Annotated in this window: 48 protein-coding genes (1 of these 48 only partly in view); 24 read left to right on the forward strand and 24 right to left on the reverse strand. The window is 70.2% G+C overall.

The genetic code is table 11. The features are described from left to right. Window positions 1-222: 222 nt before the first annotated feature. The 4 genes from Q8W67_RS13400 to Q8W67_RS13415 all read right to left on the reverse strand — a co-directional run bounded on the left by Q8W67_RS13400 (window position 223) and on the right by Q8W67_RS13415 (window position 5,554). Window positions 223-453: a hypothetical protein gene (locus tag Q8W67_RS13400; protein WP_305546195.1), complete on the reverse strand. Its 231-nt coding sequence runs from the start codon at window positions 451-453 to the stop codon at window positions 223-225. Window positions 454-973: 520 nt separating this feature from the next. After that, window positions 974-2,572, reverse strand: coding sequence for a bifunctional phosphoribosylaminoimidazolecarboxamide formyltransferase/IMP cyclohydrolase (purH, locus tag Q8W67_RS13405; RefSeq protein WP_305546197.1), 1,599 nt, complete (start codon window positions 2,570-2,572; stop codon window positions 974-976). A 70-nt stretch (window positions 2,573-2,642) separates the two neighbouring features. After that, window positions 2,643-4,379, reverse strand: coding sequence for a heparinase II/III family protein (locus Q8W67_RS13410; protein ID WP_305546199.1), 1,737 nt, complete (start codon window positions 4,377-4,379; stop codon window positions 2,643-2,645). Window positions 4,380-4,606: 227 nt separating this feature from the next. Then, window positions 4,607-5,554, reverse strand: a complete 948-nt coding sequence (locus Q8W67_RS13415; RefSeq protein WP_305546202.1) for a metal ABC transporter solute-binding protein, Zn/Mn family — start codon at window positions 5,552-5,554, stop codon at window positions 4,607-4,609. 155 nt (window positions 5,555-5,709) lie between these two features. Here Q8W67_RS13415 and Q8W67_RS13420 point away from each other — a divergent pair, with 155 nt between their 5' ends. Together Q8W67_RS13420 and Q8W67_RS13425 are read left to right on the forward strand one after the other, a co-directional pair. Then, window positions 5,710-6,234: a Spy/CpxP family protein refolding chaperone gene (locus Q8W67_RS13420; protein WP_305546204.1), complete on the forward strand. Its 525-nt coding sequence runs from the start codon at window positions 5,710-5,712 to the stop codon at window positions 6,232-6,234. A 226-nt stretch (window positions 6,235-6,460) separates the two neighbouring features. Next, complete coding sequence (locus tag Q8W67_RS13425; protein ID WP_305546206.1) at window positions 6,461-8,221, forward strand: ABC transporter ATP-binding protein; 1,761 nt, start codon at window positions 6,461-6,463, stop codon at window positions 8,219-8,221. Window positions 8,222-8,230: 9 nt separating this feature from the next. Here Q8W67_RS13425 and Q8W67_RS13430 read toward each other — a convergent pair whose 3' ends face one another. Then, window positions 8,231-9,163, reverse strand: a complete 933-nt coding sequence (locus Q8W67_RS13430; RefSeq protein WP_370693873.1) for a dioxygenase — start codon at window positions 9,161-9,163, stop codon at window positions 8,231-8,233. Between the two features lie 150 nt (window positions 9,164-9,313). On the opposite strand from Q8W67_RS13430, the gene Q8W67_RS13435 reads away from it, so the two are divergent. From Q8W67_RS13435 to Q8W67_RS13455, 5 genes are all read left to right on the forward strand, one after another. Beyond that, entirely contained in the window at window positions 9,314-10,402 is a 1,089-nt protein-coding gene (locus Q8W67_RS13435; protein WP_305546208.1) for a branched-chain amino acid aminotransferase, read from the forward strand. Window positions 10,403-10,429: 27 nt separating this feature from the next. Then, window positions 10,430-12,253 (forward strand): hypothetical protein, encoded by a 1,824-nt coding sequence (locus Q8W67_RS13440; RefSeq protein WP_305546210.1) that lies wholly within the window; start codon window positions 10,430-10,432, stop codon window positions 12,251-12,253. Between the two features lie 118 nt (window positions 12,254-12,371). Next, window positions 12,372-13,658, forward strand: a complete 1,287-nt coding sequence (gene oxlT / locus Q8W67_RS13445) for an oxalate/formate MFS antiporter (protein ID WP_305546212.1) — start codon at window positions 12,372-12,374, stop codon at window positions 13,656-13,658. 89 nt (window positions 13,659-13,747) lie between these two features. Continuing rightward, a complete protein-coding gene (oxc, locus tag Q8W67_RS13450) occupies window positions 13,748-15,493 on the forward strand; it encodes an oxalyl-CoA decarboxylase (protein ID WP_305546214.1) in 1,746 nt (581 codons plus the stop codon). Between the two features lie 358 nt (window positions 15,494-15,851). Then, the gene (locus tag Q8W67_RS13455) at window positions 15,852-17,423 is read left to right on the forward strand and encodes an ABC transporter substrate-binding protein (protein ID WP_305546216.1); all 1,572 of its coding nucleotides are present in this window, start codon (window positions 15,852-15,854) and stop codon (window positions 17,421-17,423) included. Between the two features lie 14 nt (window positions 17,424-17,437). On the opposite strand, the gene Q8W67_RS13460 is transcribed toward Q8W67_RS13455, so the two are convergent. From Q8W67_RS13460 to Q8W67_RS13470, 3 genes are all read right to left on the reverse strand, one after another. Further along, a complete protein-coding gene (locus Q8W67_RS13460) occupies window positions 17,438-18,619 on the reverse strand; it encodes an HPP family protein (RefSeq protein WP_305546218.1) in 1,182 nt (393 codons plus the stop codon). Window positions 18,620-18,700: 81 nt separating this feature from the next. Then, complete coding sequence (frc, locus tag Q8W67_RS13465) at window positions 18,701-19,951, reverse strand: formyl-CoA transferase (RefSeq protein ID WP_305546220.1); 1,251 nt, start codon at window positions 19,949-19,951, stop codon at window positions 18,701-18,703. A 58-nt stretch (window positions 19,952-20,009) separates the two neighbouring features. Then, window positions 20,010-20,453, reverse strand: coding sequence for a PAS domain S-box protein (locus Q8W67_RS13470; RefSeq protein ID WP_305546337.1), 444 nt, complete (start codon window positions 20,451-20,453; stop codon window positions 20,010-20,012). Window positions 20,454-20,863: 410 nt separating this feature from the next. Here Q8W67_RS13470 and Q8W67_RS13475 point away from each other — a divergent pair, with 410 nt between their 5' ends. Continuing rightward, the gene (locus Q8W67_RS13475) at window positions 20,864-21,517 is read left to right on the forward strand and encodes an ABC transporter ATP-binding protein (RefSeq protein ID WP_305546222.1); all 654 of its coding nucleotides are present in this window, start codon (window positions 20,864-20,866) and stop codon (window positions 21,515-21,517) included. A 142-nt stretch (window positions 21,518-21,659) separates the two neighbouring features. Continuing rightward, window positions 21,660-22,901: a capsule biosynthesis protein gene (locus Q8W67_RS13480; RefSeq protein ID WP_305546224.1), complete on the forward strand. Its 1,242-nt coding sequence runs from the start codon at window positions 21,660-21,662 to the stop codon at window positions 22,899-22,901. 34 nt (window positions 22,902-22,935) lie between these two features. Here Q8W67_RS13480 and Q8W67_RS13485 read toward each other — a convergent pair whose 3' ends face one another. Then, a complete protein-coding gene (locus Q8W67_RS13485) occupies window positions 22,936-23,535 on the reverse strand; it encodes a hypothetical protein (protein ID WP_305546227.1) in 600 nt (199 codons plus the stop codon). A gap of 291 nt (window positions 23,536-23,826) precedes the next feature. Here Q8W67_RS13485 and flhA point away from each other — a divergent pair, with 291 nt between their 5' ends. Next, a complete protein-coding gene (flhA, locus tag Q8W67_RS13490; RefSeq protein WP_305546229.1) occupies window positions 23,827-25,986 on the forward strand; it encodes a flagellar biosynthesis protein FlhA in 2,160 nt (719 codons plus the stop codon). A gap of 363 nt (window positions 25,987-26,349) precedes the next feature. Here the strand turns inward: flhA and Q8W67_RS13495 are convergent, their stop codons facing one another. The 3 genes from Q8W67_RS13495 to fliI all read right to left on the reverse strand — a co-directional run bounded on the left by Q8W67_RS13495 (window position 26,350) and on the right by fliI (window position 29,548). Next, entirely contained in the window at window positions 26,350-27,411 is a 1,062-nt protein-coding gene (locus Q8W67_RS13495; protein ID WP_305546231.1) for a lysylphosphatidylglycerol synthase domain-containing protein, read from the reverse strand. 172 nt (window positions 27,412-27,583) lie between these two features. Further along, complete coding sequence (fliJ, locus tag Q8W67_RS13500) at window positions 27,584-27,991, reverse strand: flagellar export protein FliJ (RefSeq protein ID WP_305546233.1); 408 nt, start codon at window positions 27,989-27,991, stop codon at window positions 27,584-27,586. Window positions 27,992-28,195: 204 nt separating this feature from the next. Further along, window positions 28,196-29,548, reverse strand: a complete 1,353-nt coding sequence (fliI, locus tag Q8W67_RS13505; RefSeq protein ID WP_305546235.1) for a flagellar protein export ATPase FliI — start codon at window positions 29,546-29,548, stop codon at window positions 28,196-28,198. Between the two features lie 419 nt (window positions 29,549-29,967). Between fliI and ctrA the strand changes: the two genes are divergently transcribed. Further along, window positions 29,968-30,669 (forward strand): response regulator transcription factor CtrA, encoded by a 702-nt coding sequence (gene ctrA, locus Q8W67_RS13510; protein ID WP_010683835.1) that lies wholly within the window; start codon window positions 29,968-29,970, stop codon window positions 30,667-30,669. An 85-nt stretch (window positions 30,670-30,754) separates the two neighbouring features. Here the strand turns inward: ctrA and Q8W67_RS13515 are convergent, their stop codons facing one another. Then, window positions 30,755-31,471: a trypsin-like serine protease gene (locus tag Q8W67_RS13515; protein ID WP_305546240.1), complete on the reverse strand. Its 717-nt coding sequence runs from the start codon at window positions 31,469-31,471 to the stop codon at window positions 30,755-30,757. Between the two features lie 165 nt (window positions 31,472-31,636). Beyond that, the gene (gene cysS, locus Q8W67_RS13520; protein ID WP_305546243.1) at window positions 31,637-33,076 is read right to left on the reverse strand and encodes a cysteine--tRNA ligase; all 1,440 of its coding nucleotides are present in this window, start codon (window positions 33,074-33,076) and stop codon (window positions 31,637-31,639) included. Window positions 33,077-33,385: 309 nt separating this feature from the next. Between cysS and Q8W67_RS13525 the strand changes: the two genes are divergently transcribed. Then, entirely contained in the window at window positions 33,386-33,733 is a 348-nt protein-coding gene (locus Q8W67_RS13525) for a hypothetical protein (protein ID WP_305546245.1), read from the forward strand. A 30-nt stretch (window positions 33,734-33,763) separates the two neighbouring features. Here the strand turns inward: Q8W67_RS13525 and Q8W67_RS13530 are convergent, their stop codons facing one another. Beyond that, entirely contained in the window at window positions 33,764-34,279 is a 516-nt protein-coding gene (locus Q8W67_RS13530; protein ID WP_305546247.1) for a CreA family protein, read from the reverse strand. A gap of 160 nt (window positions 34,280-34,439) precedes the next feature. Between Q8W67_RS13530 and Q8W67_RS13535 the strand changes: the two genes are divergently transcribed. From Q8W67_RS13535 to Q8W67_RS13555, 5 genes are all read left to right on the forward strand, one after another. Continuing rightward, entirely contained in the window at window positions 34,440-35,543 is a 1,104-nt protein-coding gene (locus Q8W67_RS13535) for a DUF2865 domain-containing protein (RefSeq protein ID WP_305546249.1), read from the forward strand. 77 nt (window positions 35,544-35,620) lie between these two features. Then, window positions 35,621-37,420: an OmpA family protein gene (locus tag Q8W67_RS13540; RefSeq protein WP_305546251.1), complete on the forward strand. Its 1,800-nt coding sequence runs from the start codon at window positions 35,621-35,623 to the stop codon at window positions 37,418-37,420. 109 nt (window positions 37,421-37,529) lie between these two features. Beyond that, window positions 37,530-38,738, forward strand: coding sequence for an MFS transporter (locus Q8W67_RS13545; RefSeq protein ID WP_305546253.1), 1,209 nt, complete (start codon window positions 37,530-37,532; stop codon window positions 38,736-38,738). 15 nt (window positions 38,739-38,753) lie between these two features. Further along, window positions 38,754-39,521, forward strand: coding sequence for a class I SAM-dependent methyltransferase (locus Q8W67_RS13550; protein WP_305546255.1), 768 nt, complete (start codon window positions 38,754-38,756; stop codon window positions 39,519-39,521). A gap of 321 nt (window positions 39,522-39,842) precedes the next feature. Continuing rightward, entirely contained in the window at window positions 39,843-41,129 is a 1,287-nt protein-coding gene (locus tag Q8W67_RS13555) for a hemolysin family protein (RefSeq protein ID WP_305546339.1), read from the forward strand. Window positions 41,130-41,227: 98 nt separating this feature from the next. Here Q8W67_RS13555 and gltX read toward each other — a convergent pair whose 3' ends face one another. After that, window positions 41,228-42,568: a glutamate--tRNA ligase gene (gene gltX, locus Q8W67_RS13560; RefSeq protein WP_305546257.1), complete on the reverse strand. Its 1,341-nt coding sequence runs from the start codon at window positions 42,566-42,568 to the stop codon at window positions 41,228-41,230. A gap of 206 nt (window positions 42,569-42,774) precedes the next feature. Here gltX and Q8W67_RS13565 point away from each other — a divergent pair, with 206 nt between their 5' ends. Beyond that, the gene (locus Q8W67_RS13565; protein WP_305546259.1) at window positions 42,775-44,046 is read left to right on the forward strand and encodes an FAD-binding oxidoreductase; all 1,272 of its coding nucleotides are present in this window, start codon (window positions 42,775-42,777) and stop codon (window positions 44,044-44,046) included. A gap of 3 nt (window positions 44,047-44,049) precedes the next feature. On the opposite strand, the gene Q8W67_RS13570 is transcribed toward Q8W67_RS13565, so the two are convergent. Beyond that, entirely contained in the window at window positions 44,050-44,520 is a 471-nt protein-coding gene (locus Q8W67_RS13570; protein WP_305546261.1) for a hypothetical protein, read from the reverse strand. Continuing rightward, a complete protein-coding gene (locus Q8W67_RS13575; RefSeq protein WP_305546263.1) occupies window positions 44,517-44,933 on the reverse strand; it encodes a hypothetical protein in 417 nt (138 codons plus the stop codon). The genes Q8W67_RS13570 and Q8W67_RS13575 overlap by 4 nt, the downstream gene beginning before the upstream one ends. A 310-nt stretch (window positions 44,934-45,243) precedes the next feature. Here Q8W67_RS13575 and Q8W67_RS13580 point away from each other — a divergent pair, with 310 nt between their 5' ends. The 3 genes from Q8W67_RS13580 to Q8W67_RS13590 are packed head-to-tail and all read left to right on the forward strand — an operon-like array spanning window position 45,244 to window position 48,120. Next, window positions 45,244-45,783, forward strand: coding sequence for a TadE/TadG family type IV pilus assembly protein (locus Q8W67_RS13580; RefSeq protein WP_305546266.1), 540 nt, complete (start codon window positions 45,244-45,246; stop codon window positions 45,781-45,783). Beyond that, window positions 45,777-46,424, forward strand: coding sequence for a TadE/TadG family type IV pilus assembly protein (locus Q8W67_RS13585; RefSeq protein WP_305546268.1), 648 nt, complete (start codon window positions 45,777-45,779; stop codon window positions 46,422-46,424). Before Q8W67_RS13580 ends, Q8W67_RS13585 begins: the two co-directional genes overlap by 7 nt. Further along, window positions 46,408-48,120 carry a TadE/TadG family type IV pilus assembly protein gene (locus Q8W67_RS13590; RefSeq protein WP_305546270.1) on the forward strand — a complete coding sequence of 571 codons (1,713 nt, stop codon included), beginning with the start codon at window positions 46,408-46,410 and terminating at the stop codon, window positions 48,118-48,120. The genes Q8W67_RS13585 and Q8W67_RS13590 overlap by 17 nt, the downstream gene beginning before the upstream one ends. 50 nt (window positions 48,121-48,170) lie before the next feature. On the opposite strand, the gene dksA is transcribed toward Q8W67_RS13590, so the two are convergent. The 4 genes from dksA to Q8W67_RS13610 form a co-directional block, all read right to left on the reverse strand. Further along, entirely contained in the window at window positions 48,171-48,590 is a 420-nt protein-coding gene (dksA, locus tag Q8W67_RS13595; protein WP_305546272.1) for an RNA polymerase-binding protein DksA, read from the reverse strand. A gap of 256 nt (window positions 48,591-48,846) precedes the next feature. Next, the gene (locus tag Q8W67_RS13600) at window positions 48,847-49,863 is read right to left on the reverse strand and encodes a hypothetical protein (RefSeq protein WP_305546274.1); all 1,017 of its coding nucleotides are present in this window, start codon (window positions 49,861-49,863) and stop codon (window positions 48,847-48,849) included. A 2-nt stretch (window positions 49,864-49,865) separates the two neighbouring features. Next, entirely contained in the window at window positions 49,866-51,239 is a 1,374-nt protein-coding gene (locus Q8W67_RS13605; protein WP_305546276.1) for an MBOAT family protein, read from the reverse strand. Between the two features lie 104 nt (window positions 51,240-51,343). Further along, window positions 51,344-52,591: an Hsp70 family protein gene (locus tag Q8W67_RS13610; protein ID WP_305546278.1), complete on the reverse strand. Its 1,248-nt coding sequence runs from the start codon at window positions 52,589-52,591 to the stop codon at window positions 51,344-51,346. Between the two features lie 142 nt (window positions 52,592-52,733). Here Q8W67_RS13610 and Q8W67_RS13615 point away from each other — a divergent pair, with 142 nt between their 5' ends. After that, window positions 52,734-54,230, forward strand: coding sequence for an ATP-binding protein (locus Q8W67_RS13615; protein WP_305546280.1), 1,497 nt, complete (start codon window positions 52,734-52,736; stop codon window positions 54,228-54,230). 220 nt (window positions 54,231-54,450) lie between these two features. Here Q8W67_RS13615 and mtaB read toward each other — a convergent pair whose 3' ends face one another. Beyond that, window positions 54,451-55,677 carry a tRNA (N(6)-L-threonylcarbamoyladenosine(37)-C(2))-methylthiotransferase MtaB gene (mtaB, locus tag Q8W67_RS13620; protein ID WP_305546282.1) on the reverse strand — a complete coding sequence of 409 codons (1,227 nt, stop codon included), beginning with the start codon at window positions 55,675-55,677 and terminating at the stop codon, window positions 54,451-54,453. After that, window positions 55,677-56,564 carry a diaminopimelate epimerase gene (gene dapF / locus Q8W67_RS13625; RefSeq protein ID WP_305546284.1) on the reverse strand — a complete coding sequence of 296 codons (888 nt, stop codon included), beginning with the start codon at window positions 56,562-56,564 and terminating at the stop codon, window positions 55,677-55,679. Before dapF ends, mtaB begins: the two co-directional genes overlap by 1 nt. A 211-nt stretch (window positions 56,565-56,775) precedes the next feature. On the opposite strand from dapF, the gene Q8W67_RS13630 reads away from it, so the two are divergent. Further along, a complete protein-coding gene (locus Q8W67_RS13630) occupies window positions 56,776-57,519 on the forward strand; it encodes a GyrI-like domain-containing protein (protein ID WP_305546286.1) in 744 nt (247 codons plus the stop codon). A gap of 110 nt (window positions 57,520-57,629) precedes the next feature. Continuing rightward, window positions 57,630-57,671, forward strand: partial view of an endonuclease III gene (gene nth, locus Q8W67_RS13635; protein WP_305546288.1) — the beginning only. It continues 720 nt past the right edge of the window; the window shows 42 of its 762 coding nt (coding positions 1-42); it begins with the start codon at window positions 57,630-57,632; the stop codon falls past the right edge of the window.

Below are 57,671 nucleotides of genomic sequence, written 5' to 3' on the forward strand. Positions count from 1 at the left end.
CTGCGGAATCGAAGGCGGCGTCCGGTCTTATACTGGACGTCTTGCAATTGAGGTGGGATTTCAAAAGTGAATGACGCTCTAATTCAATGGCGCCGGAGATGCGGCTGGAAACCGCCGATCGCACTGGTTATTGGCGTCAATATTGCAACTGTGGCAATATGGGTATTGATCTACGAGATCGCCGGTCGTCCGATATGGTTTTGGTAGAGGCAGTCAGCCGGTTCAACTGCCTTCCTGGTAATTGCTGCAATAGGCCCCGAGCAGGTAGCCGGATTGATGGGCGGCGAGATAGCCCAGCACGAGCAGCACATGAAGCAGGTCAAGCCCGTGACTCAACGCGAAGATGGTCACCGTGCACACCATGATCGCAACCGACGATGTGACCAAGATCAGCATCGTGCAGCACCAGCCGATCAACCATCCCATCGCAAAGAGCATTGCAGCGAGCAGCATCGCGTCACCTGGCCAAAAGTTGTTCAGCTCGTAAAGTCGAACAACATCCCCGAAAAGGGGCTTTAAAGCCCTAAGTCACGGGCACTGCCCACTCGATTCACACACAGATCACGCGACCGCGCAGCAAATCTGCCCCGCGCTGCATGTTTTTCATGCCGCGCGGACGCGCAAATATCAACCCCCTCTGCACATCCCGAGCGTTCGACCGGCGTTGTGAACCGATTGATTGCCCATTATTTTGTTTTGCAAAATTGATACTTGAGATCTGCGATATTTACCAGAATCGGCCGGCGATAGATCTCCGGCAATCTGTCAAAGAAACAGGGCCGCGCACCTGCGGATCCGAACGGCACCGCGTTTTTTTCGGAAAGCGTTAACGCGCTGGTATCCCCGTCGCGCCCGCGCGGGACACGAGCCGCGCGCGGGTCAAGGACCGGGACCGCCCCTCCGGCGCCGACGTGACCTCGGCCGGCGCGCGCTGCCGGGAGCGCTCCGGCGGCCGCCGACGGAGTGGGCCGTGTCAGTGCCGGAAGTGGCGATGTCCGGTGAACACCATGGCGAGGCCCGCCGCGTCGGCGGCGGCGATCACGTCGGCATCGCGCATGGAGCCGCCGGGCTGGATCACCGCCGTGGCGCCCGCCTCGGCCGCGGCCAGCAAGCCGTCCGCGAAGGGGAAGAATGCATCCGAGGCGACCACGGAGCCGACCGCGAGGCTCTCGGCGAGGCCGAGCCGCTTGGCGCCCTCGGCGGCCTTCCAGGCTGCGATGCGCGAGGAATCGACCCGGGACATCTGCCCAGCCCCGATCCCCACCGTGGCGCCGGCCTTGGCGTACACGATGGCGTTCGACTTCACGTGCTTGGCGACCCGGTAGGCGAACCTGAGATCGGCCGATTCGGCCTCGCTCGGCGCGCGCCGGGTGACGACCTTCAGGGGCATGTCGTCGACCACCGCGGCGTCCCGGCCCTGGACCAGCAGGCCGCCGGACAGCGTGCGCACGGTCTCCCCGGGCGCCCGGGGATCGGGCAGGCCGCCGGCCAGCAGCAGGCGCAGGTTCTTCTTGGCAGCCACGATGGCGGCGGCCTCGGGCGTCGCGTCCGGGGCGATGATCACCTCGGTGAAGATCTCGACGATCCTGCGCGCGGCCTCGGCGTCGAGGGTCCGGTTCAGGGCGACGATGCCGCCGAACGCCGAGGTCGGGTCGCAGCTGAGCGCCCGCTCGTAGGCCGCGACGAGGCTCGCGCCCTCCGCCACGCCGCAGGGATTGGCGTGCTTGATGATCGCCACCGCGGCGGTGCGCGCGGGATCGAACTCGGCGACGCACTCGTAGGCGGCGTCGGTGTCGTTGAAGTTGTTGTAGGACAGCTCCTTGCCCTGGAGCTGGCGCGCGGTCGCCACACCGGCGCGCGCCCGGCCGGGAGCCCGGTAGAAGGCCGCCGACTGGTGCGGGTTCTCGCCATAGCGGAGCCCCTGCGCGAGGGTACCCCCGAAGGCGCGGAACAGGCCCGGCTCCTCCGTGCCGAAGCGGCCGGCCATCCAGTTGGCGATGGCCGCGTCGTAGGCGGCCGTGCGGGCGAACGCCTTCTGCGCCAAGTGCCGGCGCAGGTCGCCGCCGATCGCGCCGCCACCCTGCTCAAGCGCCGCGAGCACGGCCGGGTAATCCGACACGTCGATCACGACGGCGACGTCCGCGTGGTTCTTGGCCGCCGCGCGGATCATCGCCGGGCCGCCGACATCGATGTTCTCGATGCAGTCGGCGTCCGGCTTATCGGCCGCGATGGTCGCCTCGAACGGATAGAGGTTGACGACGAGCAGGTCGATCGCCTCGATCCCGTGGGCGGCCAGCGCGGCCTGATGCTCGGGATTGTCGCGCACGGCGAGCAAGCCGCCATGCACCGCCGGGTGAAGGGTCTTCACCCGGCCGTCCATCATCTCGGGGAAGCCCGTGAGATCGGCCACCTCGGTCACCGGGAGGCCAGCCTCCTGGAGCGCGCGGTGGGTGCCCCCCGTCGAGACCAGCGCGATGCCGCGCGCGTCGAGCGCACGGGCGAAGTCGACGAGGCCGGTCTTGTCCGAGACCGAGAGGAGCGCGCGGGAGACCCGCACTTGATCGTGGGCCATAGCTTCTTGCCGAACTTCAAGATTTCGGCGCGCGGTAGCATGGAAACGGGGCGCGGGGCCAGCCGCCCGCTCAGGGCGCCCTCGCCCCCCGCATCGGCGCCGAAGCCAGCCGCTCGAAGCTCCAGCGCACCTCGACATCGTCGGAGACGCGCAGGTGCAGCACGATCTGGTCGGTGCGGCGCGGCCCGGTGAGCCCGGAGAAATACACGCTCTCCTCCAGCGCGATCTCGGCACCCGCGGCGCGGAACTGCCAGACCTCGCCGAGCGCCGAGGCGAGTTCGAGCCCGTCCGGTACGTCGCGCACGGCGATGCCGGGGTGCAGGTGGAAGCGGATCGCCACGTCGTGGCCGCGCACGCGCGCCTTACCCTGCCGCAGGAAGGCGTCCTGGCCCTCGAGGCGCGCCCCTGCGGGGAAGAGCTGCCAGCGCCGCTCGTGAACGATGCCGAAATCCGGCACGTAGCCGTCGTGCCGGGCCGCGAGCACGATGCTGTCGGCTTCCTCGACCCGCTCGGCCGCCACCGCCGACGGACCGCGCAGGACCACGGCGCCGCGCCGCCGGATCAGCCACTCCGCCAGCATCCGCTCGCCCCACCAGCCGCTGGCGGCGAGGAACCGGCAGGAGGACGCGTCGGCCACGCTCGCGGTGGAATGGGCCGGCGTGGAGCGGGCGAGCAGCCGCAGGTCCAGCCCGCTCGCCGGAAGCCCGCAATTGACCACGATGCGCTGCGGCCCGCTCGACATCTCGAAGGCGAGGCAGCCCGCGCCCGCGTTGAGCGAGAACGGCAGCGGCGGGCTCGCGCCGACATCCGCCACGAGGACGACGCGGCCGCCCTCCAGGCGCTCGTAGCCGGAATTCGGCGCGTGCATCATCGGCCGGGCAAGCGCGCCGTCATAGACGAGCAGCGTCGCGAGATGGTCCGCGTCGGTGGCGCCCATGCCGTTGAAATGGCTCAGCGAGGCGTCCGGGTGGCGCAGGAGCCGCAGCAGCGGCAGCATCCGGTCCACCGCCCGCATGAGCGCGGCGGGGGGCTCGACGCTGCGGCTGAGATAGCTCTGGCGCAGGGGCAGCAGGTCGAGCAGCAGCTCCATGGCGAAGCGCGGATCGCGGGAGCGGTGGCCGCCGTCGGTCAGGATCTGGCGGTCGAGTTCCCGGGACAGGACCCGGGTCGCCCGGCGCAGGATCGGCTGGATGCCGTCACAGCACAGGCCGGCGTAGCACAGCGCCACGGCGGCGTTCAGGCGCCATTGCGGCGGCACGCCCCGCCGCAGGTCGCGCTCGAGCTGCTGGGCGTTGCGGGCGATGGCCTTCAGGAAGTTCTGGTAGAAGGCGTGGTCGGCGCCCTCCAGCACGAGTGGCGACTGGCACAGGAACGAGATCAGCCGCCGCGCCGCCACCGGCGTCTGCCGGGCCAGCGCCGAGTCGCCCCGCCCGGCTATGAAGTCGGCCACGAAGGCGCGGGCATTGGCCCGGGCGAGCGCCGTGTCGGCGGCCCGCAGGTGCCGCAGCCAGCCGAAGCCGTAGAGTTCGTCGGCCCATTCCGGTGAGGGCGCAGCGTAATCGAAGGGCGAGCCGCCGCTCGCCGCCAGCGAGCGCCCGGCGAAGACGAACAGGCCGGCATAGATGTCGTCCGCGAAGGTCGCGTCGGAGGTACGCAGGTCCTGCGGTGCGATCACCAGCCCGGTCACGCGCATCCGTGCGAGGAGATCCGGCGGGGCGGTCAGGCTGGCGCCGGCGGCACGGACGGAACGCGCAGCCTCGCGGGCCACGAGCCGATAAAAGCGCCAGCGGTCAGGCCCCCAAGCCACGCGATCTCCGAGCCACCCGATCTCACAAGGCCCCAAGGCCCCGAGCCCTCGCGGACGAGGATCGGCTGGCACCCGTTTCGTTCCAGGGTAGAGGCGGCCTCTTAACCGGCGGTTTACGCTATGTCATGCCCGACGCGCGCAGGAACATCGTCGCCCGCACGGCCCGGTTGAGCTGTCCCAGGGACAGGCCGGGGCGTTTCCGCCGTGCGAGCCGCCGCGCCCCGGCCTCAGCGGGGCGCCAGGGCCGCGTCGAACGCCCGCAGGTTCGAGCGCATCATGTCGAGATAGGTCGGCGCCGGACCGTCCGGCCCCGAGAGCGCGTCGGAATAGACCTTGCCGCCGATGCGGGCGCCGCCCTCGCGGGCGATCTGCTCCATCTGACGCGGATCGCTGATGGTCTCCAGGAACACCGCCGGCACCTTGTCCCGGCGGATCTGCCGGATGATCGCCGCGACATCCCTGGGGCTGGCCTCGCTGTCGGTGGAGACGCCCTGGGGCGCGATGAAGCGCAGGCCGTAGGCGGCCGCGAAGTAGCCGAACGCGTCGTGGGTCGTGATGATCCGGCGGTTCTCCGGCGGGATCCGGTCCACAGCTTCGCGCACGGCTCGGTCGAGAGCGTCGAGCTTCGCGGTATAGTCGGCGGCGGCGGCCTGGTAGGCGGCGGCGTGGGCGGGATCCACCTTCGCCAGCCCGTCGCGAATCTCGGCGACGTAGATCCGGACGTTGGCGACGCTCTGCCAGGCATGCGGGTCGAGCGCGTGGCCGCCCCGGTCGCGGTGGCCCTCGGCGTGGGCATGATCGTCCTCGGCGGAGATCGCCTGCACCCCCGCGGAGGCGACGACGACCGGCGCGCGCGTGCCCGATGCCCGGATCAGCCGGTCGAGCCACCCCTCCAGCCCAAGGCCGTTGACGAACACGATGTCGGCCTCGGCGAGCTTCCTGGCGTCGGCCGGGGACGGGCTGAAGCCGTGCACGTCGGAATCCGGCCCCACCAGGGTCGCCACCGCAACGTGCGAGCCGCCGACCGCCCGCACCAGATCGCCCAGGATCGAGAAGCTCGCCACCGCCCGGATGGGAGCACCGTCGGGCGCCGCCCGGGCGGGCACGGCAAGGCCGAGCCACAGGACAAGGCATGCGCACAACGTCGACCGGGCCGTTCCTGCCGCACGCCGCATGCGCCGTCCTCCGAATCCACCGTGGTCGCGCTGCCTCTAATGTAATAATGTTACATACACAAGCGGGATACATGCCAGGCGCCTGATGGCACCGTCGGTTGCCGCCGCTGCGCCGGGCAGAGCCGCGGCGAGCGGATCGTGAGACGGAGAGTGCCATGTCCCGACGTGTGAGAGCTGCCCTTCTCGTCACCGGTGCCCTCGGCCTGGGTCTGGTCGGCGCGGCCGCCGCGCGTGACCGGGGCGAGGGCTTCCGTGGACAATGGACGTCCCTGAGCCAGGAAGACCGGGCCGCCTTCGCGGATGCCCGAATCGCCGCCCTGCATGCCGGGCTGAAGCTCAATCCCGACCAGGAGAAGCTGTGGCCGCCGGTCGAGGCCGCGATCCGCGACATGGTCAAGCTCCGCCAGCAGCGCCGCGAGGCGATGCGCGACCGCCCGAAATTCACCGACGACGCTCCGGCCGCCCTGCGGGCGATGGCGGATGCCGCGACCGCCCGGGGCGAGGCCCTGCGCAAGCTCGCCGACGCCGCGCAGCCGCTCTACGCCAGCCTCGACCCGGACCAGAAGCGCCGCGCGATGATCCTCGCACGGCCGATGGGTCCGATGGGCGGCCACGGCCATATGGGCGGCTGGCATCATCACCACGACGACGACCACGGGCCGGACGGCGAGGACCGCTGATCGGCGCGCGGCCACGCACTGAGGCCTCCAAAGAACTTGATCCGCGACGGCGGCGGCTGCAAACCGCTGCCGCCGCGCGCCTCGATCCGCGTCCGCTCCAACCGGAACGGACGCGGATCTGCAATCCTCGTTTCGACGCGCTCCCTGACGCCGGACCGGCATCCACTCCGGCGGGGAGCGCTCCGGCCCGGGGGAGGCGGGCGGCAGGTCCGAACCGGTAGGTTTCATGGCGCGCCTCCCCGGCGATACCGCTCCCCTCCTCGCCCGGCTGTGGCGCACCTGGTTGTATCCGCACCGCGGGACGCTCGCCGTCGTGCTGGTCCTGATCGCCGTCGTGGGCGGTTCGACCGGGCTCTACCCGGCGCTGATAAAGGCCGCCTTCGACGCCTTCGACCGCAAGGATGCGGCGGCGATCGCCTACGGGCCGCTGGTGGTGATCGTGGTCACCGCCCTGCGGGGCTTCTCGCTCTACGGCCAGACGGTGCTCACCAACCGGGTGGTCACCCGGGTGGAGGCCGACATGCAGGCGGCGCTCTACGGGCACCTGATCGAGTCGGACCTGGCTCAGCTCGGCCGCGAGAGCCCGGCCGCGTTGACCCAGCGCTTCACCACCGATTTCGCCTTCATCAAGGAGGCGCTGACCCGCATCTCCACGGTGCTCCTGCGCGACATCGCCATGCTGATCGGCCTCGTGGCGGCGCTGATCTGGATGGATCCGGTTCTCACGCTGGTGGCGGGCGTCACGGTCCCGTTCGTGGCGGGGCCGATCGGACGGATCGGCAAAAAGCTCCGGCGCGTCTCGACCTCGACGCAGGAGCAGATGGGCGCCACCGCCAGCCTGATATCGGAGAGCCTCCAGGGCGCCCGTGTCGCCAAGACCTACGCCATGGAGGGCTACCTCAAGGGCCGGGCCGTGCAGGCCCTCGATGAGGTGCGCCGCCTCAAGATGAAGGCCGCCAACGCCCGCGGGCGCCTCGACCCCCTGCTGGAGGTCGGCGGCGGCATCGCGGTGGCCGGCGTGCTGGTGCTGGTCGGGCAGCGGGTTCTGGCCGGCGAAAAGACCGTGGGCGACTTCACCGGCTACGTAGCGGCGCTGCTGCTCGCCGCGCAGCCGGCCCGGGCGCTGGGAAACCTCAACGCCATCCTGCAGGAAGCGGCCGCCGCGCTCCGGCGCTACTTCGACGTGATGGACGAGGCGCCCTGCATCCGCGAGGCGCCCGGCGCCGCGCCGCTGGCCGTGACCGCCGGAGCGATCCGCTTCGAGGGGGTGCACTTCCGCTACCGCCCGGACGCGCCGGCACTGGAGGGGATCGACCTCGTCGCTCCCGCGGGCTCGGTCACGGCGCTGGTCGGACGCTCGGGATCGGGCAAATCCTCGTTGCTCAACCTGGTCCCGCGGCTCTACGACGTCACGGAGGGCCGGGTGACCATCGACGGGCAGGACGTGCGCGCCGTGACGCTGGCCTCCCTGCGCGAAGCGGTGGCGGTGGTCTCGCAGGAGGTCGTCCTGTTCGACGACACGGTGGCCGCCAATATCGGCTTCGGCCGGCCCGGGGCGAACCGGGGGGAGATCGAGGCGGCGGCCCGGGCCGCGGCGGCCCACGACTTCGTGTCCGCCCTGCCGGAGGGCTACGAATTCCGTGTCGGCCCCGGCGGCAACCGGCTGTCCGGCGGCGAGCGGCAGCGGGTGGCGCTGGCCCGCGCCTTCCTCAAGGACGCGCCGATCCTGCTCCTCGACGAGGCGACCTCGGCCCTCGATTCCGAATCCGAGCGCCTCGTCCAGGAGGCGCTGACCCGGCTCATGAAGGGCCGCACGACCCTGGTGATCGCCCACCGCCTCTCCACGGTGCGCGAGGCCGACCGGATCGCCGTGATGGAGGCCGGCCGGGTGATTGAGACCGGCCGGCACGACGACCTGGTCGCCTCCGGCGGCGCCTATGCCCGCCTGCATCGGCTCCAGCTGTCGGAACCGGCGCCGGCGGAGTGACACGCCGCGTCAGGGGATCGGCGGGACCGGCAGCCGGCTCTCGCCGCGCTCCATCACGAAGGTGTGGTCCAGGCTGTACCAGGGGGCCGTCAGGTCGGGTTCGGGCGCGGCCTCGTCGGCGCCGTGCTCCACGAAGGCGCCGATCAGGCGGTCGGTGACGCCGAAGACCACGTCGCTGCGCAGGTGCGCGTCGTCCGGATCGAAGACCTGGGTCACCAGCGTCTTCCAGCCCGGCTTCACGCAGAGGATATGCATGTGCGCAGGCCGGAACGGATGCCGGCGCTGCGCCCGCAACAGATCGCCCGCCGGGCCGTGGACCGGCACCGGGTAGCCGGAGGGCTTCACCGAGCGCAGGGCGAACCGGCCGTCCGCATCGGTGGCGAGTGTCCCGCGCAGGTTCATGTCGGCCTGTGTCGGGTCCTGGTTCTCATAGAGGCCGACCGGCGAGGATTGCCAGACATCGATGCGCACATCCGGGATCGGCGCGCCGGCCGGGTCCGTGACGCGCCCCCGCGTGAACAGGACCGGCCCCGGAGTCGGCGAGCGCACGATGCTGCCGCCGTTCGGCACCGGCGGTGCGCCGTCCCGCCAGAACGGCCCGAGCAGCGCGGCCTCGGTCTCCGCGGCGCCGGCATCGCCGTTGTTCAGCAGGCAGACCAGGGTCGAGAGGCCGAGCACGTCCGACATCAGCACGGCCTCGTTGTGCCGGGCGTCGGTGGTCTGCCCGATCCGGTTGAGGAGCGCGATCCCCGCCTCCCATTCCGGCTCGGTCAGACGGACCTCGCGGGCGAAGGCGTGGAGATGGCGCACCAGCGCGGCCGTGATCTCCCGGAGCCGCGGGTCGGGCGTCCCGGCCATCGCGGCGAGCACCACCGGCGTCACCGCGTCGGCGCCGTCGATGATCCCGGGTCCCGCCCGGCTGGTCTCGCTGCTGTGGGCCATGATCGGGCTTCCTCTCGGCGGCGGGAGCGGGACGCGCGTGGGACGCAACGGCGACCGGCAAGGCATAAACGGCAAATCCGTCATGCACGCGCTCCGTAGATTCATCCGGCGGAGCGCGCCATAAGGGCCTGAGCCGATGAGGACCACACCGTGAGCGACCTGACGTTCGAGATCCAAGCCCATCCTGCCCGCCGGACCAGCACGGAGCGGGCCGCGCTGTTGACGAATCCGGGCTTCGGCAAGGTGTTCACCGACCACATGGTGGTGGCGCGCTACGCGGCCGGCCGCGGCTGGCACGATGCGCGGATCCAGGCGCGCGAGGCGATCCCGCTCGATCCCGCCGCCGCAGTGCTGCACTACGCGCAGGAGATCTTCGAGGGGCTGAAGGCCTATCGCACCGGCGATGGCGGCGCGGCCCTGTTCCGGCCCGACGCCAACGCGCGCCGCTTCCGCCGCTCGGCCGAGCGCATGGCGATGGTGCCGTTTCCGGAGGATGCCTTCGTCGAGGCGATGCGCAAACTGGTCGAGATCGACCGCGACTGGATCCCCGACACCCCGGATGGCAGCCTGTATCTCCGGCCGTTCATGATCGCCAGCGAGGCCTTCCTCGGGGTCAAGCCGGCCTCGGAATACCTGTTCATCACGATCGCCTCGGCGGTGGGCTCATACTTCAAGGACCCGACCGGGACCGTCACGGTCTGGATCTCGGAGCACTTCACCCGTGCCGCTCCGGGCGGCACGGGCGCGGCCAAGTGCGGCGGCAACTACGCCGCGAGCCTCGCCGCGCAGGCCGAGGCCGCGGGCCAGGGCTGCGAGCAGGTGGTGTTCCTCGACGCGGCCGAGCGCCGCTATGTCGAGGAACTCGGCGGCATGAACGTCTTCTTCGTGTTCGCGGACGGGACGCTGCTCACCCCGCCGCTCTCGGACAGCATCCTGCCCGGCATCACCCGCGACTCGGTGATCACCCTGGCGCGCGAGGCCGGGCTGACCGTCAACGAGGAACCCTACACGATCGACGCGTGGCGTGCCGACGCACGGAGCGGACGCCTGACCGAGGCCTTCGCCTGCGGCACGGCCGCGGTGATCACTCCGATCGGCACCGTGAAGGGCCGGGAGGAATCCTTCACCATCAACGGTGCCGTGGCCGGCCCCGTGGCGCAGCGGCTGCGGACCATGCTGGTCGACATCCAGCGTGGAACGACGAACGATTCGCATGGCTGGTTCCAGAAGGTCTTCTAGCGCCGCGCCCACCGCCCGGGCGTGTTCGTGACGGAAGCGGCGCCCGGGATCCCCCGCGAGCCGGCAGCCGGGTCGTGGAATCCCGGAGTCAGCTCCGACCTGCCCGCCGCGTTTCTGCCGCTGGTCACCGTCTACCGGCCCGAGCACGTCGAGACGCCGCTGCGCGACGCCCTGGAGCTAAGCGACCTGTGCGGGCTGCCGGCCCGGCAGCTCACGCGCTTCAGGCCCGGACGTCTCGTTGTGCACGAGGTGCTGATCCGGGTGATGTCGGACCTGTCGGTGCCGGTGGGCGAGGTCTACGCAGATCTCGGCGTCAACTTCCGGGCGATCGTCGGGGCTATCCTGCACCAGGGCATCGAGCCCCGGCTCGCGGAGGTCGAGGCGGCCCTGGCGGCGATCCGCGCCGAAGCCGACGCGGTGCTCCAGCGCGAGATCACCGCTCTCCTCGACGACGAACCAGCCCCGCACGCACCGCAGCCGGGCTGGCTCGACCGGCTGCTTGGGCGGCGCCCCCCGGAGCCATCCGCCCCTCGCCAGGACCCCGCGACCCGGGCCCTGCAGCACCTCGACGCCTGGCAGCGCCGGGCCGCGGCGGCCGGCGACGGCCTGGAGATCGCCGCCTGCGAGGCCCTGCGCACCGTGGTGTCGAGCCTCGTCGCCCGGCAGAACACGCTGATCCGCGACGCGAGCCTGCTGCGGAGCATCGCCGGGACACTGGTCTCGAACGGCTACGGCAGCCGCCGCATCGGCGAGCTGATCGAGCCCTGGATCGCCGCCGTGGTCGACGCCGGCGGCTACCGCCGGCTCGCCCCACAGGACCATCCGGTGGTGATGAACGTCAAGGGCGCCTCGGCCTCCGGCAAGAGCACGATCCGGCCCTACCAGCTGGGCCTCGCCAAGCGCCTCGGGATGGCGTGGTCCGACTTCGCGGTCATCACGCCGGACATCTGGCGCAAGTACCTGCTCGACTACGGCAGCCTCGGCGCGGCGACCCGGTATGCCGGCACGCTGACAGGCTACGAGGTCGAGATCATCGACATGAAACTCGACCGCTACGTCACCCGCAAGGCGGCCGAGCGGCGGATCTCGAACCTGCTGATCGACCGCTTCCGGTTCGACAGCTTCCAGGCCGAGCCCGGCTCCGACGGCGGCGGCCAACTGCTCACCCGGTTCGGCGACCGCGTCTACATGCAGTTCATGGTCACGCCCCCGGCCGACACGGTAGAGCGCGCCTGGAAGCGGGGCGAACAGTTCGGCCGCTACAAGGCCGTGGAGGATCTGCTGGCCCACAACGTCGAGGCCTATACCGGCATGCCGCGCCTGTTCTTCAACTGGGCGCTCGCCCGGGACAAACAGGTGGTGTGCGAGTTCCTCGACAACAGCGTCCCGCTGGGCCGGCGTCCGCGCACCATCGCGTTCGGGGCCGGCGGGATCCTGAACATCCTCGACGTGAAGGGGCTGATCGACATCGACCGCTTTCGCAAGATCGACATTTTCGCGCGCGGGCCGCACGAGGTCTTTCGAGGCGTCGATCTCGCGGCGTCCGCCAACACGGCGTTCCTGCGTGACTGCCTGCGCCGGATGGCGACCGTCCGGTTCGCGCAGGCCGAGACGGGGCGGGTGTTCGTGCGGCTCGATCGCGGCCGCATCACCGGCCTCGACCGGGCGGCCCTCGCTGAGGCCGGGGACGGGCCCGACTGGGCCGCTGCGCGGGCGGTGATCGGCATCCCCGCCGACAGGTCCGGGATCCCGGACCTGGACGAGACCGTCGACCCCGTGGAGGAGCCGACGCTCGGGGCATGGGGTCCGGGCCTGTCGGAGGATCAGACGGAACAATATCTCCGACGATGACACCGAGCGGTCGCCGTTCCCTCTGGTATATTGCATACCTGATTGGGATGTGCATGATCGCTCCTGCCCGATCGACGCGTCGCCTCAGGTAGGCGCCGGCCAAAAGAGAGGCTCAGGGATGGAACGCCAGGATCTTCCGTCGGCGAAATGGTGGCAGCTCGCCTTCGGGGTGATCTGCATGGCCATGATCGCCAACCTCCAATATGGCTGGACGTTGTTCGTCGACCCGATCGACCAGCGATACCATTGGGGCCGGGCTGCGATCCAGCTCGCCTTCACGCTGTTCGTGGCCACCGAGACCTGGCTCGTCCCGGTGGAGGCCTGGTTCGTCGACCGCTACGGCCCGAAGATCGTGGTCGCCTTCGGGGGCGTGATGATCGCACTGGCCTGGACCATCGACGCCTACGCCGATAGCCTATTCATGCTCTATCTCGGGGCCGTGATCGCCGGCATCGGCGCCGGCTCAGTCTACGGCACCTGCGTGGGCAATGCGCTGAAGTGGTTTCCGCACCGCCGCGGCCTCGCGGCGGGCGCGACCGCCGCCGGGTTCGGGGCGGGCGCGGCCATCACGGTGGTGCCGATCGCCCGGATGATCGCCTCCAGCGGCTACCAGGACGCCTTCCTGTATTTCGGCCTCGGCCAGGGTGCCGTGGTCCTCGTCCTCGCCTTCCTGCTGCGCAAGCCGTCGACGATCACGCCGGTGCAGCGCAAGAGCCTGCGCCTGCCCCAGACCAAGGTCGACCGCAGCCCGCGCGAGGCTGTGCGGACCCCGGTCTTCTGGGTGATGTACGCGATGTTCGTGATGGTCGCCTCCGGGGGCCTGATGGCGGCGGCGCAGATCGCCCCGATCGCCCACGACTTCCAGGTCGCCGGCGTCCCGGTGAGCCTGTTCGGCCTCCAGATGGCCGCGCTGACCCTCGCGATCTCCCTCGACCGGATCTTCGACGGGTTCGGGCGGCCGTTCTTCGGCTTCGTCTCCGACCATATCGGGCGCGAGAACACGATGTTCATCGCCTTCTCGACGGCGGCGCTGGCGGTGATCGTGCTGCTCACCTACGGCCACCACCCGATGGTGTTCGTCTTCGCCACCGCGGTGTATTTCGGGGTGTTCGGCGAGATCTACTCGCTGTTCCCGGCGACCTGCGGCGACACGTTCGGATCGAAATACGCCGCCAGCAATGCCGGCCTGCTCTACACCGCCAAGGGCACAGCCTCGTTCCTGGTCCCGTTCGCCAGCCTCCTGTCGGCCGCCTATGGCTGGTCGGCGGTGTTCTCGCTGATCATCGGCCTCAACGTTGCTGCGGCGGCGATGGCGATCTTCGTGCTGCGGCCGCTGCGCGCCCGCTACCTCGCTGAAGGCGAGCATCCGGCCTCCGTGGCCGCCCAACCGATCCGGGTCGCCTGAGCCGTCCCGATACCGACTTCACCGATGGCCCGGAGCCTGCACCGGCCCGGGACGCCTGCACCCAAACCGATGGTCCGGGAGATTCCGCAATGACCGCATTGGCCAAGATTGTCCACACCGCCCCCGAGATCGATGCGGAGCCGGACCTGACCGACGGCTTCCACCTCGTCATCGACGCGCTGAAGCTCAACGGCATCGAGACGATCTACGGCGTCCCGGGCATCCCGATCACCGATCTCGGCCGCATGGCGCAGGCCGAGGGCCTGCGGGTGATCTCGTTCCGGCACGAGCAGCACGCCGGCAACGCGGCGGCGATCGCGGGCTTCCTTACGAAGAAGCCCGGCATCTGCCTCACGGTCTCGGCGCCGGGCTTCCTGAACGGCCTCACCGCGCTCGCCAACGCCACCACGAACTGCTTCCCGATGATCCTGATCTCGGGCTCGTCCGAGCGTGAGATCGTCGACCTCCAGCAGGGCGACTACGAGGAGATGGATCAGCTCGCCATCGCCAAGCCCCTGTGCAAGGCGGCCTTCCGGGTGCTGCACGCGGCCGATATCGGCATCGGCGTCGCCCGGGCGATCCGGGCCGCCTGCTCGGGCCGTCCGGGCGGCGTCTATCTCGACCTGCCGGCCAAGCTGTTCGCCCAGGTCATGGATGCCGAGGCCGGCCGGAACTCCCTCGTCAAGGTGATCGATCCGGCCCCGGCCCAGCGCCCCGCCCCCGACGCCATCAAGCGGGCGCTCGACGTTCTGAGATCGGCCCGCCGCCCGCTGATCGTGCTCGGCAAGGGCGCGGCCTACGCGCAGGCCGACGATGCGATCCGCGCCCTCGTGGAGACGAGCGGCATCCCGTACGTGCCGATGAGCATGGCCAAGGGGCTCCTGCCCGACACGCACCCTCTCTCGGCCGGAGCGGCGCGCTCCACGGCCCTGAAGGATTCGGACGTGGTGCTGCTGATCGGCGCCCGCCTCAACTGGCTGCTGTCGCACGGCAAAGGCAAGACCTGGGGCGAGCCGGGCTCGACCAAGTTCATCCAGATCGACATCGAGCCCCGCGAGATGGATTCGAACGTCGAGATCGTCGCCCCCGTAGTCGGCGACATCGGCTCCTGCGTGCAGGCGCTCCTCGACGGCATGGGCCAGGGCTGGCAGCAGCCGCCGTCCGACTGGATCGACACGCTGAAGGCCAAGCGCGAGGCGAACATCGCCAAGATGGCCCCCAAGCTGATGAGCAACGCCTCGCCCATGACGTTCCACGCGGCGCTCGGGGCGCTGCGCACCATCGTGAAGGAGCGCCCGGACGCGATCCTGGTCAACGAGGGCGCCAACACCCTCGACCTCGCCCGAGGCATCATCGACATGTACCAGCCGCGCAAGCGGCTCGACGTCGGCACCTGGGGCATCATGGGCATCGGCATGGGCTTCGCCGTCGCGGCCGCAGTGGAGACGGGCAAGCCGGTCCTGTGCGTCGAGGGCGACAGCGCCTTCGGCTTCTCCGGCATGGAGGTCGAGACGATCTGCCGGTACGGGCTGCCGGTGTGCATCGTCGTCTTCAACAACAACGGCATCTACCGCGGCACCGATGCCGACCCGACCGGACGGGATCCGGCGACGACGGTGTTCGTCAAGGATTCGCGCTACGACAAGATGATGGAGGCGTTCGGCGGCGACGGCTACCACGTCACCACGCCGGACGAGCTGACCCGCGCGGTCAACGCCGCGATGGATTCAGGCCGGCCTGCGCTCATCAACGCGGTGATCGATCCGGCCGCGGGCAGCGAGAGCGGCAATATCGGCAGCCTGAACCCGCAGAGCGGCATCAAGAGGAAAGTGTGAAGCGCGTTGCTTCGTCTCTCCGGAAGCTAGTTTGGCCGCACGATCTCAATCGAGCACCAAGCTAGAGGGCCGGATATCCTCATCTCCCTCTCATCCTGGGGTGCCGAGCGGTCGAAGATCGCTCGGCCTCAAGGCAGGACTCCAGGGATTGCCGCGACGCCCGGAGGCCTTCTTCGCGCCTTGCGCTGCGTACAAGCACCTCAGGATGCGGTCGAGGGCGGGACATCCGGAGTCGAAAAGACCCTGAATCCCGGGATGACGTAACCGGCCGACCGGTGGATCGGGGCCGCCGCCGGCCCCTCTCCTTGGCCCGCCCCATGCTAAGCTCAGGCGATTCTCACCGCACGGGCGAGCCGACATGCTGACCAGACGATCCTTCGTGGCCCTGTCCGGCGCCGCCCTCGCCGCCCCGGCTCTGGCACAGGGCACGGCCTCCCGGGTTCTGAAATTCATTCCGCAAGCCGACCTCACGGTGCTCGATCCGATCTGGACCACCGCCTACGTGACCCGGAACCACGGTCTCGCGGTGTTCGATACGCTCTACGGGATCGATGCCACCTACGCGCCGCAGCCGCAGATGGTGGCCGGCCACAACGTCGAGGACGATGGCAAGCTGTGGCGGCTGACGCTGCGGCCCGGCCTGAAATTCCACGACGGTACGCCGGTGCTCGCCCGCGACTGCGTCGCCAGCATCGCGCGCTGGGGCAAGCGCGACCCGATGGGCCAGACGCTGATGGCCTATACGGACGAACTCTCGGCGCCCGACGACCGGACGATCCGGTTCCGGCTCAAGAAGCCCTTCCCGCTCCTGCCGGACGCGCTCGGCAAGGTCGGGTCTCCGATCTGCGCCATGATGCCGGAGCGGCTGGCCAGGACGGACGCCTTCACGCAGATCACCGAGATGGTCGGGAGCGGGCCGTTCCGCTTCAAGGCGGACGAGCGGATGGTTGGCGCGCGCGTCGTCTACGAGCGCTTCGACGGCTACGTCCCGCGCGAGGGCGGTGCGCCGCAATGGACCTCAGGACCCAAGCACGCCTTCCTCGACCGGGTCGAGTGGCATGTCATCCCCGACCAGGCGACCGCTGCCTCGGCCATGCAGACGGGCGAGATGGACTGGTGGGAGCAGCCGCCATCCGACCTCGTGCCCACTCTCGGGGGCCTGAAGACGGCCATCACGGACCCGACCGGCAAGATCGGCTGCCTGCGCATGAACCAGCTGCTGCCGCCCTTCGACAACCCGGCGATCCGCCAAGTGCTGCTCAAGGTGGTCGACCAGACCGACTTCATGCAGGCGGTGACCGGCACGGACCCCAAGCTCATCCATGTGCCGACGGGATTCTTCTGCCCCGGCATGCCGATGGCGAGCGACGTCGGCCTCGATGTCCTGACCAGCACGCGCGACTACGAAGGTGCCAAGCGGGCGCTCGCGGCGGCCGGCTACAAGGGCGAGAAGGTGGTGCTGATGGGCGCCTCGGACTTCCCGAGCCTGAAGGCGCTCGCCGACGTGGCGGCCGACATGCTCACCCGCGCCGGCTTCAATGTCGACTACCAGATCATGGATTGGGGTTCGGTGGTCCAGCGGCGCGCCAAGCGGGACCCGATCGCTCAGGGCGGGTGGAGCGCCTTCTGCACCTTCTGGTCCGGGCTCGACCAGGCCGATCCGGCGGTCAGCGCCTTCCTGCGGGGGACGGGCCCGAACGCCGCGATCGGCTGGCCGACCAGCGAACCCATCGAGGCACTGCGCCAGGACTGGCTGGATGCGGCGGATCTCCCCGGCCGGAAGAAGCTTGCGGACGACCTGCAGCGGCAGGCTTTCTCCGATCTGCCCTACCTGCCCCTCGGCCAGTATTTCGATCAAACGTCGTTCAAGCCCTCCCTGACGGGCGTGCTCGACGGCGTGCCGGTCTTCTGGAACGTAAGAAAGAGCTGAACGGAGCCGGCGCCTCAGGCGGGGACCGGGTCCGAGAGGGCTCGGCCTCGCTCGGTGCCGCCGAACGGCCCGGCATCGGCCATCAGCGCCGGAATCAGATCCGTCTGCGAGACGATCCCCACCAGCCGGCCGTCCGCATCGGCCACCGGCAGATGGTGCTGGGCCGCCTCCGACATCCGGAGCACGAGCTCGGCCACCGGCGTGTCCGGACCCACGGGCGCGACCGTGCTCATGATGTCGGCGGCGCAGCCGTGGGGCGCGCGCCCCCGCTCGATCGTCAGGATCAGGCGGCGGCCCAGGCCGAGGCGCGGGCCGCTCCGGTCCCAGGTGGCCTTGTCGAGGATGTCGGTCTGGGTGACCATCCCGAGCACCCGGGCGCGCTCGTCGGTGACCGGGAGCGCCTTGATCCGGTGCCGGCGCAGCAGGCGCAGGGCCTCGGCGAGCGGCGCCTCGGGCGCGACCGCGATCACGTCCCGGGACATGATCGCCGCGCAGGTGGTCTGCCCGGAACGCCGGCCGTAGACCCGCATCTGCACCCGCCGCAGGATCTGCTCCAGATCGCTGCGGTCGACGTCGAGCAGCTGGTCGAAATCCTCCAGCGCCGCATCGAGGTCCGACGCCCGGAACCCGAGCCGCGCCGCGGGTGACGGATCCGAGGTCCGCGGCCCGGCCGGGCGCAGATGCGGGTAGGCGCGGCCCGTGAGGTTGTTGAACAGCAGGGCGGCGGTCAGGAGCAGCAGCGAGTTGGCCCCGACGGGCCACAGCACGAAGCCGTAGCCGAGGTCGTGGATCGCCGGCCCGCCGAGGACGGCCGTGAGGGCGACGGCCCCGCTCGGCGGGTGCAGGCAGCGCAGGGCGATCATGAAGGCGATGGCCACCCCGATGGCGCACGCGGCGGCGACGAACGGATCGGCCACCCATTGGGCCGCCGTGACGCCGACCAGCGCGGCCACCAGGTTGCCGCCGAGGATCGACCAGGGCTGCGCCAGCGGGCTCGCCGGGACGGCGAAGAGCAGCACCGCCGAGGCGCCCATCGGGGCAATCAGGACGGGCAGCGCCGCGTCGGTTCCGACGGATGCGCGGCTGATCAGCCCTGTCGCCAGGATGCCCAACAGGGCGCCCGCGGCCGCGCGCAGCCGCTCGCGCTTGCTGACCGGAGCCAAGTCCGGCAGGAGGCGGCTCAGGAATGGGCGCATCGGATCCGGATCTCGAACACGAAAAGGACGGCGCGGAGCGCGCCGTCCCGTTTCAGGATAGCAGAGGTCGGGGGCCGCGGGTCAGACTGCGCGAGCCTCGTGCATCGCCTGGATCTGATCGGGCGTGTAGCCGAGGCCGGCCAGCACCTCGTCGGTGTGCTCGCCCAGCAGCGGCGAGGCCTTCACCTCGACTTTCATGTCGGAGAACTTGATCGGGCTGCCGACGGTCAGGTAGCTGCCGAGCTTGGGATGCGGGACCTCGACCACGGTGCCGCTCGCGCGGAGGGACTTGTCCTCGGCGATCTCCTTCATGGACAGCACCGGCGCGCAGGGAATGTCGTAGGTGCGCAGGATGTCGACCGCCTCGAACTTGGTCTTGTCGGCGAGCCATTCCTCGATGGTCTTGAAGATGTCGAAGATCTTGTCCTGCCGGGCCCGGGCGGTGTTGTAGGCCGGATCCGTGATCCACTCCTCGCGGCCCAGAACCTTGCAGATCGGCGCCCAGGCATGGCCCTGGATCGTGAAGTAGATGTAGGCGTTCGGGTCGGTCTCCCAGCCCTTGCACTTCAGCACCCACCCCGGCTGACCGCCGCCGCCCGCGTTGCCGCCCCGCGGCACCACGTCCGAGAACTCCCCGTGCGGGTATTGCGGATATTCCTCGAGGTAGCCGAGTGCATCCAGGCGCTGCTGGTCGCGCAGCTTCACCCGGCAGAGGTTGATCACCGAATCCTGCATCGACACGGCGACCTTCTGGCCCGTCCCGGTCTTGTTCTTCTGATGGAGCGCGGTGAGGATCCCGATGGCGAGATGCATGCCGGTGTTGGAATCGCCGAGCGCGGCGGCGCTGACGGTCGGCGGCCCGTCCCAGAAGCCCGTGGTCGAGGCGGCGCCGCCTGCGCACTGGGCGACGTTCTCGTAGACCTTCAGGTCCTCGTAGTGATGACCGTCCGAGAAGCCCTTCACCGAGGCGAGGATCATGCCCGGGTTCAGCTCCTGGATGCGTGCCCAGGAAAAGCCCATCCGGTCGAGCGCCCCGGGGCCGAAATTCTCGACCATCACGTCGGAATCCTGGATCAGCTTCTCCAGCACCTCCTTGCCGGCCTGGGTCTTGGTGTCGAGGGTCAGTGAACGCTTGTTGGAATTGAGCATCGTGAAATAGAGCGCGTCCGCGTCCTCGACGTGGCGCAGCTGCGTGCGGGTGACGTCGCCGGCGCCGGGACGCTCGACCTTGATCACGTCGGCGCCGAACCACGCCAGCAGCTGCGTGCAGGCCGGACCCGCCTGGACGTGGGTGAAATCGATGATCTTGATCCCTTCCAGCGGCTTGCTCATCTGGCGTTCTCCCTGTGCGCGTTGATGATTGCGGTCTTCGGACGGTCCCGTCGGTGGATCAGGATCCGTTCGGAGCGGCTTCGAGTTCGGCCACGCGCTGGCGCAGGCGCTTTTCCTCGGCCCAGCGCTCGGTCTCGTCGCGGATCACCGCGACGATCCCGGTCACCCGGTCCGCAGCGTCCCGCACCATGCCGACCGTGAAGGCGATGGAGAGCTGGCTTCCGTCCTTGTGGATCGCCGGCACCCGCAGGGTCTCGGCCCCGTAGCGGGTCACGCCGGTGCGCATCGTCTTGGCGTAGCCATCCCAGTGGCGCCGGCGATGGCGCTCGGGCGTGATCAGGTCGAGGGTCCGGCCGAGGGCCTCCGCGGCGGCGAAGCCGAAGATCCGCTCGGCCGCCGGGTTCCAGACCGTGATCGAACCGTGCGGATCCGCCACCACCACGGCGTCGCCGATCGCCTCGACGAGCCCGGCGAGGTCGTCCGGCAACGGACGCGCCGCCATGGCCTCAGCGTCCGGCACGGAAGAGTCCCGACGCCGGTGGGCGCAGGCAGGAGCCGATCCACACGCGCGGTCCGCCGGAACGACCGAAACGCGGATCCATCATTGGGGATCTCCCTGTCGATTGCGGCGCTAAAGTTCCAGGCCGCTCGGATCGCAGCACCGGCCGCCGCCTCGTTCGTTGGTATTTGGTATGCCAAATGTGGAATGCCGTCAACGGTCGAGATCGGAAGATGCATTTTGTTGCTGCAGCGGCCGGATCGCCACGATGGGATCGGGGCACGGAGACGGTGCGACCGCGGGCGGTGATGCACCGTAAGCCTTCTCAGATTCGCCGCTTTCCGCGGGCAGGAGCCGGCCGGCCCTGACAGCACGGACCGGCAATTCGGCAATCCGCCCTGGAGACCTTCCCGGTGATCCGCTTCGAGAAAGTCAGCAAGATCTACCGCACCGACGGCCACAAGCGGACGATCCTGGAGCAGGTGTCGTTCACTCTGAAGCCGGGCATCTCGTACGGCATCCTGGGCATCAACGGGGCCGGCAAGTCGACCACGATGCGGCTCATCGCCGGAACCGAGGACCCGACCCGGGGCAGGATCCATCGCGGGCTGCGCATTTCGTGGCCGCTGGGCTTTGCCGGCGGCTTCCATCCGAAGATGACCGGCCGCGACAACGTCATGTTCGTGGCGCGAATCTACGGCGAGGATCCGCGCCGCGTGCTCGACTTCGTCGAGGATTTCTCCGAACTCGGCAGCTACCTCGACGTGCCGATCTACACCTACTCGTCGGGCATGGGCGCCCGCCTCGCCTTCGGCATGAGCATGGCGATCCCGTTCGACTGCTACCTGATCGACGAGATCACCTCGGTGGGGGACGCCCGCTTCTCCAAGCGCTGCGACGAGGTGTTCTCCCAGCGTCGCAAGAACGCGGACATCATCATGGTGTCCCACTCGATGGAGACGATCCGGCAGTGGTGCTCGCAGGGGCTCGTCCTGCTCAACGGGCGCGCGATCATCTACGAGGACGTCAACGACGCGATCGAGGTCTACCGGCGCCTGAACGCCTGAGCGAAACGGCTCGTCCTCCGGGCCGCGAAGACATGCTTTTGCCGCGTCCGCGTGCGAGTGGCATTCGACGCGAGCGGTTCGGCGCGGTCGAGAATCCGGCGACGGATCGACCCTCGAGGCCGGGGAGGCCGGGAATCAGGTCATGAATATGGAGATCCGGAAAGCCGAGGGGCAGCCGGTCACGACCGCCGACCGCCAGCAGGCGATCACCGAGTCGCTGCGGCAGATCGCGCGCATGTCGCGCTTCGTCGACCGCAAGAAGGGCATCCGGTCCTACCAGAGCCACGTCAAGAACGATCCCTGGATCCCGATCCTGTTCGTGGTCTGCTTCGTGCTGCCGACCCTGGCCGGGGCGCTTTACTTCGGGCTGATCGCCTCGGACCGCTACGTGACCGAGGCGCGGTTCGCGATCCGGCCGGCGATCGGCACGGCCGACAAAGCCACGCCGGACTCGGTCGGCACCAACTCGGGCGTTCCAAACCAGATGGTGGCGCAGGACACGCTGATCACCAACGAGTACATCCTCAGCCGGCCGATGCTGGAGACGATCGAGGCGAAGCTGCCGATCAAGACGTGGTTCAGCCGCGACAGCATCGATTACTTCTCGCGCTTCGATCCCGAGAAGCCGATCGAGAAGTTCCTCCGATACTGGAAGCGGCGCGTGGGCGTCGATATCGAATCCGGCTCCGGCATCATGTCGCTGACCGTCGAGGCCTTCGACCCCGAGGAATCGCTCGCCATCGCGCAGGCCGTGATGAAGGAAGCCGAGCGGATGGTGAACGACCTCAGCGTGAAGGCGCGCGAGGACGCCGTCGCCGAGAGCACCCGCGAGTTGAAGCTCGCCGAAGAGCGTATGACCAAGATCCGCCTCGCCATGCGGGACCTGCGCAATCGCGAAGGCGTGCTCGACGCGCAGAAGTCGAACGAAGCCAACCTGAAGGTCGTATCCGAGCTGCGGGGCGCCCGCATCAACCTGGCCGTGCAGCTCGCGATCGGCCAGCGCGACCTAGGCCCGGAATCCCGCCGGATTATCGATATCAAGCAGCAGATCAAGGATCTGGACGAGAACATCGCCCGGATCGAGCGGCAATCCGCCAGCCAGGATCCGGAGCAGAAGCGCCTGCTCTCGGACGCGCTGACCCGGTTCGAAGCCCTCGAAAACGATCGGAAGAACGCCGAGAAGTACTACCAGCAGGTTCTGACCGCCTATGAGCGGGCCCGCATCGTCGCGGCCCGGCAGATCGAGTTCTTCAGCCCGATCGTCGAACCCGTAAAGGCGGAATCCTCGACCGAGCCGCGGCGGCTCCTGATGATCAGCCTGGTTACCGCCGGGGCCGCCGTGCTGTTCGCGGCCACGATGTTCGCCCGGAAGATGATGGCCTGAGGTCGGCGCCGATCCGCACCGGGTCGGGAACGACTCAGGATCCGGTTGAGCCGGCGGTCTGGCGTGCCGACGCCCCGATGGTGCCGCCGGTCCAGCCCTGGGATCGCCACCCCTCGGCGCGCGCGTCGAGGTCGATCGAGCCGGCCCGGTCGAGGATCGCCAGCACCTGACCGGCGCGGGTCTCGTCGGCCCGTACGGTGACGAGGGTGCCGCCCCGGCGCACGCCTTCGGCATAGGTCTCGGCCTCACCTTCGCTCAAGCCCGCGCCCGTGAGGCCGCCGATCAGTCCCCCCGCCGCAGCGCCGACCCCCGCTCCCGCCGCGGCCGCCACCAGCCAGCCCGCCGCGACCACCGGCCCGAGCCCGGGGATCGCCAGCAGCCCGAGGCCGGCGAGCAGGCCCACGCCACCGCCCAGCACCGTGCCGACCGTCGCGCCAGTCCCGGCGGCGTCCACCGGATCGGCCGCCTCGGGACCGGCATCATCGGATGGCCGAGACGGCACGGGCGCGGGCCCGGCCCGGTTCGCGATGATGCTGATGTCGTCATGGGGGATGCCCGCGGCCTCCAACTGATCCACAACGCCGGCGGCGGTGTCGTACTCGTCGAACAGGGCGGTCAGGGCGCGAGCGGTCATGCTGGGTCTCCCGATAGGTGGGCTGCCGCCCGGTTCCGCCGCGATACGCAACCGTCCCGGCCGACCGGACCGCGACGCGCGGTCACCACCGCACCCGATCGCACCGGCCGGGCGCGGTGCCGCCGGCCCGAACCGGGGCGATGTGATGCCAGACCGTTCAAGCAGCCAGAGCGGCGCCGGTTCCCGCCGGCGCCGGCCCGGTTCTTAACGCGGCGCTAACCATCCGCTCGGCAGATCTTGCCGGGTGCGTCCCGGGTATCTCCTCGGAACGGACGGCGATGGATGGGACCGATGGCGGAGACGGCGAGCGCGCCGGTCAGGAGCGGATCGATCGGCGGAGCCGCGGCGATCCTGGGTCAGCTCGCGCTGCCCACGCGGGGCGACCTCCATGCGCTGTCCAAGCGCTCGGACCTGCTGTTCGCCGCCGGCGTGATGGGCATCCTGGCGGTGCTGATCTTCCCGCTGCCGGCGGTGCTGCTCGACCTGCTGCTGGCCGTGTCGATCATTACCTCCGTGCTGATCATGATGGTCGGCTTGTCGATCGACAACCCGCTGGAATTCACCGTCTTTCCGACGCTGTTGCTGATCGCCACGATGCTGCGGCTGGCGCTGAACCTCGCCTCGACACGACTCATCCTGGGCCACGGCCACGAGGGCACGGCGGCGGCGGGCCATGTCATCGAGGCGTTCGGCCACTTCGTGATGGGCGGCAACTTCGTCATCGGGATCATCGTGTTCGCGATCCTGATCATCGTGAACTTCGTGGTGATCACGAAGGGCTCGGGCCGCATCGCCGAAGTCGCGGCCCGATTCACCCTCGACGCGATGCCCGGCAAGCAGATGGCGATCGACGCCGACCTCTCGGCCGGGCTGATCGACGAGAAGGCCGCCAAGGCGAGGCGCGCGGCCCTGGAGGAGGAATCCTCGTTCTTCGGCGCCATGGACGGCGCCTCGAAATTCGTGCGCGGCGACGCGGTGGCGGCCCTGCTGATCACGTTCATCAACGTGGTCGGCGGCATCGTCATCGGCGTGGCTCAGCAGGGCCTGAGCTTCGGCGACGCCGCCAAGAGCTACACGCTGCTCACCATCGGCGATGGACTGGCGAGCCAGGTCCCGGCCCTGATCGTCTCGACGGCGGCCGGCATCCTGGTCTCGAAGGCGGGCGTGCGGGGTGCGGCCGACAAGGCCTTGGGCAAGCAGCTCGCGCATTATCCCAAGGCGCTCGGCATGTCGGCGGCCGTGATGCTCCTGATCGCGCTGCTGCCGGGCATGCCGATGCTGCCGTTCCTGCTGCTCGGCGGCGGGGCCGGCTACGCCGCCTGGCGCACCAACAAGACGGCCAAGGAGGCCCCTCCCCTCGACGCGGAGGGCGCCCCGATGGACGCGAAGGCGGTCGCGGCCGCGGCTGCCGCCAAGGAGGAAACCGTCACAGATCTCCTCAAGCTCGACGACCTCAAGCTCGAGATGGGCTACGCGCTCCTCGCCCTGGTCAACGGGGAGGGCCAGGACCGGCTCACCGACCAGATCAAGGCCCTGCGCCGCCAGCTCGCGGCCGAGCTCGGTTTCGTGATGCCCTCGGTGCGCATCCTCGACAACGTCCAGCTCGACGCCAACACCTACGTGGTGCGGGTGAAGGAGATCGAGGCGGGCACCGGCCGGATCTTCCCGGGCCAATTCATGGCCATGGACCCGATGGGCGGCCAGGTGCAGCTGCCCGGCCAGCATATGCTGGAGCCGACCTTCGGCCTGCCGGCGACCTGGATCGACGCCGCCTTGCGGGATCAGGCGCAGCTCAAGGGCTACACGGTGGTCGACGCGGCCACCGTGGTCTCGACCCACCTCACCGAGGTGATCAAGGCTCACGTGTCCGAACTCCTCAACCACGTCGAGGTCTCGAAGCTGCTGCGCGAGCTGCCCAAGGAGCACGCCGAGCTGCTCAAGGAGATCATGCCGTCGCAGATCTCGACCACCGGGGTGCAGCGCGTATTGCAATTCCTGCTGGCCGAGCGCGTCTCCATCCGCGACCTCGGAGCGATCGTGGAGGGAATCGCGGAGGTCGCCGGCTCGGTGAAGAACCCCCGCGACGTCGTCGAGCACGTCCGCGCCCGGCTCGGGCGGCAGATCTGTGCGCAGTACCAGGATCCGAACGGCACCCTGCCGATCATCACCCTGTCGCCGGCCTGGGAACAGGCGTTCATGGAATCGATCGTCGGCGAGCGGGAGGAGCGCTACCTCGCCATGCAGCCCTCGAAGCTCAGCGAGTTCGTCAACGTCGTCCGCGACCGCTTCGAGACGGCGGCCCGGCAGGGCGAGATGCCTGTTCTGGTCACCTCGGCCCAGTCGCGGCCCTTCGTGCGCTCGATCATCGAGCGCTTCCGTCGCGAGACGCCGGTGATGAGCCAGGCCGAGATCCACCCGCGAGCGCGGCTCCGGACCGTGGGCTCGATCTGAGGCTCAAGGGACGCAGAGCCGTGATCGATCCGAGGCGTTCCGACGCGCGCGCCGGTCGTTCTCACACGGCCTCCGGTTGGAGGACACGCGGCGCCTGTCACCGTCTCTGCGAGCGCAGAGAAGCGATGTTGGGGCGGGACGGTCGACCGGGCTGTTCAACCGGAAACCGGATGAGACACTGCGCCTTTCCCCTTCGCCTTGCGGGGAGGAGCGCGCCTCCCCCATCGACAAAGGTGTGAAGGCCGTAGCCGCTGCGGGAGGAAACGCGCGTGCGCCCGGCCGACTCCCTCGTACGGCGACGATGTCGGAAATCAGCAGCCGACAGAGGGCGAAGGAGGCTGCGAGCCCGCCCCGCAATCCGTCTCAGATCGCCTTCTGCTTCAGCTCCCGCTCCAGCTCGTGCGCATCGAGGCCGGGTACGATCACGGGCGGCTCGGGAACGTTCGTGGGGTTGGATGCGCCCGAGCCGATTGCGGCGGCGAGCCTGGAGCGCTCGAAGGCGACCACGACGATCACCGAGACGAGCGCCGGGATCCAGAAATAGAAGATCCGGAAGATGATCACCGCCGCGATGATCGCGTCCTTCTGCGCGTCGTCGGTGATGTGCATCGCGGTGATGAACACGATCTCGAAGACGCCGAGGCCGCCCGGGGCGTGCGAGGCCAGCGCCACCGAGAACGAGGCCAGGAAGATCGCCAGCACAGGGATGAAACCGGGGTTCATCGCCTCCGGCAGGGCAAAGTAGATGATGCCCGCTGCCCCGAGGAGTTCCAGCGGCGCAGCCAGGAGCTGGCGGGCCATGATGCCGGGCCGGGGATATTCGAGCTTTAACGTGCGGATGTGCAGCGGGCGCAACCGCAGGATCGAGCCCACCACGTACAGCCCCACGAAGCCGAGCATGCCGATGCCGACGACCAGCGCCGCCTTGGGATCGGTGAGGAACCCCGGGAGCCTGCCCTCAAGCCGCGTCAGCAGGTGCGGATCCACCACGAGGGTGAAGCCGCCGAGCAGGATCGTGCCGAGGAAGAACGTGAAGGAACACAAGGCCACCAGCACCGCGACCTGGGCGGCCGAGAGGCCCTTGGCCGTGTAGGCCCGGTAGCGCACCAGCGCGCCGGAGAAGACCGAGGCACCGATATTGTGCGAGAGCGCGTAGGTGGTGAAGGAGCACAGCGAGACGAACAGCCACGAGATGTGGCGCACGCCGAGATGCAGCAGCGCGATCCGGTCGTACCAGGCGAGCGCCGCGTAGGCGACGAGGGTGGAAAGCGCCGCGAGCAGGATGCGGTGGGGCGGGATCGCCAGGATTGCAGTCCAGATCGCGGCGAGCGAGGTGGTCTTCAACTCCTGATACAGGAAATAGCCCGATACGACGACCGCCGCGAGGCCGATCATCGGCCAGATGAACTCGCTGATCTTCTTCATGTACACCGACGCCCCGGGGAGAGCCCCTGATGCGCCGGGAAGCGACGCGCCGCAAGCGTATCGAGGCCCTTGCGATCCCCCTTGTCAGGTGATCATGACGGTTTCGTGCCGCGCCTCCGGCCGGTCGCGCGCCCGTCCGCCGCCCGCAGCGCAGCGGCGCGACCGGGCCCGGTCAGCTTCGGGCGCGGTTCAGCCCGATGCCGTCCATCGCGGCCTGGTCGCGGACCGCCTCGGCGGCACGCTCGGCGGTGCGCTCGCGATCGTTCAGGATCTCGACCTTCTTCAGCTCCTCGAAGGCTTCGCCGAGTTCGGCCTTCGCCTCGGCGAGCTGGCTCTCGAGCGCCTGGGCCGACTGGCGCATGTTGTCCCGGCGGCCGGCGGCCGCGCGGGCATAGGTCGGGTAGGCGAAGTGACCGACGTCGGTGATGCCGGCACGGGCCTCCTCGACGGCGACCTCGCGGTCGAGTTCCACCGCCATGCGCTGGAAGTCGGCCATCATCATCTCGATCTGGGTCACGCGCCGGCGCTTCTCATCGACCTGAAAGCGACGCAGGCGGATCAGCGTGTCACGCGATTTCATCAGGACGCTCACTCCACGCAACGCTCAGGGCCGAGCCCGGGACTACGCCTGGCCGCGCCCTCCAACAGGATCGCGACGGCGAGCCTGCTCAGATCCTCAGCTCCGCACCACGTTCGCCGCCGGAGCGGTCACCGCTTCGGCTCATGATGCTTCGTCCGGCCTCATCCTCGTCGCCGAAGTGGCGACCACGTCGACGGATGACGCCTAGGCCCCGCCGACGATCTGGCCGAGCCGTGCGTAACCATCGCTGATGGACGTTGCTTCTTCCTTACTTTGCCCCAGAAAAGCCTCAAGATGTGGCATGAGCGCCACGGCCTCGTCGACCTCCTGGGAGGAGCCTGCGCGGTAGGCGCCGAGGCGGATCAACTCCTCCATGTCGGCGTAGGTGGATAGCACCCGGCGCGCCCTCCGGACCACCGGCAGATAGGCCGGGTCGCAGGAACGCGGCATGGTCCGCGAGACCGAGCGCAGCACGTTGATCGCCGGGTAGCGCCCGCGCTCCGCGATCGCCCGCTCCATGACGATGTGCCCGTCGAGGATGCCGCGGACCGCGTCCGCCACAGGCTCGTTGTGGTCGTCGCCCTCGACCAGCACGGTGAAGAGCGCCGAGATCGTCCCCTGGCCGATCCCGGGGCCGGCCCGCTCCAGCAGGCGCGGCAGTTCGGAGAAGACGGTCGGCGTGTAGCCCTTGGCGGTGGGCGGCTCGCCGGCGGCGAGGCCGATGTCCCGCTGGGCCATGGCGAACCGGGTGATCGAATCGATCATGCACAGCACCTTCGCGCCCTGGTCGCGAAAATACTCCGCCACGGAGAGGGTCACGTAGGCCGCGTTGCGGCGCATGAGGGCGGGCTCATCGGAGGTCGCCACAACCACGATCGAGCGCGCCAGGCCGGCGGCGCCGAGGTCGTCCTGCAGGAATTCCTGCACCTCGCGGCCGCGCTCGCCGACGAGCCCGATCACCGCCACGTCGGCGGCGGTGTAGCGGGCGAGCATCGAGAGCAGGACCGACTTCCCCACGCCGGATCCGGCGAAGATGCCCATCCGCTGGCCGGCGCACATGGTCAGGAAGGTGTTGATGCACCGGACCCCGAGGTCGAGGGGACCGCCGACCCGGGTGCGGGCATGGGCCGGCGGCGGGTCGGCGCGCAGCGCGTAGACGTCCGGCCCCTGTTGCAGCGGGCCGAGCCCGTCGACCGGCCGGCCCAAAGCGTCGACCACCCGGCCGAGCCAGGCGGCCGACGGCCGGATCGCCCCGGCGGATTCATTGCGCACATAGGCCGGGCACCCGCGGCGCACGCCTTCCAGGGAGCCGAACGGCATAGCCAGCGCCCGGTCGCCCTGGAACCCGATGATCTCACAGGGCACCAGCCCGTGGCCGTTGGCGCCCTCCACGTCGATCCGGCCGCCGAGCCGCATGGCGGCCACCGGCCCCGCGACCTCCACCAGCAGGCCACGGATCGCCACCACCCGGCCGAAGGTCTCCAGGACCTCGACGCGTTCGAGGGCCGCGCGGGCGGCCGCGAGTGTGGAAACGGACCTTGCCGAATCCTGTGTCATCGGCCTGCCTCTCAACGCTTCGTTTACCGGCCTCCTTAACACTGCGGTCATCGGGCTCGTAGCGCCCCGATCCGGGTTCCGGCAGCGGCCGGGCTCCACGAAGTCGTGCTGCTGTGGCAGCAGGATCACAGCCGGGATCGGACCGTTGCGGGGGAAGCACTTACGCCAGGAGTGGCGGGAGATCTGGTCGCGAACGGAACGGAATCACGGCCCGAGGCAGGGCGGAGGGACCTCATTCCTTCCGTCAAGCTCGCAGGTCGGCGAACGAGACGCTTGCGGGTAGGAATCAGGTTTTGTTAACGATTAATCCATAGCGTTCCACGTCAAGAGCGACGGAGCGCCCGTCCACAGGCCGGTGGCGGGCGAACGGTGGGGACGTGTCTGCGCGCTGATGCGGCCGGCTGGGCTGGGGACCGACGATGCGGGTACTTTTGATCGAGGACGATAGCGCGACAGCGCAGAGCATCGAATTGATGCTCAAGTCCGAGAACTTCAACACCTATACCACCGACCTCGGGGAAGAGGGTGTCGATCTCGGCAAGCTCTACGATTACGATATCATCCTGCTCGATCTGAACCTGCCCGACATGTCGGGCTACGAAGTGCTCCGTTCGCTCCGCGTGGCGAAGGTGAAGACGCCGATCCTGATCCTGTCGGGCATGGCGGGCATCGAGGACAAGGTGAAGGGCCTCGGCTTCGGGGCGGACGATTACCTCACCAAGCCGTTCCACAAGGACGAGCTGGTGGCGCGCATTCACGCCATCGTGCGCCGCTCGAAGGGCCACGCCCAGTCGGTCATCACCACCGGCGACCTGATCGTGAATCTCGACCAGAAGACCGTCGAGGTCGGCGGTGCCCGAGTGCACCTCACCGGCAAGGAGTATCAGATGCTGGAACTCCTCTCGCTCCGGAAGGGCACGACCCTCACCAAGGAGATGTTCCTCAACCATCTCTACGGCGGCATGGACGAGCCCGAGCTGAAGATCATCGACGTGTTCATCTGCAAGCTCCGCAAGAAGCTCGCCAACGCCAGCCAGGGCAAGAACTACATCGAGACCGTCTGGGGCCGCGGCTACGTGCTGCGCGAGCCTATGGACGGCGAGGAGCGCATGGCGGTCTGATCCGCCTCGGGCCGTCTTCCCATCCTGAAAAACCCCGTGCGGCCCGGCCGCGCGGGGTTTTCGCTGTCTGCGTCCCGCGGGCGGGTCAGCGCGTGCCGGCACCGGAGAAGACCTGGGCGGCCGGTGCGACGATCACATAGCTGCCGCACGGGGCGGTCCGGCTGATCACCGCGCTCGCTACGCCCCAGACATAGGTGCCGCGGCGATCCTGCGCGACGACCGGGCCGCCGGAATCGCCGAAGCAGACCCGGGCGCCCTTCGCCCGGGCGATGGTCAGGCCGGTGTTGCTGGCCGCCACCGGCGTGAGCACCGCGGTACGCAGCCGTCCGACACCCCGCCCGGAGAGGCCGGCTCCTGCGATCCGCAGGCTTTTCGGGATCCGGCGGGGATCTGCGGCGAGCGGCACCGGGCGCCGGTCGCGCACGGGCTCGGTCAGGCGCAGGACCGCGAGATCGAGGGACAGGTCCGCGAGACTCACGTCGGGCGCGGCGTTCGGCTGCATCTCGCCCGGATCCGGGCTGTAGCGCGCGGCGACCCGTGCTGCGTAGACCGGACGGGTCGGATCGCTGCCGCGAAAGAACACCACCAATGCTCCGAGCGGATCGCCGTTCACGCAATGTGCCGCGGTGAGCACGAGGTCCGGTGCGATCAGGATGCCGGTGCAGCGCGTCAGGCGCAGCGCGTCCTCTGGCTGGGTGATCGTGCCGATGGCGACGCTGGCCTCCGCGAGCGCATCCCGCCCCGCCGGCGCCCCGCCTTCGATGGCGAGGGCCGGGCCCGACAGGGCGATCCCGAACGCCAAAGCCAATCCGGCGCGGGGGCGCCGCGCTCCGATGGTCCCGATTGTTCTCACGTGCGAACCTTTTGCGCCAGGAGCCCCCGAACCACAGTTGCGGCGCAGGGCACCGGGTGCAAGCCGACGGGAGAATGCGGCCGCGGTCACGTCCCCGTCATCGCGCCCGACGGCTCAGCGCGTGACGGTCCAGGTGGTGGTGCCGTCCTTGTTGTCCTTGACGGCCACGCCCAAGGCGGCGAGCGCGTCGCGGGCCCGGTCGGAGGCGGTCCAGTCCTTCGCGGCCCGGGCGGCGCGGCGCTCGGCGATCAGCGTCTCGACCGCGGAGACGTCGATCCCGGAGGCCGCGACCTGCGAACTTTCGCGTTCGGTCCGTGTCTGTCCCAACAGACCAAGCAAGTTCGCACCGGCGCGCAAGGCAGCAGGTTGTGCCTCCTGGCCGAAACGGCTGTGACCAGGCTGAAAAGTTCCCAATTTTCCAGAGCTGCTCAGGCGATGCAATTCACCGATCGCAGCGGGTGTATTCAGATCATCGCATAATGCTTCAACGAAATCGTCAGGCAGATTTCCATCTGCGGGATGGTCACCCACGACATTATACCACCGATTCAAGACTCTGTCTGACTCCTGCAGACTCTGCAGCGTCCAGTCGATCGGCTGCCGATAATGCGTCTTCAGCATGGTGAGGCGCACGACCTCGCCCGGCCAGTCGTTCAGGACGTCTCGGATGGTGATGAAGTTGCCGAGCGATTTCGACATCTTCTCACCCTCCACCTGCAGGAAGCCGTTGTGCAGCCAGACATTGGCCATCACGGGCGTCCCGAAGCAGCAGCGGGACTGCGCGACCTCGTTCTCGTGGTGGGGAAAGATCAGGTCGATGCCGCCCGCGTGGATGTCGAAGGTCTGACCCAGGTGCTTGGCCGACATCGCCGAGCACTCGATATGCCAGCCGGGCCGGCCGGGCGCGGCGATGCCGGCCGGCGACGGCCAGGACGGCTCGCCGGGCTTCGAGGGCTTCCACAGGACGAAGTCGAGGGGCGATCGCTTGTAGGGCGCGACCTCGACCCGGGCGCCGGCCTCCATCTCGTCGAGGGGGCGCTTCGAGAGCCGGCCGTAATCGGGCATCGCCGGCACGTCGAACAGCACGTGCCCCTCCGCCACGTAGGCGTGTCCGGAGCGGATCAGCGCCTCGATCATCGCCACCATCTCGGCGATGTGGTCGGTGGCGCGGGGCTCGACGAAGCGCGGGCGCTCGCCCGGCACGTTCACGTCCTCGGGCATCAGCACCCCGAGGTCGCGGATGTCCCGGTGGAACTGCGCCAGCGTCCCGTCGGTGAGCTGGCGGATGGTTATGCCGCGCTCGGCGGCGCGGGCGTTGATCTTGTCGTCGACGTCCGTGACGTTGCGCGCGTAGGTGACGTGCGCCGGCCCGTAGAGGTGGCGCAGCAATCGGAACAGCAGGTCGAAGACGATGATCGGGCGCGCGTTGCCGATATGCGCCGCATCGTAGACGGTCGGACCGCAGGCATACATCCGGACATGCGCGGGATCGATCGGCGCGAACGCTTCCTTGGCACCGCTGAGCGTGTTGTAGAGCCGCAACATCGGCGCCATGAAACCCATCCCCTACCGGTGCCGCGTCCTGGTCCGGGCGCCGCGCCGTAACCGGAAAACCGGCCCTGCCTTCAACGACCTGCGGCGTTCGCGCGGCGGAGAACGGCCAAACCATGGCGGCTCCGGCGGTCCCGCCGCGGCCCGCTGTTGCACCGCGGCGACGGTGCGGGCCGCCCGATGGGGCTAACCCAAAAACCTGAGAAATTCGAGATGGTCCTCAAGCGTTGCGGGTAAGCCTTCCTTAACCGCGTCATCGGACCGTCCGGATCGCGCTCCTCACGCTACAGCTCCTGTGCCCAAGGATATTCCATGCGACGCACGGCCGCCGGTTCCTTCGTCATCGCCGCCATCCTGGCCACGGCCTGCCTTGCACAGGGCGCGTTCGCGGGCAGCGACGGCGAGACGCCCGCGAAGGCGCCGGCCCATGTCGAGAAGACCTTCCTGATCCCGTCGAGCGACGGCTACGGCGTCGGCGACTGCCTGTCGACTCCGGGCAGCGAGTGCGGACAGGTGGTGGCCAACGCGTGGTGCGAGGCGCAGGGCTACGCCGCGGCGAACTCCTACGGTGTCGCCGCCGCGGACGAGTACACCGGCGCCATCGATCGGCCGGTCTCGACACCGGCCGAGCGCCCGATCCGCATCACCTGCCAGGACTGACCACCCGGATGAGAGGCCGCGGGGCCCCTCTCACCCCTTCAGGAAGTCCGAGCATTTCGGAGCAGGCTCGGTGCCCCAGGGTGCCAGCGGCACCGCCGAGGTCGAGTTCTTGGGCGACCCCTGTATGACCTTGTCGGAATAGACCATGTAGATCAGCGTATTGCGCCGGGTGTCGCAGCCGCGAACGATCTGCATTGACTTGAAGATCAGGGATCGCCGCTCGCTGAAGACGACCTCGCCCTGGCCGAATTTGCCCTTGAAGGCGACGGGGCCGGTCTGGCGGCAGGCCAATGAGATGTCGGAGACGTCCTCGGCGAGGCCGAGGGTCCCCTTGATGCCGCCCTTCTCGGGCTGGGTGTACCAGCAGGCGACCCCCGAGACCGCCGGATCGTCGATGCCGTAGACAACGAGCTTGTCGTTGGGCGTCAACGGACGCCAGACCGTCGACTTGTCGAAGATCCTGTCCGGCTCCTGGGCCGCCGCCTGTCCGGCCGCGGCCATACACGCGGCGAGCAGCCCAACATAGGTGAGACTCCGAAACCACATCACCGGCCAATTCCCCGCCCGAGCTTGCCGCCGGGATGTAGGAGGGCTGTCGCCGTCTTGCGAGGGGGCGTACACTCGCGCTGCTTCGGTCCTGAGGCGCAGGCGTGCCAGCGCCCGACCGCTTCGGATCGCCGCGCCTCCGATCAACGCGATGCAGCCGATGCCTGACCGCCCGATCGTCCGTTCGCTCGGCCGCCTCATCCTGAGCGCGGCGCTGGCCCTCGGTCTGTCCAGAAGCCTCCTCGTCACGGCCGTGGCGCAGGATGCGCCGGCCGACCAGCCGGCCGCCGCGGAGGCGAGGCCGTCCGCTCCGCAATTGCCGTCCCCCGCCTGCCGGCGCTACCGGTCCGAGCTCGCCACGGTGCAGACCGGCGCCAGCACGACGCGGGCGCTCAACGACGAGATCGGGCGGCTCGAGGCCTACTTCCGCGGCCTCAACTGTGCGGGCGGCCAGTTCCTGTTCTTCGACACACGCCCGCCGCAATGCGGGGCGGTGGAGCAGCGCATCCGCGCGCTCAAGGCAACCTACGGCGGCGCGGTGTTCGACGACGACGGCACCCGCAAGCGCGAGCTGCAGCGGCTCGTCGCCGCCAACTGCCCGGCGCGGGAGACCTGGGCGGCCGCCGGCGAGGCATACGCCAAGGGCGGCCCGCAGATGGTCTGCGTCCGGACCTGCGACGGCGGCTTCTTCCCGATGCGCAACCTGCCCGACGGACGCGGCGGCGCCGATGAGATGTGCCAGGCGCTCTGCCCCGGGACAGAGGCGCAGGCCTATTCCATGCCCTACGGCGACGAGGCGCTGAAGCACGCCGCTTCGGTGAAGGGCAGCCGCGCCTACACCAGCCTCGCCAACGCCTTCAAGTTCCGCAAGGAATTCGTCCCGAACTGTTCCTGCAAGCCCCAGGGGCAGACCTGGGCGCAATCGCTCGTCAAGGCCGAGAGCATGCTGGTCCGGCACAAGGGCGATATCTTCGTGACGCCGATGCAGGCGGAGGCGCTGTCCCGTCCGAAGGTGCGCCTCACCCTCGTCGGCCGGGCGGACCGGACCGCGGCCGAACTCGCCGCAGACGCCGCGGGACGCGCGGGAGTCGAGGCGAAGGCCGGCGTGGAGGCCGCCGTCCTGACCGCCGAGGCTCGCAGGGACGCCGACCCGGGCGAGGTCAAGTCCGGGGGGCCCAAGCCGGGCGAGACCCGGCCCGACCACGTGGCGGTGCGGGTCATCGCCCCAGACATGATCGCGGTGCCGCAGCGCCTCACGCCCTGACGAAACCTTGATCCGTCGCCCGGGAACCAAGGGCGGCGCAGCGTGTTCGGGTCGGCTCGATCCGAAACGAGGCTCCGATGCGGCTCCTGCGACTGATTTTGCTCACCGGCACGGTGCTGCCGGGCCTTACACTCATGCAGCCCGCAGGCGCGTCCCCGGGCCGGATCCTCCTCGCGCAGGGCGGCCCCGAGGAGCGCGGCCCGCGCGGCGGCGAGCCTCCGCATGGCGGTCCCCACCCGGAGCGGCCACCGCAGGAGCGCCCCGGGCCGCCGCCGGCCGCGCGGGACAGGCCGGAGCCGCGGCCGGAACGCGCCGCGCCCCCTGCTCCCCGTGAACGGCCCGAGCCGCCCGCCCAGCGCCAGCCTCAGGCGGAGCCGCCTGCACGGGAGCGTGCCCCCGAGCGCAGGCCCGAGCCGCCGGCTCAGGAGCGCCAGCCGGACCGGCCGGCCCCCGAGCGGCGGCCAGCGCCCGATCGGCCGGCCCCGGAGCGGGACCTGCGGCCTCCGGCCCCTCCGCCGCGCGCCCCCGACCAGGACCGCCGCGACCCGGAGCCGGCGCGCCCGGCCCCCGGCGCGGGCGCGAACCGTCCCGCCCAGCGGCTCGACGCGGTTCCCGACCGCGAGGCACCGGTGCAGCGCCCCGGCAGCCTCGACGCGGCGCCGCCTCCCCCGCCCGCGACGGCTCCCGCCGGGCCGGGCCGGCCGGTCCAGCGCCGCGACGCCGAGCCCGGCGCCCGACCGCAGCCGAACGCAGGCCCTGATGCCGAACCGGGGCGCCCCGTGCCGCCCAACATGGCACCTGGCCTGCCGGGACGGCCGTTCCAGCCGCCCGCACAGGCGCCCGCGCCCAACCAGCCGGCCTCCCCGCCGCCTGCCACCGGCCCCGGCAGGCCGGGCGACCGCGGCGCGTTCAACACGCCGGGGCAGCCCGGCTACGTCCCGGGGGGCTTCCGTCAGGACGACGACGCGCGCGACTACGAGCAGGTCCGCCGGGACCGGCGCGAATACAGCGAGGGCGGCCGGACCTATTACCGGGAGCCCGGCCGCATCATCGTCCGCGACCGCGACGGCTACCTGATCCGTCACGACGAGAACGAGCGCTTCCGCGACCTCGACCCGCGCGGCTACCGCAGCGAGCGGCGCGGCGCCGACTTCTACAGCTTCATCGACCGGCCGGACGGCGAGCAGATCGTGACCGTCACGGACGACGACGGAAGGCTGCTGCGCCGCTACCGCCAGTTCCGCGACGGCCGGGAGGTCGTGATCATCGACAACAGCTATGCCGGTCCGCCCCGCCCGATCTACGAGGACGTGGTGGTGCTGCCCCCACCCGACATCCGGATCCCACGGGACCGTTATGTGGTGGAATACGAGCAGGCGGACGAGGGCGCGGTCTACGAGGCGCTCACGGCCCCGCCCGTGGTCGCGGTGGATCGGCGCTACACGCTCGATCAGGTGCGCTACAGCCCGGACCTGCGCGCCCGGATGCGCTCGGTCGACATCGACACGATCAATTTCGACACCGGATCGTTCACCGTGACTCCGGACCAGGCTGCGCGTCTGTCGGTGATCGCCGCGGCGATCAACAGGGCGATCCGCGCAAACCCGCAGGAGGTTTTCCTGATCGAGGGCTACACCGATGCGGTCGGCGCCGACATCGACAACCTGTCCCTGTCGGATCGCAGGGCGCAGTCGGTCGCGACCGTGCTGACCCAGCAGTTCCAGGTGCCACCCGAGAACCTGACCACCCAGGGCTACGGCGAGCAGTATCTCAAGGTGAACACGCAGGGCCCGTCCCGGGAGAACCGCCGCGTCACCGTCCGGCGGATCACGCCGCTGCTGCAGCAGGGCCCGGCGCAGGCCGCGCCGCCGCGGTGACCGTCCCGCCGCTCTGATCCTGCCGCCGCGCGGGCATGACACGCGCGGCGGTTGACGGGTTCAGCCTCGCGTCCCACCACCGCGCAGAAGCGGGCGGCACGGGGCGGCGATGGAGAGCGAAGCGGACGGGCGGCTGATCCGGGCGGGCACGCCGGTCTTCCGCCGCACGGCGCTGGCGCTCGCCGCAGCGGGATTCTCGACCTTCGCGGTGCTCTACGCGGTCCAGCCGCTGCTGCCGATCTTCAGCGATGATTTCGGCGTCTCGCCGGCCGAGAGCAGCCTCGCCCTCTCGCTGCCCTGCGGGTTGCTGGCAGTAGCCCTGCTGGTGGTCAGCCCGCTCTCGGAAATCCGGGGCCGCAAGCCGGTGATGCTGGCCTCCCTCTGCGCGTCGGCCGTGCTCACCATCGTGGCCGCCCTGGTGCCGAGCTGGCACGGATTCCTGGCCCTGCGCGCGCTCTCGGGGCTCACGGCGAGCGGCCTGCCCGCGGTGGCCATGGCCTATCTCGCGGAGGAGATGGACGCGCAGGCGATCGGCCTGGCGATGGGGCTCCTGGTCGGCGGCAACGCGCTCGGCGGCATGTCCGGCCGCCTGATCAGCGGCGTCATGGCCGACCACGTGAGCTGGCGTGCCGGGCTCGCCACCATCGGCGGCCTCGCCCTGGTCGCCGCCGTCGCGTTCTGGCGCTGGCTGCCGCCCTCGCGCAGCTTCGTGCCGCGCCGGATGGCGTGGCGCGACGTGCCGGGCAGCTTCGGCCACCATTTCCGCGACGCCGGCCTGCCCTGGCTGTTCGCCGAGGCGTTCCTGCTGATGGGCGGCTTTGTCTGCATCTACAACTACATCGGGTTCCGCCTGCTCGACCCGCCCTTCTCGCTCAGCCAGACGGTGATCGGCCTGATCTTCTCCGTCTACGTCGCCGGCATGGTCAGCAGCCCGGTGACCGGGGAGCTGGCGAGCCGATTCGGGCGGCGACGGGTCCTGTGGCTCGCCACGGGCATCGGCCTTGCCGGCATCCTGATGACCCTGTCCGACCGCATCCCGCTGATCGTCGCCGGCGTGGTGGTGGTGACGGTAGGCTTCTTCGGCGCGCATTCCGTGGCGAGCAGCTGGGTCGGCCGGCGGGCGGTGCGCGACCGGTCCCAAGCCTCCTCGGTCTATCTCTGCTCGTACTATCTCGGCTCGTCGGTGCTCGGCACGGCGGGCGGCTGGTTCTTCGCCCATGCAGGCTGGAACGGCGTGGTGCTGTTCGTCGCCAGCCTCTACGGTCTGGCGTTGGCCATCGCCCTGCGGCTGTCGCGCCTCGCGCCGCTGGCGGCCTGAGCCGGGGAGGAAAACATGAGCGCGCGCAGCCACGCCAGCCACGTCGTCGACCAGTTCGGCGCCCAGGCTTCCGCCTACGTGACGAGCGCGGTCCACGCCGCCGGGGCGGACCTCGACCGGATCGGCGCGCTGATCCGCGGGATGCCGGGGTCCCGGGCGCTCGACCTCGGCTGCGGCGGCGGCCACGTCGCCTTCGCGGCGGCGGCGGCCGGCGCCACGGTGACGGCCTACGACCTCTCGACCGAGATGCTGGCGGCGGTCGCCGCCGAGGCCGGACGGCGCGGGCTCGACCGGATCGAGATCCGGCCGGGGGCAGCCGAATCGCTGCCCTTCGCGGATGCAGCCTTCGACGCGGTACTGACCCGCTACAGCGCCCATCATTGGCGCGACGTGCCGGCCGCCCTGGCGGAGGCCCGGCGGGTGTTGAAGCCGGACGGGCTTCTTGTCGTCTGCGACATCGCCTCGCCCGAGGAGCCCCTGCTCGACACGCATCTGCAGGCGGTGGAGCTTCTGCGCGACCCCTCGCACGTGCGCGACTACCGGATGTCGGAATGGCGCCGGATGCTGGAGGCGGCAGGCTTCGCCGCTGGCGCCACGCTCGAGACCCGCCCGCGCATGGAGTTCGCGAGCTGGATCGCCCGGATGCGCACGCCGCCGGTCAACGCCGCGGCGATCCGCGCCCTTCAGGCGGCAGCGCCTGAGGAAGTCACGGCACATTTCGGCATCGAGGCCGATGGCAGCTTCCTGATCGATTCCGTGCTGATCGAGGCGCGCCCGCGCTGAGGCGGGGTCATCGCACGACCGAACAACAAATCTCTCGTAGGCTCGAGAATCCCAGCCGAGGCAGGTCATCCGCGCGATCATCCCGGGCCCGCCTGCGGCGCCTCGAGATGATGGGGTCGTTCGCAGAGCCGCCGAATCCATCACGGAGTGCGGAATAGATTTGTGAAACCGCGCGGTCTCCCGGATGGCTCTTCCACGCGGCGATTGGCCTGCGGCCAAGGCTTGGCCGTTGACCGGGCCGCCGGCCGCACCCATCTTGAAACCCCGCGCCATCAGAGGAAGCCCGGCCCGCATGACGGGATCGCGGCTGTGCAATCCGGCCTGATCGAACTCGCTCTCGTCGTCCTGCTGATCGCGCTGAACGGCGTGTTTGCGCTCTCGGAGCTGGCCGTGGTCTCGGCGCGCAAGAGCCGCCTGCGCGCGCTCGCCGATGCGCGCCGCCCGGGCGCGAAGGCGGCGCTTGCGCTCGCCGAGGAGCCGGGGCGCTTCCTCTCCACCGTGCAGATCGGCATCACACTGATCGGGATCCTGTCGGGCGTCGTCTCCGGGGCGGCCTTGGGCGACCGTCTCGCCCTGGTGTTGATCGAGCTCGGCCTGCCGAAGGGCTGGGCCGATACGCTGGGCTACGGCCTTGTCATCGCGGCGATCACCTACCTGTCGGTGATCATCGGCGAACTGGTCCCGAAGCATCTCGCCCTGCGCAATCCCGAAGGCATCGCCTGCGCGGTGGCGCCTGGCATGCGCGTCGTCTCCCGGGCGGCCCTGCCGGCCGTGTGGCTGCTGGACGCCTCGACCCGTGCGGTGTTCCGGCTGATCGGCCAGGAGACCGAGAGCGCCAGCGCGGTGACCGAGGAGGAGATCCGCAGCCTCGTCGCCGAGGCCGAGACGGCGGGGGTCATCGAGGGCGGCGAGCGCGCGATGATCTCCGGCGTGCTGAGGCTCGGTGACCGGGCCGTGCGCGGCGTCATGACCCCGCGCACCGATGTCGTGTGGATCGATCTGGGCGACGACGCGGACCAGATCAGGGCGCAACTCCTCGCGAGCCCCCACGACCGCCTGCCCGTGGCCGATGGCGGCCCCGACGCGATGATCGGCGTGCTGCAGGTGCGCGACCTGATCGGGCCGTTGTCGCGGGGCGAGCCTCTCGACCTGCGCGCGCATGTGCGCCAGGCCCCGGTGCTCCCGGACACGCTGGACGCGCTGGATGCCCTCGATGCGCTCCGCAAGGCCCAGGTGCCGATGGCGCTGGTGCACGACGAGTACGGCCATTTCGACGGCCTCGTGACGCCCGCCGACATCCTCGACGCCATCGCGGGCGCCTTCCGATCCGAGAATGTCGAGCCGGACGCGGTCCGGCGCGCGGACGGCTCCTGGCTGATTGCGGGGTCGATGCCCGCCGACGAGCTGGCCGACCAGCTCGGCCTGCGCCTGCCGCCCTCGCGCGACTACGCCACGGCGGCGGGTCTCGTCATCGCCGCATTCCAGCGCCTGCCGGAGACCGGCGAGACCTGCGACATCGCCGGCTGGCGCTTCGAAGTGGTGGATCTCGACGGGCGCCGCGTCGACAAGTTGTTGGCCACTCCGCTGGAGACGTCCGAGGCGGAGTGAGGGCGGTATAGGCGGTCAGCGGGATGCCATTCGGAGCCGCTTCACGACCGGACCCAGCCGGCAACATGCCGTGCAGCGGGAGCGATTCAACCTTCGCGCTACGCAGCCCCTCCCGCGAGACGGCGCTCCGCCCGGTCACGCCCGATCAGCGGCAGCAGGCCGGCGAGGTCCGGCCCGTGCTCCAGGCCGGTGAGCGCGAGGCGCAGCGGCATGAACAGCCCCCGCCCCTTGGCCCCCGTGCGGTTGCGGATCTCCGCCGTCCAGGCCTTCCAGGTGTCCGACCCGAACGGCTCCGGCGGCAGAGTCTCGCGGGCCGCCGCGATCACGGCCTCCTCCGTGATCACCGGCTCGATCGGTCCGGCCACGACCCGCCACCAGTCGCGCGCCTCCGAGACCCGGGCGAGATTCGGCTGCACCGCCAGCCAGAACGCCTCCGCACGATCCTGCGGGATACCCAGCTCCGCGAGCCGCGGGGCGACCTCCGCGTACGGCATAGCGTGGACCAGACGGGCGTTGAGCCCGTCGAGCTCGGCCGGATCGAACCGGGCCGGTGCGCGCGAGATCTCGCCGAGATCGACCAGGGCCGCGAGCGTATCGAGATCGGGCACAGCCCGCACCGCCTCGGCCGAGCCGGTGAGCACCGCGAGCGAACGCACGGCGGCCGGCTCGTAGCCGGCCTCGCGCAGGCCGCGCAGGGACAGGTGGCCGAGCCGCTTCGACAGCCCCTCCCCGTCCGCGGTGGTCAGGAGGTTGTGATGGCCGAAGACCGGCACGGCTGCGCCGAGCGCCTCGAAGATCTGCACCTGCACGCCGGTATTGGTGACGTGGTCCTCGCCGCGGATCACGTGGGTGACGCCGAGGTCGGCGTCGTCGACCACCGAGGGCAGCGTGTAGAGGTAGCTGCCGTCGGCGCGGATCAGGACCGGATCGGACAGCGACGCGCAATCGACGTGCGCGGGGCCGCGCACGAGGTCGTCCCAGGCCACCTCGCGGGCCTCGAGCAGGAAGCGCCAGTGCGGCCGCCGGCCTTCCGCCTCGAGCGCCGCCCGGTCCTCCGCGCTGAGCTGGAGGGCAGCCCGGTCGTAGATCGGCGGCTGCCCGCGGCCGAGCTGGCGCCTGCGCCGCCGTTCCAGTTCCTCCTGCGTCTCGTAACAGGGGTAGAGCCGGCCAGCCGCGCGCAGGCGGTCGGCGGCGGCGTCGTGCCGGGCCTTGCGGTCGCTCTGGCGGGCGAACAGGTCCGGCGCGATGCCGAGCCACGCGAGATCCTCCCGGATCGCTTGGGCGAACGCTTCCGTGGAGCGCTCCGGGTCGGTGTCGTCCAGCCGCAGCAGGAACCGGCCGCCGGTCCTGCGCGCGAACAACGCGTTGAGCAGCGCCGGCCGGGCGTTGCCGATGTGGAGGTAGCCGGTGGGCGAGGGAGCGAAGCGAACGAGAGTCATGATCCGCTCTTTAGCCGATCTGCGGGCCGTTTTGCGCGCGACGTCGCGCGGGAACGGACAGAAGCCAGGAGCGGGCGGCAGACCTTCCCACCACTCTTCCCGTCTCATGCCACCTCTTGGTTCGCCTGCTTCGTGCGTCTACCCAGAGCTGTGAAAACTCGTCAGAAGGCTCTGCGTGGTGCAGTGCGGGATGAAGCGGGATCGCTATGGACGAGACGGCCGACATCGTGGTGATCGGCGGCGGGATGGTCGGTCTTGCCTGTGGCATCGCGCTCAGGGATCGCGGACTCGACGTGGTCCTGTGCGATCCCGGCGAGGCCCGGGCCCGGACCTCCTACGGCAATGCCGGCGTGGTCAGCCGGGGCTCGATCCTGCCGATGTCGAGCCCGGCCCTGTGGGGCAAGCTCCCGGCCTACCTGCGCAACGCCGACCGGGGCCTGCGCCTGAACTACGCGCACCTGCCGCGGATCATCCCCTACACGGCGCATTTCCTGGCGAGCGCCCGCGCATCGCGCTGGCGACGGGCCGCAGAGGCCCTGCTGCCGCTGACCAGCGCCGCCTACCCGGCGCATGAACGGCTGGCGGCCCGCGCCGGCACCAGCGAGCGGCTGCAGCGGACCGGCTGGCTCAAGGCCTATCGGACCGAGGCCGCCTTCGCGGCCGCCGCCCTGGAGCGCGAGATCCTGTCGGAGCACGGCGTCGCCTTCGAGATCCTCGACACGGCGGGCCTGCGCGAGACCGAACCGGCGCTGGTGCGGCCCTATGCGCGGGCGATGCTGCTCACCGAGACCGGCTCTGTGCGCGAGCCCGGCCGCCTCATCGAGGCCTGCGAGGCGCTGTTCTCCGGCCTCGGCGGGCGCCGGCTGCGCGGCAGCGTCGGGCGGCTGTGGCAGGAGGCGGGGGGATGGCGCGTCGCCCACGAGGCCGGCACGGTGCGGGCCCGGCAGATCGTGCTGGCGGCGGGCGCCGCCTCGGGGGCGATCGCCCGGCCCCTGGGCTACCGCTTCGCGGTGGCGGCCGAGCGCGGCTACCATCGCCACTACGCCCTGCATCCGGGCAGCCCGCCGCTGACCCGGCCCGTGCTCGACACGGGCGCCGGCTCCATCATCGCGCCGATGGGCGATCACCGGATCCGTGTGCTGTCCGGGGTCGAGCTCAACGCCCGCCACGCCGCGCCGGATCACACCCAGATCGAGGCCGCCTGCCGGGAAGCGGCCGGGACGCTGCGCCTCGGCGGTCCCCTCGACAATGCGCCCTGGCTCGGCGCGCGCCCGTCCACGCCGGACGGGATGCCGGTGATCGGCCGCGCGCCCCGGCATGAGGGGCTGCTCTTCGCGTTCGGCCACGGCCATATCGGCCTGTCCACCGGCCCGATCACCGGGGAGATCGTGGCCGACCTCGCGACGGACCGACCCCCGCGGGTTCCGGTGGCGGCCTTCGCGCCGGACCGCCTGCTGCGCTGGCCGCGCCTGGTCTGACCGTCAGCGCCAGTCGTAGGGGTTGTAGGCGTCCAGAGCCCCTTGAAGCCGCCTGACGATCTCCGGCTGGCGCTGGAGATCGACCTCGCGGGCGAGCGCCCGCAGGAACGCCCGGGGGCCGTGCTCGAGGTCGCGGGTCAGGCCGTCGTAGCGCTCGGCCGGCTCGACATGGGGCGGGTCGACCGTGACGAGATAGTCGAGGCCGCAGGTCGGTGGATCGACACCGAGGCGGTAGCAGATCTGCACCCGGGCGAAGGCCTCGCCGGGGCGGCGCGCGATCCGGTACCGGCCGAGCGCGAAGGCGCCGCCGGAGGCGCGTTCGGCATAGGCGAGCGTCTGGGCAATCGTGGCGAGCCCCTCCGTGTGCCGGTCCCGCACGAGGGCGATCGCCGCGCGCTCCGTGGGCAGGAAGCGCTGCGCGGACGCCGCGGAAGATGCGAGCGCGGCGAGCAGGACGAGGACGAGGCGTCTCACGGTTTCCTCATGCAGACGGCGACCGGCTCCGCATCCTTGGCGGTCTTGGCGGTCATGTCGAGGCAGCCGACGGTGGACACGCCGTCGGTCACGGTCACGGATGGAATCACCGCCATGCCCCGGCAATAGGCGCCGATCAGCGCCTCGTCGCGGTGGCAGGCGACGTCGAGCCGCACCTGCGTGTTCAGCGCCGGTCCCTGAGGCCCCGCCGCGCCGGCCGGGCCCGGCTCGCCCGCGGGGCCACGCTCGCCGGTCGCGCCGTTCAGGCCCGGCGGGCCCTGCGGGCCGGCCGGGCCTTGATCACCCTTCGGCCCGGGCTGACCGGCCGGTCCGGGCTTCGGCGCGTCGCAGCCGGCGAGCGCGAGCGCCACGATCAGTCCAGACACGATCGTGGCGGTGCAAGGGACTCTCATGCGGTTCTCCGGCCGAGCCTGCCGCCGACGAAGTGGCGCGAGCCGGTCCCGCGTCAACGGCGGTCGCTCGCCGGGCCGGACCATTCCGAATCACAAACGCGCAATCCCTTCAGAAATATTTGAGACGCATGCGATCCGCCCAAATCGATTAAGACTTTCGCAAATAATTGGTAACACATCACCGCCAAAGCTGGTCTTCAGGCAGCGTTTAAGGCGCATGACGCGACGAGTATCAAGAGTACCCCACAATAAGTTGACGTTAGGTTGCCTTCTCGACCGTCTGAGGCGCGACGCGGGCGGGGCAGCCGCAGTGGAATTCGCTCTGGTCGCGCTGCCGTTCCTGGCGCTCGTCGGCGCGGTGTTCCAGATTGCATTTCAGATCTGGGCCACGCAGAACTTCGACCGCGCCCTGCAGAACGCGGTCCGAACAATCTTCACCGGACAGTTCCAGCTCGCCAATGCCGGACAGACCGACGCCGCCACGCTCCTGGCCTCGCTGAAGACGACGATGTGCGGCCCGACAAGCGCCACCATCGCCAACGTCTTCAATTGCCAGGCGGTCAAGATCGACGTGGCGACGGTCGGTACCCTCGCGGGGGCCAATTCCTCGACGCCCGTGGATACAAACACGGGGACGTGGAACACCAGTTTCGGCACGAACTACGCCTGCGCCAAGCCGGGCACGATCGTGGTGGTCACGGCGGCGGTGCAATTCCCGACGCTCTTCAACCTGATGGGTCTCAACACTCGGAAATTCACATCCGGCGCTGGCGCGGGATCCAGCCTTCTCACGTCGACGGCGGTGTTCCGGACGGAGCCCTACCAGATCACCGGGTCGAGCCCGTGCTGAGGTTCCTCGCCCGCAAGGCCGCACGGCTGCGGCGGGATCGGCGCGCGAGCGCGATCACGGAATTCGCCGTGATCCTGCCGGTCCTCCTGGCGGTCTGGGCGGGCATGGCGGAGCTGGCCCACGCCATCGACGAATGGCGCAAGCTGACCCTGCTGGCCCGAACGGCGGCCGACCTGACCGCGCAGGGCGACACGCAGAACCCGATCGGCACGACGCTGATGAACGACATCATCGCCTCCGCCGCCAACGTGATGCGCCCGTTCGACACCACCAACGTGAAGATCGTCGTGAGCGCGATGGGGGTCGACATCACCAAGCTGAACCTGATCCCGCAGGTCTGCTCCAGCGTCGCCAACGCCAACGCCACGGCCCGGAGCACCGGCCCCGCCTCCGATCTGGTCGTGCCGCCGGGCTACCAGACGACGGGCATGCGCTACGTGCTGGCAGAGGTCAGCATCAGCTACACGCCGATGCTCGGCAGCGCTCTGGTCAAGCTCGTCAAGGGAATCGGCAACCAGATCACGTTCGCCGCGACCGTCCCGTGGCCGACCCGCGGCGGCAAAACCTACGGGTCGAACACCTTCACCGAGGTCATCGTGCCCGGCACCACGACGAAGGCGTGTGATGGCTCGGCACCCTGATCGCACCCGGCGGCCCTGGCGGAGCGGACTCGCGCGCGATCGCGGCGGCAACGTCGCGATCCTGTTCGCCTTCCTCAGCGTGCCGATGCTCATGTTCACCGGCGCGGCGATCGATTACGGCTTCGCGACCCGGCTCGAGACGAAGCTGCAGGCCGCCACGGATGCCACGGCGCTCCTCCTGTGCCAGACGCCGCTCGCCACCACCGCGACCAGTCTCAACACCTTGGCCCAGACGGCGATGATCGGCGCCATGGGGTCGGCGAACCTCGTGGTCGACCCGCTGACCATCACCAGCAACCCGCGCCAGATCACCCTGACCGCCCACAAGCTCTCGACGGTCTTCTTCGGCAAGTTCACCGGGACGGCCAGCATCAATCCGGGTGCCAGGGCGCAATGCGCCACGCCGCTGCCCAAGACCTTCGAGATCGCGCTGGTGCTCGACAACACGGGATCGATGGCCGAGGCGAGCGGAGGGCAGTCGAAGCTTCAGGCGGTGCAGACCGCGGCGACGAACTTCGTCAACTACGTCTACACCAACGCCGCGTTTTCCAGCGCGACCCGAATCTCGATCGTGCCGTTCGCGGGCGCCGTCGCGGTCGATCCGACGGCCTACCGCTACGCCGGCTGGATCGATCAGAATGGGCAGTCCAGCTACCACTGGACCAACGTGAGCAGCCCGAACACGGCGAATTTCAAAAGCCGCTTCGATATCTTCACGGCGCTCCAGTCTGCCTATTCCGGCTGGAGCTGGGCCGGCTGCCTCGAGACGCTGCCCTACCCTTTGAACGTTCAGGACGGGGCACCGACCAGTTCGAACAAGGATTCGTACTACGTGCCCCTGCTGGCACCCGACGAACCGGGAAACGGCAGCACGAGCTACGCGGGTTATCCAACCAACAACCCGACAGCCTACAGCTTCAACAGCTACATCGACGACAGCAACGGAACCGGATCCTGCGGAGGGCTCTCAAACAACACATCCTACTTTTCGGCAGAGGGACGAGCCTGCAAGTACCTGAACGCCCGCAACGCGTCGCCGACCTCCTCGAACAGCTCGACGGGGATCCCCAACGGTCCGAATTTCGGTTGCACGACGAAGCCGCTACAGCGCCTGACCAGCAACACGACCACCCTCAAGAACCTGATCGGCAGCATGGCGCCGCTCGGCTCCACCAATATCCACGAAGGTTTCATGTGGGGCTGGCGCACGCTGTCGCCGAACAGCGTGTTCGCGGACGGCTCGGCATATGCGTCGAGCTCCAGCAGCTCCAACACGAACACGGTCAATAAGATCATCATCCTGATGACGGACGGGACCAACAGTTGGACGGCGAACCCGTACTCACAGAACGGGTCTCTGTACTTCGCGTCGGCCTACTTCCAGAATACGAACGGCACGACACCGAACCCGCGGCTGCCGCCGTCGAATCAAAACATCTCGGATGCCACCAGCGCCCGGAGCGCGCTCGACGCGCTGACGGCACAGGCCTGCGCCAACGCGAAGGCGGTCAACATCTCGATCTACACGATCGGCTTCAGCATCCCGTCCGATCCGATCGACGCCGCGGGACAGACACTCCTCAAGAACTGCGCCTCCTCGTCGAACCAGTTTTTCCTGGCCAACACCGCGGACGACCTGATCGGGGCCTTCCAGCAGATCCAGGCGAGCATCGGCGCCCTACGGTTGACGCAGTAGCGACGCGGTCACCCCAGGAGCGTTTCGCCGATTGGCGAACGGGGCCGGCTTCAGTCGTCCCGGTAGACCCGCTCCCGCCGCTCGTGCCGCTCCTGCGCCTCCAGCGACAGGGTGGCGATCGGCCTTGCGTCGAGGCGGCGCAGCGAGATCGGCTCGCCGGTCTCCTCGCAGTAGCCGTACGAGCCGTCCTCGATTCGGGAGAGGGCCGCGTCGATCTTGCCGGTGAGCTTGCGCTGGCGGTCGCGCGCGCGCAGCTCGATCGCCCGGTCGGTCTCCGACGAGGCACGATCGGCGATGTCGGGATGGTTCTCGTTCTCGCTTTGCAGCGCCACGAGCGTGTCCTGCGCCTCGCGCAGGATATCGCTCTTCCAGCTCAGGAGCTTGCGCCGGAAATATTCGCGCTGCCGGTCATTCATGAAGGGCTCGTCGTCGGACGGGACGTAGCCGTCCTCCAGCGTCACCTTCGCCATGCGTCACCCTCGCTGGATTATACAACCGCCCACCAGGGGATGGCCGGTGTGCGGCGATAACGTGAGGTGCCGTATAGTCGAGGCCCATATTCGCTACAACGCGCACCAGTGCAGGGCTCGAACGTCGTCTCGAAAGCGTCGGCACCTGCGGCAAACAGGCCACGGTGCCTGGCTTCGAGCACCTCCCGAGGCTCCCGATGACGGGGAGCTATCCCTCTGCTCAGTGCGGCGCAACGGAAGTTTTCGCCAACGGCTTTCATTCCGCCGGATGCGTCTGCAACCGCTCGATCGCGGCGGCGATCTCTGTGGTGAGGGTCCGGGCCAGCGGCAGCCGGTAATGCGTCTGGTCGAAGAACAGGTCGGCGTTCTCCGCCTCGGGCCGGCCGTCGCGCGCATCGACCACCGCGCTCAGGGGGTGCGCGGCGAGCGCGGACCGGACCTGCGCGCGGCAGGCGGATTCGGCGGCCGCCCGGGGGCTGCCGGCCGGCGGCTCGGCGCGGGCGTAGACGGGCGGGAACACCACCACCACCGGCGTCTCCGCGGGGATCCGCGCGAGTTCGGCGCGCAACCGGTCGGCGACGGGGAACGGGCCGCCGTGATGCGGCTCGGGCTCGGGGCCGACGGGCCGTTCGAGGGCCGCCTTCTTGGCCGGATCGCGGCCGAAGCCCTGCCCGAGATAGTTGGACTCATAGTCCCACCAGCCATCCGCGGCGGCCTTCCTGCGGCGGGGGTTCGAGAGCCAGCCGAGGCGGTTGATCGTCTCCTGGGCGGCGGAGAATCGCAGGAGGCCATGCAGGTAGGCGGGCCAGTCGGCCAGGAGCCAGTATGGAAACCCGTGCTCGCTCGGGAATGACGGATCGTCCGCGCACCAGAACGAATCGGCCGAGAGCACGAGCGCCTGGGGCCGCGCGTGGTGCTTCAGGTACCAGCCGAGCAGCGCGAACTGCTCGGACGGGCCGGTCGCCGGCACGGAGAGCTGAACGAAGGGGATACCGGTGAGACGGCTGAGCGCAGCCGGCTCTATGAGCTGGATGTGCGAATTGCCGATCACCGCGCCCGAATAGGCCGGGTCGCGGCCGCGGAGCGCCGAGGCGGTGCGCGGCCCCTGCGGACGGACGGCCCCGCGCGACAGCAGGGTCGAGCGGCCGGTGTCGTAGGGATCGACCAGCACCGCGAGGGCGAGATAGGCCGCGAACAGCCCGGCCATCGACAGGAACAGGGTGCGAGCGAAGCCGCGCCAGTCCCGGTCCTGTGTGGGTTGGGCGGGACTCATCCTCAGAACTGGAAATAGATGAACTCGTAGTTCGCATCGTCCCCGATCTTCAGGAGGACGAGCACGAACAGGAGCCCGAAGCCGAACGCGAGGAGGCGCCGGGGCGGCAGGCGGTGGACCGCCGTCCAGGCGGTCGGGCCGACCGTGGCGACCAGGGCGGCGACCACGATCGTGCGCCACTTGAATCCGGAGCCGTGCGGCGCCATCCCGAACAGGCCCTTGAACACGATGAGCGCCGCCTCGAAGCTCGTCGCGCGGAACAGCACCCAGGTCAGGACCACGAAGGCGCTGGTGAGCAGCCAGCCCAGCGGCGCCGGGATCGCGAGCCGCGCCCGGCGCGCCAGCACCCCGGCCCCGAGGCCGAGCCCGTGCAGGGCGCCCCAGGCCAGGAAGGTCAGCCCCGCCCCGTGCCACAGGCCGCCCAGCGTCATCGTGGCGGCGAGCGCCCCGACCTGCCTCGGCAGGCCGCGCCGGTTCCCGCCCAGGGGGATGTACAGGTAGTCGCGCAGGAACCGCGACAGGGTCATGTGCCAGCGCCGCCAGAAGTCGCGCAGCGAGATGGCGCGGTAGGGCGCGTCGAAGTTCTGCGGCAGGACGAGGCCGAACAGCAGCGCGATGCCCAGCGCCATGTCGGTGTAGCCGGAGAAGTCGAAATAGATCTGGAAGGTGAAGCCCAGGGTCGCCTGCCACGCCTCCGTGACGCTGACGGCCTTTCCGGCGGCGGCGGCCTGGAACACCGGGTTCACGTAGGCCGCCAGCGGGTCGCCGAGGAAGACCTTCTTGGCGAGCCCGACGGTGAGCAGCATCAGCCCGCGGGCAAAGCGCTCGGCGGCATCGGGCCGTGCGAAGGGGCGCTCGTCGAACTGGTGCATGATCTCGCTCCAGCGCACGAGCGGGCCGGCGAGAACCTGCGGAAAGAAGGCGATGTAGAGGGCGTACTTGGTGAGCCCGAACGCGGGCGCCCGGCCTGCCCTCAGGTCGGCGAGATACATGATGTGGTGGAAGGTGAAGAACGAGATGCCGAGCGGCAAGGCGAGCCCGAGCCGCGGCGCCGCGAGGCCGGGGATGAGGTTCGCGAGATCGGAGACGAAGTCGAGGTACTTGAACACCCCGAGGAGCGCTAGGTTGGCGGCGATCGCCGCCGGGATCAGCCAGCGCCCGGGCCAGCGGCGATAGAGCCGGGCTACGGTCCAGTTCGCCAGGATCGAGCCGGCGAGCAGCGGCACGAAGCGGACGTCCCACCAGCCGTAGAACACGAACGACAGGGCGACGAGGAGCGGCAGCCGCCATGCCGGCGCCGCGCGCGCCACCAGCCCGTGCAGGATGAGCGCGGCCGGCAGGAAGGCGAGGAGGAAGACGAAGGAGTTGAACAGCATCGGGCGAGGCGGCGAGGAGGACGAAGGATGGGCCGCCGGTCTCTCCGATCACGAGGCGACGCCTTGTCGGGGATCGGCGCCGGCCCGTCAATTGCCGGGTGCGCTCAGACGGCCCGGCGGGCCGCCTCGATGGTCAGGCCGAGGCCCACCGAGCCGAACGTGTCGCCCTCCACCACCCGGGCGGCCGGCAGGGCAGCGGTCAGCGCGGCGCGCAGATGCGGCAGGCCGGTGGAGCCGCCGGTGAGGAACAGGGCGTCGATCCGCTCGGATCCCAGCTCCGCCTGCGCGAGGCAGCGCCCGATTCGCGCCGCGACCGCCTGGGCGAGGTCGCCGGTCTGCGCCGACAGGGTCTCCCGGCTGACCCGGGCCATGAGGTCGCGCTCCACAAGGCCGAGGTCGAGCTCGACTGAGCCGGCATCCGAGGCCGCGATCTTGGCGCCCTCCACCGCCCCCGCCAGCGCGTGGCCGCGCTCGCCCTCGACCGCCGCGCGCAGCCGCCCGACGAGGTCAGGCTTCGCGCAATCGCGGATCACCTCGTCGATCTCGCGGAGGATCTTCGCGTTGTAGAGGCGGTTGATCGCCGACCAGGTCGCGAGGTCGTGGTAATAGGCGTTCGGGACCGCGAGGTCGCCCCGCCGCATCGGGCTGCCGAGACCCAGGAGCGGCATCACCGTTCCGAGGCTGAGCTGCCGGTCGAAGTCCGTGCCGCCGATGCGCACGCCGTCATTGGCCAGGATGTCGTCGGCCCGGTCCGTCCGGCCCCGACGCTCCGGCGACAGACGCACGATCGAGAAGTCCGAGGTGCCGCCGCCGATATCGGCGATCAGGGCGATCTCCTCGGACCGGACCTGGCGCTCGTAGTCGAGCGCCGCCGCGATCGGCTCGTACTGGAACGAGACCTCACGGAACCCGACCTCCCGCGCGATGGCGCGGAGCGTCTCCTCCGCGCGCCGGTCGGCCTCCGGGTCGCCGTCGACGAAGTGCACCGGGCGGCCATGCACCACGGTGTCGAGGGGCCGGTCGCAGGCGGCCTCGGCCCGGTCTTTCACGGCCGCGAGGTAGCGGGCGATCACGTCGCGCAGCCGGAGGCGCTGCCGGCCGACCGGGGTCGCCTCGTCCATCAGGGGCGTGCCGAGCACGGATTTCAGGCCGCGCATCAGCCGCCCGGACAGGCCATCGACATAGGCCGCGGTGGCGGCCCGGCCGATGATCGGGTCCCGGCCGAGCTCGAAGAAGATCGCGCTCGGGATCGTCCGGTGCTCGCCCTCCAGGGGCAGCAGGGTCGGGCCCGCCGCCCCGGCAAGCCCGAGGGTGGTGTTCGACGTGCCGAAATCGAGGCCGCAGGCCGCCATCGTGTCGTGGATCCGGATTGTTCTGGGAGGGGCGCCCCCTACAGCCCCGCGGCGTCCGGGTCCAGGGCAACACGCTGGCGGGAAGCGTGGACAGCATGTCCGGGAGGTGCCCGGATCCGGGCCCGGCGTGCTATGGAGCGCCATGCGTTCCGACATCGATCTCGGCCTGACCGGCGAGCGCCCCGCGCTCCTCGACCTCACCGAACTGCTCGCCACGCGGCTCCTGGTTCAGGGCAATTCGGGCTCGGGCAAGTCGCACCTGCTGCGCCGCCTCCTGGAACAGAGCGCGGGCCTCGTGCAGCAGGCGGTGATCGATCCGGAAGGCGATTTCGCCAGCCTCGCCGAGCGCTACGGCCACGTTGTCGTAGAGGCGGACGGCGACGATGGCGCCCTGCAGCGCATCGCCGCGCGGGTACGCACGCACCGGGTCTCGGTGGTGCTGTCGCTGGAGAATCTGGACGCCGAGGGACAGATGCGGGCCGCCGCCGCCTTCCTGGGCGGCCTGTTCGATGCCGACCGCGACCACTGGTACCCGATGCTGGTGGCGGTGGACGAGGCGCAGCTCTTCGCCCCCGCGGCCGCTGGCGAGGTCTCCGACGAGGCGCGGCGCCTCTCGCTTGGGGCGATGACCAACCTGATGTGCCGCGGGCGCAAGCGCGGTCTCGCCGGCATCATCGCGACGCAGCGGCTGGCCAAGCTCGCCAAGAACGTCGCGGCCGAGGCCTCGAACTTCCTGATGGGCCGGACCTTCCTCGACATCGACATGGCCCGCGCAGCCGATCTCCTCGGGCTGGAGCGCCGCCAAGCCGAGACGTTCCGCGACCTGCCGCGCGGGCATTTCGTGGCCCTGGGGCCGGCCCTGTCGCGGCGGCCCCTCACCATCGCGGTCGGACCGACCCTGACCGTGAGCCGCAGCTCGTCGCCCGTACTGGTCCCCCTGCCCGATCCGACCGAGGACGCCCGCGCGCTGATCCTCACCGCGAGCCCGGAGGAGATCGTCACGCCGATCCAGCCCCGCCCGAAGCCGCGGCCGGTGGCTGCCCCGGACGTCCTGGTCCAGCTCGCGAGCTACCGGCCGCCGGCTCCGCCGGACGAACCGGAGGAGGAGCCGATGGACCCGGAGGCGCGGGAGGCGGCCCTCGCCGAGGTGCTGGCCTCGGTGCTGGCGGATGCGGACGCCGCGGCGTGCACGCCCGCGACGCTCTATCAGGACTTCACGGTCCGCTGCCGCATCCGGCGCCTGCGCGGCGACACGATGGGGCTGCCCGAGTTCAAGCGGCGGCTCGCGGTGGCCCGGGCCGAGGCCGGAGGCGCCGTCGCGGACAATTCCGGCTGGGAGCGGGCGCAGGAGATCGCCGCCGGCCTGCCGGACGACTTGGCTGGGCTGTTCCTGGTGGTCGCCCGCGCGGCGATCGAGGGCGCCCCCTGCCCCACCGACGCGATACTGGCCGACGCCTACGGCACCAGCTCGGGCGGCCGGGCCCGGCGGATGCTGGCCTATCTCGAGGAGCGCGGCGCGATCGTCACCCGGAAGGACCTGCGCGGCGCGCCGATCATCGCGGTGCCGGATCTCGGGGTCGAGACCGGACCGGGCGAGCCGCAGATGCTGCCGACCGGGCCCAAGCGGCGGGCGGGGTAGGAGGTTCGGTTCGCCGAGGGCGTTGCCCGGGAGCCCCGGATCATGGACAACGCGCCGGTTGCCGGTGAGCGCGCGTTTTCGCGAACCGTGCCGGCCATTCCGCAGCCCGCCTCAGGTGCGAGCGCCGCGCGTGTCCTTCGGCGGGCCGGCGAGGCGGGACCGTTCTCCAAGAGCGGGAGGGCGCGCCTCATGACAGCGTCCGGGCGCGTCCGACGGATCGCTAGCCGGCGATCAGCCGCGTGCCATCGTGCGCTGCGATCGCGACGGTGTGGAACGTCCCGGGCTCCGCCACGGCGGCCAGTCGCACGGCGGTGAAATCCTCGCTCCGGCCGGTGCCACCACGCTCCGCCAGGACGGTGAGCCGGCGCCCGACCTGCGCGTCGAGGTGCCGCCGCAGGGCTTGCGCACCGGCCTCGCGCAGCTTGCCCGCGCGCGCGCGGATCGCGTCCGCCGGCACTGGGGGCATGCGGGCGGCGGGCGTCCCGGGCCGGGGGGAATAGGGGAAGACGTGCAGGTGCGTCAGCCCGCATTCCGCCACCAGATCGAGGGAGCGGGCGAACTGCGCCTCGGTCTCGGTGGGAAAGCCCGCGATGATGTCCGCGCCGAGCACAATGCCCGGGCGCAGCTTACGGACCGTCTCGCAGAAGCGGATCGCGTCGGCGCGGGTGTGACGGCGCTTCATCCGCTTGAGGATCAGGTCGTCGCCGGCCTGGAGGGAGAGATGCAGGTGCGGCATCAGCCGCGCCTCGTCCGCCAAGGCCGCCAGCAGCGCGTCGTCGGCCTCGACCGAGTCGATCGAGGAGAGGCGCAGGCGGGCGAGGTCCGGCACCGCGCGGAGGATGTTTTGCACGAGGCCGCCGAGGGAGTGCGGCGCCCCGGGGAGGTCACGACCATAGGCGGTCAGGTCGACCCCGGTGAGGACGACCTCGCGGCCGCCATGGGCTACGATCGTCTCGACCTGCGCGACCACGTCCGGGGCCGGCACCGAGCGCGACATCCCGCGGCCGAACGGGATGATGCAGAAGGTGCAGCGGTGGTCGCAGCCGTTCTGCACCGGCACGAAGGCCCGGGTATGCCCGGAGACGGATTCGATCCGCGTCGGCGCGATCGTCCGGGCCGCCATCACGGCGCCCGGGCCGGTCGCGGTCGGAGACCAGCCCTCCGGCCTGAGTTTTTCCGCGTTGCCCACGAGGCGCGCGACTTCCGGCATCGCCGCGTAGGCGTCGGTCTCGACCTCGGCGCCGCAGCCCGTGACGACGATCTCGGTCCCGGGCCGCTCGCGGGCGATCCGGCGGATCGTCTTGCGGGCCTGCCGTCCGGCCTCGGCGGTGACCGCGCAGGTGTTCACCACCACCCGATCTCGCCCGTCCGCGCCGGCATGGACGCGCAGAGCCTCCGACTCGACGGTGTTGAGCCGGCACCCGAAGGTGAGGGTCTCGACCGCCATCAGCGCGCGCCGGAAAACAGCTCCGGCGCCAGCGTGCCCTCGGCGACGAGCGCGACCGGGCCGGTCATCAGGACGTGGTCGTCGGCGCGCCATTCCACGAACAACGCGCCGCCGGGCAGCGTGACGTTCGCCTGACGGCCGATCATCCGCAGGCGCGAGGCCGCCACTACCGCAGCGCAGGCCGCGGTTCCGCAGGCGAGCGTCAGCCCGGCGCCGCGCTCCCAGACCCGCAGCGTGATCGCCTCGCGGCCGGTCACCTGCGCGATGGAGATGTTGGCGCGCTCCGGGAAGAGCGGGTGGTTCTCCAGCATCGGCCCGATCCGGGCGAGGTCGTAGGACGCGGGATCGTCCTCGACGAAGTACACCGCGTGGGGGTTGCCCATGTTCACGACGCCTGGGGAATGCAGGATCGGGTCCTCGATCGGACCGATCTGGAGCTCGATGCGCCGTGTGTCGGGGAACGGCTCGGACAGGGGGATCTCGTCCCAGGCCAGCTTCGGCCGGCCCATATCGACCGTGAAGGCGCGCTCCGAGACCCGGCGCACGCCAAGGAGACCGGCTGCGGTCTCCAGCAGCAGCCGGCCGCCCTCGGCGGGGCGGGCCATGGCCGGATCGTCGAACATCGCGTAGGCGACGCAGCGCGTGCCGTTGCCGCAGGCGCCCGATTCCGAGCCGTCGGTGTTGTAGATCCGCAGGAACGCGTCCGTGCCCGCGCTCACGGGATCGTGCAAGACCATCAGCTGATCGAAGGTTGAGCCCGGATCCTTCGCGATCGCCCTGGCATCCTCCGGCTGGACCATGGCCGCCGACCCGCGCAGGTCCAGCACCACGATCGCGTTGCCGGCGCCGTGCATCTTCAGGAAGCGTCTGTGGGCGAGTGCGCTCATGCGGCCACGCGGCTTGAGGGGATGGGCCGGCTATATGGCAAAACCGCCCGCCGGGCGCGAGGGGGGGCCGTGGCGTGGCAGATGCGCCGCACCCGCGGCTCTCGTGAGCGGCTCTCTGAGGCGGCACCCTCGCGGGCGGGCCGGATCGCCATTACGTTATGCGACGGGAGCCCATGCGACGACCCGCCGGGACCCGACCGGAGCGCCATACGTGATCCGCCTTCGTCCGCTCGTCGCCCTTTCGATCGCCCTGATTCTGGTCGCCGGCGGCCCTCTCGCCGCCCAGCAGCAGCCCGCGCCGCCGCCCTCGACAGCGCCGGCGCCGGCCCAGACGAGTCCGCTGCCGACGACGACGGCCCCGAACCCGGTCCCCGATCCGGGCAAGAGCGCGGCCCCGGCCCCTGAGCAGGCGGTGGCGCTCCCTCCCGCCGGCCAGGCCGCCGTGGGGACGCCCGGGCGTCCGACGCTCGCCGACAAGCCGGGGGAGCCCGGCGACGTCGACGAGGTGACTCTGCCGGCCAAGCCCGCCGCGATCCTCTCGGGCAAGACCAAGTGGGAGGAGGCCGTGCCGAACCTCAGGCAGGCATTTGCGCGGATCGAGGCCGACCTCGCCAAGATCGGCGTCGCACCCGCAGGCCGGCCGCTGGCGGTGTTCACGCGTACCGACGATGACGGCTTCGAATTCGAGGCGATGATCCCGGTGGCGGCCGCCCCGGCCCAGGCGCCCGCGGAGGCAGACGGCCTGCATTTCGGCACGACGCCCGCCGGCAAGGCCCTGCGCTTCGCGCACCGGGGCTCCTACGAGTCGATCGACGGCACCTACGAGACCCTGACGGCCTATCTCGATGCCAAGGACATCGTCGTGCAGGACCGGTTCGTCGAGGAATACGCCACCGACCTGAAGGACGGCACCGACGACAATCTCGACGTGAACATCTACGCCCTGCTCAAATAGGCCCTGGGCACCGGGTCCGGACGGGCCGGGCCCCCGGGGTCGGCGTTAGACAGATCGCCGCTCCTCGTCGCCGCCAGGAACAGCGGCGGCGGCTCGCGGATTCGTCCGTCATGCCCATTGCCGCTGACCGAGCGGTCGCCGCCCTCCCCGCG

It is taken from the genome of Methylobacterium sp. NEAU K, assembly GCF_030700285.1.
GTDB lineage: Bacteria > Pseudomonadota > Alphaproteobacteria > Rhizobiales > Beijerinckiaceae > Methylobacterium.

Excerpts from the sequence above, each read along its gene's own strand:
- Q8W67_RS13400 (WP_305546195.1), bottom strand. The coding sequence starts at position 453 with ATGCTGCTCGCTGCAATGCTCTTTGCGATGGGATGGTTGATCGGCTGG.
- purH (WP_305546197.1), bottom strand. The coding sequence starts at position 2,572 with ATGGCCCACGATCAAGTGCGGGTCTCCCGCGCGCTCCTCTCGGTCTCG.
- Q8W67_RS13415 (WP_305546202.1), bottom strand. The coding sequence starts at position 5,554 with ATGCGGCGTGCGGCAGGAACGGCCCGGTCGACGTTGTGCGCATGCCTT.
- Q8W67_RS13420 (WP_305546204.1), top strand. The coding sequence starts at position 5,710 with ATGTCCCGACGTGTGAGAGCTGCCCTTCTCGTCACCGGTGCCCTCGGC.
- Q8W67_RS13425 (WP_305546206.1), top strand. The coding sequence starts at position 6,461 with ATGGCGCGCCTCCCCGGCGATACCGCTCCCCTCCTCGCCCGGCTGTGG.
- Q8W67_RS13430 (WP_370693873.1), bottom strand. The coding sequence starts at position 9,163 with ATGGCCCACAGCAGCGAGACCAGCCGGGCGGGACCCGGGATCATCGAC.
- oxlT (WP_305546212.1), top strand. The coding sequence starts at position 12,372 with ATGGAACGCCAGGATCTTCCGTCGGCGAAATGGTGGCAGCTCGCCTTC.
- oxc (WP_305546214.1), top strand. The coding sequence starts at position 13,748 with ATGACCGCATTGGCCAAGATTGTCCACACCGCCCCCGAGATCGATGCG.
- Q8W67_RS13455 (WP_305546216.1), top strand. The coding sequence starts at position 15,852 with ATGCTGACCAGACGATCCTTCGTGGCCCTGTCCGGCGCCGCCCTCGCC.
- Q8W67_RS13460 (WP_305546218.1), bottom strand. The coding sequence starts at position 18,619 with ATGCGCCCATTCCTGAGCCGCCTCCTGCCGGACTTGGCTCCGGTCAGC.
- frc (WP_305546220.1), bottom strand. The coding sequence starts at position 19,951 with ATGAGCAAGCCGCTGGAAGGGATCAAGATCATCGATTTCACCCACGTC.
- Q8W67_RS13470 (WP_305546337.1), bottom strand. The coding sequence starts at position 20,453 with ATGGCGGCGCGTCCGTTGCCGGACGACCTCGCCGGGCTCGTCGAGGCG.
- Q8W67_RS13480 (WP_305546224.1), top strand. The coding sequence starts at position 21,660 with ATGAATATGGAGATCCGGAAAGCCGAGGGGCAGCCGGTCACGACCGCC.
- Q8W67_RS13485 (WP_305546227.1), bottom strand. The coding sequence starts at position 23,535 with ATGACCGCTCGCGCCCTGACCGCCCTGTTCGACGAGTACGACACCGCC.
- flhA (WP_305546229.1), top strand. The coding sequence starts at position 23,827 with ATGGCGGAGACGGCGAGCGCGCCGGTCAGGAGCGGATCGATCGGCGGA.
- Q8W67_RS13495 (WP_305546231.1), bottom strand. The coding sequence starts at position 27,411 with ATGAAGAAGATCAGCGAGTTCATCTGGCCGATGATCGGCCTCGCGGCG.
- fliJ (WP_305546233.1), bottom strand. The coding sequence starts at position 27,991 with ATGAAATCGCGTGACACGCTGATCCGCCTGCGTCGCTTTCAGGTCGAT.
- fliI (WP_305546235.1), bottom strand. The coding sequence starts at position 29,548 with ATGACACAGGATTCGGCAAGGTCCGTTTCCACACTCGCGGCCGCCCGC.
- ctrA (WP_010683835.1), top strand. The coding sequence starts at position 29,968 with ATGCGGGTACTTTTGATCGAGGACGATAGCGCGACAGCGCAGAGCATC.
- cysS (WP_305546243.1), bottom strand. The coding sequence starts at position 33,076 with ATGGCGCCGATGTTGCGGCTCTACAACACGCTCAGCGGTGCCAAGGAA.
- Q8W67_RS13525 (WP_305546245.1), top strand. The coding sequence starts at position 33,386 with ATGCGACGCACGGCCGCCGGTTCCTTCGTCATCGCCGCCATCCTGGCC.
- Q8W67_RS13530 (WP_305546247.1), bottom strand. The coding sequence starts at position 34,279 with ATGTGGTTTCGGAGTCTCACCTATGTTGGGCTGCTCGCCGCGTGTATG.
- Q8W67_RS13535 (WP_305546249.1), top strand. The coding sequence starts at position 34,440 with ATGCCTGACCGCCCGATCGTCCGTTCGCTCGGCCGCCTCATCCTGAGC.
- Q8W67_RS13540 (WP_305546251.1), top strand. The coding sequence starts at position 35,621 with ATGCGGCTCCTGCGACTGATTTTGCTCACCGGCACGGTGCTGCCGGGC.
- Q8W67_RS13545 (WP_305546253.1), top strand. The coding sequence starts at position 37,530 with ATGGAGAGCGAAGCGGACGGGCGGCTGATCCGGGCGGGCACGCCGGTC.
- Q8W67_RS13550 (WP_305546255.1), top strand. The coding sequence starts at position 38,754 with ATGAGCGCGCGCAGCCACGCCAGCCACGTCGTCGACCAGTTCGGCGCC.
- gltX (WP_305546257.1), bottom strand. The coding sequence starts at position 42,568 with ATGACTCTCGTTCGCTTCGCTCCCTCGCCCACCGGCTACCTCCACATC.
- Q8W67_RS13565 (WP_305546259.1), top strand. The coding sequence starts at position 42,775 with ATGGACGAGACGGCCGACATCGTGGTGATCGGCGGCGGGATGGTCGGT.
- Q8W67_RS13575 (WP_305546263.1), bottom strand. The coding sequence starts at position 44,933 with ATGAGAGTCCCTTGCACCGCCACGATCGTGTCTGGACTGATCGTGGCG.
- Q8W67_RS13590 (WP_305546270.1), top strand. The coding sequence starts at position 46,408 with ATGGCTCGGCACCCTGATCGCACCCGGCGGCCCTGGCGGAGCGGACTC.
- dksA (WP_305546272.1), bottom strand. The coding sequence starts at position 48,590 with ATGGCGAAGGTGACGCTGGAGGACGGCTACGTCCCGTCCGACGACGAG.
- Q8W67_RS13600 (WP_305546274.1), bottom strand. The coding sequence starts at position 49,863 with ATGAGTCCCGCCCAACCCACACAGGACCGGGACTGGCGCGGCTTCGCT.
- Q8W67_RS13605 (WP_305546276.1), bottom strand. The coding sequence starts at position 51,239 with ATGCTGTTCAACTCCTTCGTCTTCCTCCTCGCCTTCCTGCCGGCCGCG.
- Q8W67_RS13610 (WP_305546278.1), bottom strand. The coding sequence starts at position 52,591 with ATGGCGGCCTGCGGCCTCGATTTCGGCACGTCGAACACCACCCTCGGG.
- Q8W67_RS13615 (WP_305546280.1), top strand. The coding sequence starts at position 52,734 with ATGCGTTCCGACATCGATCTCGGCCTGACCGGCGAGCGCCCCGCGCTC.
- mtaB (WP_305546282.1), bottom strand. The coding sequence starts at position 55,677 with ATGGCGGTCGAGACCCTCACCTTCGGGTGCCGGCTCAACACCGTCGAG.
- dapF (WP_305546284.1), bottom strand. The coding sequence starts at position 56,564 with ATGAGCGCACTCGCCCACAGACGCTTCCTGAAGATGCACGGCGCCGGC.